We start from the raw sequence: 52,646 nt of genomic DNA on the forward strand, positions 1-52,646 counted from the left end.
CGACGCCGGCGACGAAGATGGCGGCGAAGTAGATCAGGCCGCCCTGCTGGGCGAACTGGGCCACCGCCTCGTAGGTCAGGCCGCTCATCGCAGGTTCTCCGGCGCCTCGGCCTTGTAGGTCGTGAAGTCGACCATGGTGCCGAGCATCTGCAGGTAGGCGATCAGGGCGTCGAGTTCGGTCAGCCGCTCGGGATCGCCATCGAAGTCCCGCTGCAGGATCTTGGCCCCGTAGCGCTTCTTCAGGCCCGAGCCTTCGCCGGCGTAGGGGTCGACCTGCGTCTCGAGGTCTTCCTTGGCGCTGGCGATCTGCTCGTCGCTGTAGGGCACGCCCACCGACCGCAGGGCCGCCAGCCGCGCCTCGATGTTGCGGTAGTCGAGGTCCGTCTCCGCCAGGAAGCGGTAGGGCGGCATGTTCGATTCCGGCACCACCGAGCGCGGGTCCACCAGGTGATCGCGGTGCCAGTCGTCGGAGTACTTGCCGCCGACGCGGGCGAGGTCGGGACCGGTCCGCTTCGAGCCCCACTGGAACGGGTGGTCGTACATGCTCTCGGCCGCCAGGCTGTAGTGGCCGTAGCGCTCGACCTCGTCACGCAGCGGGCGGACCATCTGCGAGTGGCACACGTAGCAGCCCTCGCGGACGTAGATGTCCCGGCCGGCCTGCTCGAGGGGGGTGTAGGGCCGCACGCCCTTCACCTTCTCGATGGTGCTCTCGAGGTAGAAGAGCGGGGAGATCTCCACCAGGCCGCCGATCGAGACGACGACCAGGATGCCGATGACCAGCCAGATGGAGTTCTTTTCGAGGTTCTGGTGCTTTTTCCACATGGGGCCCGGCCCTTACTCAGCCGCCAGCATGGCGGGGGTGGGCGTCGCGACCGGGGTCTCGAGCTCGGCTTGCGCCGGGCTCGGCATGCGGACGGTCCGCCACAGGTTGTAGGACATGATCACCGCGCCGGAGAGGTACATGAGGCCCCCCACCGTCCGGATGACGTTCTCGATATGCTTGGCCGCGACGGTCTCGACGAACGAGTTGGCCAGGAAGCCCTGCGGCGTGTAGGCGCGCCACATCAGGCCTTCCATGATGCCCGACACCCACATCGCGGCGATGTAGAGCAGGATGCCGGTGGTCGCGATCCAGAAGTGCCACTCGACCAGGCGGTTCGAGTAGAGGCCTTCCTTCTTCCAGAGCCAGGGCACCATGCAGTAGACGGCGCCGAAGCTGATGAAGCCGACCCAGCCCAGGGCGCCCGAGTGCACGTGGCCGATCGTCCAGTCGGTGTAGTGCGACAGGGCGTTGACCGCGCGGATCGACATCAGCGGGCCTTCGAAGGTCGACATGCCGTAGAAGGCGATGGCCACCACCATCATCCGCACGACCGGATCGGTGCGCAGCTTGTCCCAGGCGCCCGACAGGGTCATCAGGCCGTTGATCATGCCGCCCCAGGAGGGCATCCACAGCATGATCGAGAAGGTCATCCCCAGCGTCTGCGCCCACTGCGGCAGGGCCGTGTAGTGCAGGTGGTGGGGGCCGGCCCAGATGTAGATGAAGATCAGCGACCAGAAGTGGACGATCGAGAGCCGGTAGGAATAGACCGGCCGCTCAACCCGCTTCGGCACGAAGTAGTACATCATGGCCAGGAAGCCGGCGGTGAGGAAGAAGCCCACCGCGTTGTGGCCGTACCACCACTGGGTCAGGGCGTCCTGGACGCCGGCGAAGGCCGAGTAGCTCTTGGCCTCGAGCAGCCCGACCGGGATGGCCAGGTTGTTGACGACGTGCAGCAGCGCGATGGTGACGATGAAGGCCAGGTAGAACCAGTTGGCCACGTAGATGTGCGGTTCCTTGCGCTTCCAGATCGTCCCCAGGAAGACGAGCAGGTAGCCGACCCAGACCACCGTCAGCCACAGGTCCACGTACCACTCGGGCTCGGCGTATTCGCGGCTCTGGGTGATGCCGGCCAGGTAGCCGGTCGCCGCCAGCACGATGAAGAGCTGGTAGCCCCAGAAGACGAACCACGGCCAGGCGCCGCCGGCCAGGCGCGCCTTGCAGGTCCGCTGGACCACGTAGAAGGAGGTCGCCATCAGCGCGTTGCCGCCGAACGCGAAGATCACCGCGCTGGTGTGCAGGGGCCTGAGGCGGCCGAAGTTCAGCCATCCCGCCTCGGGGAAGTAGAGCTGGTTCGGCCATGAGAGCTGCGCGGCGACGAGCACCCCCACCAGCAGGCCGACGACGGCCCAGAACATGGTGGCGATGACGCCGGCGCGGACCACCGCGTCGTTGTAGCGGGTGGGGTCGGCGCGGAACTTGCCCGAGCCGAGGCCGACGGACATGACGGCGAAGGCGGACACGAAGCCCGCGATCAGCACGTAGCCGTGGAAGCGGAGGGACGGGTCCGGCGTGAACGCCGTCACGAGGATCGATCCCAGGGCCAGGAGCCCGGTGACCGTGTAGAGAAGAAGCGCGTCGAACGGCGCGTCTTCCTGAGTTGCGACTGCCTGCGTCATGGATCCAATCGGCGGGATTGAGGGACAGGCGCCGCTCATGCCGCAGTGCGACATGGAAGGCCTTGATATCGGTCAAGGCTGGGCCCCGGCCGCCGGGGCAGAAGCGGCTCCGATCGCCTGGAGGTCCCCATGTCCCGCCGCCTCGAAACTGGCCACGAAAATGGTCCCGAACCGCGTGAAGACGCCGTCCTGAGGGCCGGATTCGCCCTTCTGGGCCTCGTGCTGCTGGCCAGCGCGGCGCTGTCGTTCGAGGCGGCGCTCCAGCACATGGCGGCGCTGGGCGTCGTCTGCGGCGGCGATACGCCGCACTGCGGCTGGTGCTACGCGAGTGTCGGGTTCGTGCTGGCCGGGGTCTCGTCCCTGGCGGCGGCCGTGCGCCCGGCCCGCCGCGCGCAGCGGGCCTGAACCCGACTCAGCCGACGCGGCTTCAGCAGCTCAGCCCCACGCACGAGGGAACGGCCAGCTTGCGCTGCGTCCCGGCGTCGGACTTGGCGATGGCCTCGATGTAGGCGGCGATGTCGAGCGCCTGGCGTTCGCTGATCTCCAGCGGCGGCATGGCGTAGTGGTCGCCGGCGCGGGCCTCCTCCACCACGCGCTGCAGCTCGGCCGGCGTGTAGCGGCCGCCCAGGGTGCGCAGGGGCGGGGCCGGCCCGTAGACGCTCCGGCCGCGGGGCGCGGCGTTGTGGCAGCCGGCGCAGCGCCTCTGCACGAGATCGCGCCCGCGCAGCACGGCCGGCTTCAGCACCCGCGGGGTCTGCGCAGGCCCGGCGGGTTCCGGAGGGGACGCCGAGGCCAGCGCCGGCGCGGCCAGCGCGGCGGCCACGATCAGCTTGGCGATGAGGGGCATGGCGCGGCCCTACCCCCGCGCGCCCGCCCGGTCGAGCGCCCCCAGGTTGAGCGAACCCAAGTTGAGTAAACGCAAGGCGCGATGCGATCCCGGGCGCCATCCTGCGCGTTCATCCAAGAGCGAGGGCCGCCCCATGGACCGCCTGAAGGACAAGGTCGCGATCGTCACCGGCGCAGCGCTCGGCATCGGCCGGGCGATCGCCATCCGCATGGCCGAGGAAGGCGCCTCGGTCGCCGTCACCGACATGCGCGAGGCCGAAGGCCAGGCGCTCGCCGACGAGCTGGCCGGCCGCGGCTTCAACGCCCGCTTCTGGCGCCTGGACGTCGCCCGCGAGGACGAGGTCCGGCGCGTGGTGGACGAGGCCGCCGCCCACTTCGGCCGGCTGGACGTGCTGGTGAACAACGCCGGCGTGGCCGGGGCCAACAAGCCCACCCACGAGATCACCGAGGCCGAGTGGGACTTCGTTCAGGCGATCAACGTGAAGGGCGTATTCTTCTGCACCAAGCACGCGGTCGCGCACCTGCGGAAATCGGGCGGCGGCAGCATCGTCAACCTGTCGTCGATCTACGGCCTGGTGAGCGCCCCCGACGTGCCGCCCTACCACGCCTCGAAGGGGGCGGTGCGGCTGATGAGCAAGACCGACGCCCTGATCTACGCCCCCGACCGGATCCGGGTGAACTCGATCCACCCGGGCTTCATCTGGACGCCGATGGTCGAGGGCCACCTGAAGACCATGGGCGACGTGGAAGAGGGCAAGGCGGCCACCGCCGCCCTGCACCCGCTGGGCCACCTGGGCGAGCCCGACGACATCGCCTGGGGCTGCGTATACCTGGCCTCGGACGAGGCGAAGTTCGTCACCGGGACCGAGCTGGTCATCGACGGCGGCTACACCGCCCGCTGACTGGTCGCGCCGCCTGTTCGAGCCGCCTATTCAAGCTGCACGTCGCGGGCCGCTTCCCACGACTGCTGCTCCTCGTGCGCCCGGAGCCCCTTGCGGACGAGGCAGTCCCAGACCTCCTCGGCAGTCTCAGCGAACTCGAACAGCTCGAGGTCGCCCGGCGAGATCATGCCGGCGTCGGCGAGCGCCCGGAAGTTGATCGCCCCCTCCCAGTACCCCCGGTCGAACAGCACGATGGGGATCGGCGGCGACTTGCCGGTCTGGCGCAGGGTCAGGATCTCGAACAGCTCGTCGAACGTGCCGAACCCGCCGGGGAAGATCACCAGCGCGTTGGCCCGCATCGCCAGGTGCATCTTGCGCATGGCGAAGTAGTGGAAGCGGAAGGTCAGCTCGGGCGTGGACCAGGCGTTGGGCGCCTGCTCGTGCGGCAGGGTGATGTTGAGGCCGATGGAGGGCGCGCCCACGTCGGCCGCCCCGCGGTTGGCGGCCTCCATGATCCCCGGGCCGCCGCCGGTGCAGATGACGTTGTGCCGCTCGCGCCGGGCCGACAGGTGGGCTCCGCCGCGCTGCGAGGCGATGGCGCCGAACTTCCGGGCCTCGGCGTACCAGCGCGGGTGCGGATCCGGCCCGTCCTCGCGGATGCGCGCGCTGCCGAACACCACGATGGTGGAGCACACGCCCCAGGCCTTCATCGCCTCGTCGGCCTTGGCGAACTCCAGCAGGAAGCGGACGCCCCGCATCGATTCGCCCAGCAGGAAGTCCTGGTCCAGGGCCGCCAGCCGGTAGGTGGGCGAGGCCATCTGCGCGCCGTTCGGCCCTCCGCCGGACTTCGGGGAATCGCTCATCTGGCCTCCGTGCTCATTGCGGCAGATCAAGGTCGCGCTTTGCTGCGCCTGCGAAACAGGCCGCCGTCGCGGACGCCAAGAGCCGCCAACTCCTAAGGGGATAGACATGTACACCAAGACGATCGCGCTCGCCGTGGGCGCGGGTCTGCTGCTGGCCGGCGCGGCCCAGGCGCAGGACTTCCAGCCCAAGACCGCGGGCACGCTCATGCTGAACACCCGCGCCACCGTGGTGGCCCCCGACGCGGGCGACCCGATCACCACCCTGGCGGGCGCGGCCACCGGCCTGAAGGCCGAGGTGAGCGACGACGTCATGCCGACCATCGGCCTGACCTACTTCTTCACCGACAACGTCGCCGTCGAGGTGATCGCCGGCACGACCAAGCACACCATCCGCGCCAAGGGCGGGGCCACGGACGTGAAGGTGCAGGAGACCTGGGTGCTGCCGCCGGTCGTGTCGCTGCAGTACCACTTCATGCCCGACCAGAAGGTCAGCCCCTACGTCGGCGCGGGCCTGAACTACATGCTGTTCTACAGCGAGAAGGACTACAACGGCTTCGGCCTGAAGGTGGACGACGGCTTCGGCTACGCGCTGCAGGCCGGCGTCGACGTGGCCCTGCAGGGCAAGCTGAGCGCCAACCTGGACGTCAAGAAGGTGTTCTTCGAGACCGACGCCACCGACCGCTTCAACGGCGTGAAGTCCAAGGTGAACCTGGACCCGTGGGTCGTCTCGGCGGGCCTCGGCTACAAGTTCTAAGCCCCGATTCCAAGCCACGGGCTTCGAACGGCTTTTTCGGGGGCGGACGGCGACGTCCGCCCCTCTTGCGTTGACCGCCGTCAACGCGCCCCGGCGCGGGCCGCGCTAGTCGTTCCGCATGCAGACCTACGAGCTCTATCTGGAAGACGACAAGGGCCGGCGCCGGTTCGAGCCGCTGGCCTGCGAGACCGCCAAGGACGTCCTGCCCAAGGTGCGCCTGCTGCTCGCCGAACAGGACCTCTCGGCCGTCGAGGTGCGGCTGGCCGGCCAGCACCTCTTCACGCTCGCGCGCTGAAGGCTCGCCTTCGCGCCCCGTCTGGGGTATGGAGGCCCGTCCGGCCGGAGCGGCTCCGCTTCAGGCCGGCGCAAGCGAAGCGTGGACGACGTGACCGAACTGCTCCGCCAGAGCCGTATGGACGCGCCCCAGAGCCTGAACCAGGGCCGGGCGCACGCGCCCGCGCGCCTCGCCAAAACCATTATGATGATCATTACCCCCGCCCATCCGGGAACGGGGCGATCGCGCTTGGACTGAAACCCCAACGGATCGCCGAAGGTCTTCGCCAAAAGACCCCGCTCCCACCAAAGGAGCGGGGTTTTTTGTTGCGCCTGGCCCAAAGGCGGTCCGTCCGAACCTCAGGAAAGGACCTCCTATGCCCTCCGCCGACCACCTCGCAGCCGCCGTGGGCGAATTCGCCCGGCGGCTCGCCCGCGAGGACCTGCTCGCCGCCACCGCCCGCCTGCAGGCCACCGTCCAGGGTTCGGCCTCGATCGAGCCCCTGCTGCGCCTGGAGGCGGCGCTGACCGAGAGCTGGCCGCAGGACCGGCCGCTGCCGACGCACGAGATCGTCTGGGGCCTGCCCGCCGCCCGGCCCGACGGCCCGCCCGCGGTCGTGGTCGCCGCCTACGACGCCGACGGACGCCTGCTGCTCCAGCTCGAGCGCGAGACCCGTCATGTATGACCCGCTCAAATGGCCGCAGGCGGCGGCCGAGGTCGAGCTGGCGCCCGCGACGCCCCGCCGCCACCTGTTCCTGGTCGAGGCCGCCGACGCCCCGGACACCCTGGCGAAGCTTTTGACGCCCTTCGTCGTCGCCGGGGCCCGGCTCGCCCAGGTGGACTACCGCGCCAGGGACGGCCTGGCCGCGGTGCGGCTGGAGGTGGCCGAGGTGGACGCCGCCGCCGCCGAGCTGATCCGCCGCCGGCTCGCGGGCTTTCCGATCGTGCGCCAGGCAGGTCTCGGCTGGCGCGCCGAATCCAGGCTCTAGATCGGAGGTCGGAGCGCGCACGAGCGGCGAAACCGCTCGGGCCTTCGCCTACGCGCTCTAGACGAAGGTCGATCTCGCACGGGCAAGGCCAAGCGTGCAGGGTTCGGCTTTGAGGGCGGAGGGGGGACCTCCGTCGGCATGGCGGCCGTCCGCAAGCGACGGCGCCCTGGGAGGAGCCTATGTCCAACGCGACCTATCCCGCGTCGGCGGCCGGCGACGAACACACGGTCGATCGGGACGATCGGCTGGTGATCGGCGCCTCGTCCGTCGGCACGGTCTTCGAGTGGTACGACTTCTATCTGTACGGATCGCTCGCCAGCTACATCACCACCCACTTCTTCTCCGGCGTGAACGAGACCACGGGCTACATCTTCGCCCTGATGGCCTTCGCCGCCGGCTTCGCCGTCCGGCCCTTCGGGGCGCTGGTGTTCGGCCGTCTGGGCGACCTGTGGGGCCGCAAGAACACCTTCCTCGTGACCATGCTGCTGATGGGCCTGTCGACCTTCGCGGTGGGCCTCTTGCCCTCGTACGCCCAGATCGGCGTCGCAGCGCCCGCCATCCTGATCGGCCTGCGGCTGCTGCAGGGCCTGGCGCTCGGCGGCGAGTACGGCGGGGCCGCGACCTACGTCGCCGAGCACGCGCCGCACGGCAAGCGCGGCCTCTACACCAGCTGGATCCAGACGACCGCCACCATGGGCCTGTTCATGAGCCTGGCGATCATCCTGGCCACGCGCACCGGCATGGGCGAGGAGGCGTTCGCCGACTGGGGCTGGCGCGTGCCGTTCCTGGTCTCGATCTTCCTGCTGGCCGTCTCGATGTGGATCCGGCTGAAGCTGCAGGAGAGCCCCGCGTTCCAGCGCATGAAGGCCGAGGGCAAGGGCACCACCCAGCCCCTCAAGGAGAGCTTCGCCCGCTGGGGGAACCTGAAGATCGTCGTCCTGGCGCTGGTGGGCCTGACCGCCGGCCAGGCCGTGGTCTGGTACACCGGCCAGTTCTACGCCCTGTTCTTCCTCGAGAAGATGCTGAAGGTCGACGGGGCGCTGACCAACACCCTAGTGGCCCTGGCGCTGCTGATCGGCACGCCGTTCTTCATCTTCTTCGGCTGGCTGTCCGACAAGATCGGGCGGAAGAAGATCATCATGGCCGGCTGCCTGATCGCGGCCCTGACCTACTTCCCGCTGTTCAAGGCGCTGACCTGGGCCGCGAACCCGGACCTCGCCCGCGCCGCGGCCACCAGCCCGGTGACGGTCGTCGCCGACCCGGCCGACTGCTCGGTCCAGTTCGACCCCGTCGGCAAGACGGTGTTCAACAAGAGCTGCGACATCGCCAAGTCGTACTTGGCCAAGGCCGGCGTCACCTACCAGAACGAGGCGGCCCCGGCCGGCTCGATCGCCCAGGTGCGGGTCGGCGACGAAGTCATCGCCTCGTTCCGGGGCGAGGCCCTGCCCAAGGCCGATTTCGCGGCCCAGAAAGGCGCCTGGGAAAAGAACATGGGCGCGGTGCTGAGCGCCGCGGGCTACCCGGCCAAGGCGGACTCCGCCAAGGTCAACAAGGTGGCCGTGGTCGGCATCCTGACCCTGCTCGTGATCTACGTGACCATGGTCTACGGCCCGATCGCCGCCATGCTGGTGGAGCTGTTCCCCACCCGGATCCGCTACACCTCGATGAGCCTGCCCTACCACATCGGCAACGGCTGGTTCGGCGGCTTCCTGCCCACCACGGCGTTCGCCATGGTCGCGGCCACGGGCAACATCTACTACGGCCTCTGGTACCCGGTGGTGGTGGCCGCGGTCACCTTCGTGATCGGCGTGCTGTTCATCCGGGAGACCAAAGACGTCGACATCCACGCCTGAGTAAGCCCGTCTTACCTCCCCTGAGGCGTGCGCGGGCGGCCGAAAGGCCGCCCGCAAGCTTTTCTGCGACCTTCGTCGGCTTGCGGAACGGCCGCGGCGGGCGTCTGATCGGCCCCGTCGGGTAGGGAGGTCGCCGGTGAGCGCCTGGCTCGTCATCCTGGCGGTGGCCGTCTACATGGCCGCCCTTTTCCAGGTCGCCTGGCGGGGCGACCGCAACGCCGCGGCGCAGACCGACGTCCGCCGCCGGGCGGTGACCTACGCCCTCTCCCTCGCCGTCTACTGCACCAGTTGGACCTACTTCGGCGCGGTGGGCACCGCCGCCCGCACCGGCTGGGAGTACGTGACCATCTATCTCGGCCCCGTCCTGGCCGTGACCCTGCTGTTCCCCCTGTGGCGGCGGGTGGCGGCCGCCGCCAAGCGCGGCAACGTCGGATCGATCGCCGACTTCATCGCCGCCCGCTACGGCAAGAGCCGCCTGCTCGGCGGGCTGGCCGCCGTCGTCGCGGTCGCCGGCTCGCTGCCCTACATCGCCCTGCAGCTGAAGTCCCTGGCCACCGGCTGGGCGGCCATGACCCAGGGCGGCGCCGACAGCGCGCCGGCCGAGACGACCGTGCTGGCCATCGCCGTGGCCCTGGCCGGGTTCGCCATCCTGTTCGGCGCGCGGCGGGCCGACCTGACCGAGCACAACCGCGGCCTCGTCCACGCCATCGCCTTCGAGTCGGTGGTCAAGCTTGCCGCCCTGCTGGCCGCAGCGCTGCTGGCCATCGTGCTGATCCTGGGCTCGGACGTCTCCCCGGCCGCGGCGCTGGGGCCGCTGAACGGCCCGCCAACCTTCGACGCGCGATTCCTGGTGATGACGGTGCTCTCGGCGGCGGCGGTGTTCTGCCTGCCGCGCCAGTTCCACATGGGCTTCGTCGAGCTGGCGGACCTCGACGACGCGCGCGAGGCGCGGCGCACCTTCACCCTGTACCTGATCCTCACCACCGCCGCCGTCGTGCCGATCGTGGCGGCCGGCGCCCTGCTGCCCCAGACCTACACCAATCCCGACCTGCTGGTGCTGGCCCTGCCGCTGGAGTTCGGGGCCGCGCCGCTGACGCTGTTCGTCTTCCTGGGCGGCTTCTCGGCGGCGACGGCCATGGTGATCGTGGAGACCGTCGCCCTGTCGGCCATGGTCTCCAACGAGCTGATCCTGCCGCTGGCCGCCAAGCGCCGCTGGCGCGAGGGCGCGCGGGCCGACTTCGCGCGGCTGATCCTGTTCGTGCGCCGTGTGGCGATCGTCGGCGTGCTGTTCCTGGCCTGGCTCTACTTCCGCGCCATGGACCGCTCCGAGGCGCTGGCGGCCATCGGCCTGACCGCCTTCGCGGCCCTGGCCCAACTCGCCCCGGCGCTGGTGGGCGCCGTGCTGTGGAAGCGCGGCACGGCGGCCGGCGCCCTGGCCGGCCTCTCCGCCGGCTTCGCCTGCTGGATCTACAGCATCGCCCTGCCCCAACTCGGCTTCATCGAGCCGCCCGCCTGGATGGGCCGCGGCGATCCGCTGGTGGTGGGCGTGCTCTGGAGCCTGAGCCTCAACATCGGCCTGTTCATCGGCGTCTCGCTGCTCACCCGGCCGCGGCTGATCGAACGCATCCAGGCCGCCACCTTCGTCGAGGACGCCGAGCCGCTGGCCGAAGGGCCCAGCCATGCGCTCAGCGCCCAGGTCGGCGACCTGCGCGACCTGATGGCCCGGTTCATGGGCGAGGCCGCCGCCCGCCGCAGCTTCGCCGACCTCTCGCGCGAGCTGGGCCGGCCGCTGCGCGACCACGATCCCGTCACCCCCGCCGTGGCCCGGGCCATCGAGCGCCGCCTCGCCGGGGCGGTGGGCGCGACCTCGGCCCGGGGGGTCATCGCCGCGGCCCTGTCCGAAGGCGCCCGCGGCCCCGACGACGTCACCCGCCTGCTGGACGAGGCCGCCCAGGCCGTCCAGTTCAACCGCGAGCTGCTGCAGGCCACCCTCGACAACATGAGCCAGGCGGTGAGCGTGGTGGACGCCGACCTGCGGCTGATCGCCTGGAACGCGCCCTACCTGAAGCTCTTCCATTTCCCCCAGGGCTTCATCCACGTCGGCAAGCCGATCGCCGAGGTGATCCGCTGGAACGCCGAGCGCGGCGAGTGCGGGCCCGGCGGGATCGAGGTGCATGTCGAGCGCCGCCTCCAGCACCTGAAGCGCCGCACCCGCCACACCTTCGAGCGCCTGCGCCCCGACGGCCGGATCGTGCGCTCGGTCGGCGCGCCCATGCCGGGCGGCGGCTATGTCACCACCTACACCGACATCACCGAGGACAAGCGCCGGCAGGCCTCGCTGGAGGAGGCGGCCCGGGCGCTCGAGGAGGCCAACGAGCGGCTGGAGGCCCGCGTCGCCGAGCGCACCCGCGAGCTCGCCGAGGCCACCGCCCGCGCCGAGGCCGCCACCGCCTCGAAGAGCCGGTTCCTGGCCGCCGCCAGCCACGACCTGCTGCAGCCGCTGCACGCCGCCCGGCTGTTCGTCGCCGCCCTGGGCGAGGAACTGAAGGACGGCGATCCCGATTCCCGCGCCCTGGCCCGCGACGCCGACCTCGCCATCGCCACCGCCGACCGCCTGCTGCGGGCGCTCCTGAACCTGTCCAAGCTGGAGGCGGGCGGGGTGAAGCCCGAGCTGCGGCCGGTGTCGGCGGCGGCCCTGCTGCGCGACCTGGAGCGCGAGTTCGCCCCGCTGGCCGCCGAGAAGGGCCTGCGCCTGATCGTCCGGCCCTGCGACGCCTGGGTCCGCTCGGACCGCGACCTGCTGCGCTCGCTGCTGCAGAACCTGGTCAGCAACGCCATCCGCTACACCGAGCGAGGCGGCGTGCTGGTGGGCGCCCGCCGGCAGGGCGGGACGCTGCGATTCGAGGTCTGGGACACCGGCCGCGGCATCCCCGAGGCCAGCCGCCCGACCATCTTCCGCGAGTTCATGCGGGTGGGGGGCGAAACGGAGCCGGGAATGGGCCTGGGCCTGGCCATCGTCGACCGGCTGGCCAAGCTGCTGGAGCATCCGGTGGCGTTCCGCTCCGAGGTGGGCCGCGGCAGCATGTTCTGGGTGGCGGCGCCGACCTGCGCGGCCGCCCTGCCCGAGCCCGCCCCCTCGCGGCCGCGCGCCGGCGCCCTGACCGGCCTGCGGGTCCTGTGCGTGGACAACGAGCAGAGCATCCTCGACAGCCTCAAGGCCCTGCTGCGCCGCTGGGGCGCCGAGGTGGACGTCGCCGCCTCGGCGGCCGAGATCGCCGCCCTTCCCGGCCTGTGGGACGCGGCCCTGGTCGACTACCACCTGCACGGCGGGGAGACGGGCCTGGACCTGATCTCTCGCTTCGGGCCCCAGCTCGGGCGGGCCGCCCTGGTGACCGCCGAGACCGACACCACCGTCCACGGCCGCGCCCGACGCCTGGGCGTGACGGTGATCGGCAAGCCGGTGCAGCCGGCCGCGCTCAAGGCCTTCCTGTCGCGCGCCCGCCAGGCCGCGGCGGCGGAGTAGGACGCGGGGCGGGCCTCAGGCGGCGTCGGAATCCAGCAGCAGGGCCTCGGCGGCGATCACCGCCTGGGTCCGGTTCAGCACGCCCAGCTTGCGGAAGATGGCCGTCATGTGCGCCTTCACCGTGGCCTCGGAGACCCCCATCTCGTAGGCGATCTGCTTGTTCAGCCGCCCCCGGCGCAGGCCCACCAGGATGCGCAGCTGGGCCGGCGTCAGCGAGGCGATCCGCTCGCTCGCCCCGTCCCGCTCGCTCGTCCCGTCGTCGTTGTCGGGCGTGCAGACCGGCGGCGCCCAGACCTCGCCCGCCAGCACCGTCTCCAGAGCCTCGCTCATGGTCTCCAGCGAGGCCGACTTGGGGATGAAGCCCGAGGCGCCGAACGACAGCGCCCGCCGCACCGTCTCGCCGTCCTCGCTGGCCGAGACCACCACCACGGGCACGGCGGGATGCTCGGCGCGCAGGGTCAGCAGGCCCGTGAAGCCCTCGCAGTCGGGCATCCGCAGGTCCAGCAGCACGAGGGAGATCCCGGGGTCGTCCCGCAGCCGCGCCGCGGCGTCGGCCAGGGTCGGGGCCTCGACGATCCGCGCGTCGGGGCGCACGCGCCGCACGGCGGTGCTGAGGGCGGTCCGGAACAGAGGATGGTCGTCCACGAGCAGGACGCCGGTCATCGCTTCCTCCCGGGCCGCACTGCGGCGGCCTCGCCCATAGATTGCGCCGCCCTGCCGCCCCGGTCGATATCCGGCCGCCCTAGACTTTCGTCTAATCTCGACCAACGGCTAATAGCGCCGCCGCCTTGGGCGCCCCGTGATCTCCCTCAAATCACACGAGGGGGAAACGCATGCGTCTTCAACTGCTGTGCGGGGCCGCTGCAGCGGCCCTGGCCCTGGCCCTGGCCATGGCCCCGCAAGCCGCCTTCGCCCAGGCCCAGGATGGCGCTGCGCTCGAAGCCCGGGTCCGCCAGCTGGAGGAGGCCCTGGCCGCCGTGAAGGCCGAGCTGGCCGCCTCGCGCGCCGCCGCGGCGGCCGCCCCGCCGCCGGTGGCGCAGATCCCGCAGCCCCAGCCCACCCCCGTCGCCGCCCCGGGCAAGCCGGCCGACGGCTTCCGCATCGGCGACCACGTGGTGAAGTACGGCGGCTTCCTGAAGCTCGACGCCATGGCGACGCAGTACGAGGACGGCGACCTGCCGAACAGCGACCTCGGCCGCGACTTCATCCTGCCGGCCACCATCCCGATCGGCGGACAGGGCGACCAGGACACCCACTTCAACGCCCGCCAGACCCGCGTCTGGCTGACCACCGACGGCGTCGTCGCCGGCCGCAAGGTGGGCACCCGCGTGGAGATGGACTTCCAGACCCTGCCGGGGGCGGGCGACCAGCGGACCACCAGCCCCTCGAACCTGTCGCTGCGCCGGGCCTACATCACCGTCGACAACTGGCTGATCGGCCAGGAGTGGTCGACCTTCCAGAACGTCGGCGTCCTGCCCGAGACCGCCGACTACATCGGCCCCACGGCGGGCACGGTCTTCGTGCGCCAGGCCCAGGTCCGCTACACCAACGGTCCGTTCTCGATCGCGCTGGAGAACCCCGAGACCACCGTCACCCCCTTCCGCGGAGGCGCTCGGATCCTGGCCGACGACTCCGTCATGCCGGACATCGCCGCCAAACTCGAGCTCAGGCGGCCGTTCGGCGACTTCGCCCTGGCCGGGCTGGTCCGCCAGCTGTCCCTGGAGGAGGGGGCCATCGACGACAGCGCGACCGGCTGGGGCGTCTCCTTCTCGGGCAAGGTGAAGGTCGGCTCGCGCGACGACCTGCGCTTCATGGTCACCCACGGCGAGGGGATCGGGCGCTACGTGGGCCTGAACCTCGCCAACGACGCGGTGATCGACGCCGGCGGGAACCTGAAGGCCATCCCGGTCACCGCCGGCTTCGCCGCCTTCCGCCACGTGTGGGCCGACGGCCTGCGCTCGAACCTGATGTACGGTCTCCAGCAGATCGACAACGACACCGCCCTCACGGGCGCGGGGGTCAACGAGAGCTCGCAGAGCGTCCACCTCAACCTGATCTGGACTCCGCTCAAGGGCCTGGACGTCGGCGCCGAGATCATGCGGGCCCGGCGCGAGCTGGAGTCCGGCGCCAAGGGCGACCTCAACCGCATCCAGGCCTTCGCCAAGTACAGCTTCTGAGTCCGGAGTTTCCCATGAGCCACGACCAGTCCTTCCCGCCTCCCGCCGCCTGGGCCCGCGACGCCCTGGTGGACCGGCGGCGATACGAGGACCTCGTGGCCCTGGAGGCCCGCGACCCCGACGCCTTCTGGCGCGAGGTGGCCGGGCGGCTCGACTGGGAGACGCCCTTCACCAAGGTGAAGGACGTCAGCTTCGACCTTACGGACTTCCGCATCCGCTGGTTCGAGGACGGGCGGCTCAACGCGTCGGTCAACTGCATCGACCGGCACCTGGCGGCGCGCGGCGACCAGACGGCGATCATCTGGGAGGGGGACGATCCCGCCGCGAGCCGCCGCATCACCTACCGCGAGCTGCACCGCCAGGTGTGCCGGATGGCCAACGTCCTCAAGCGGAGGGGCGTCCGCCGGGGCGACCGGGTGACGATCTACCTGCCGATGATCCCGGAGGCGGCCTACGCCATGCTGGCCTGCGCCCGGATCGGCGCGATCCACTCGGTCGTCTTCGCGGGCTTCTCGCCCGACAGCCTGGCGGGACGGATCAACGACTGCGACTCCCGCCTCGTCATCACCGCCGACGAAGGCGTTCGCGGCGGCAAGCGCGTCCCGCTGAAGGCGAATGTGGACGAGGCGCTGGAGCATGCGCCCGGGGTCGAGACCGTGCTGGTCGTCACCCGCACCGGCGTCGCCACCTCGCTGAAAGCCGGCCGCGACTTCGTCTACGAGGCCGAGGCCGCCGAGGTCGCCGACGACTGCCCCGCCGAGGCGATGGGCGCCGAGGATCCCCTGTTCATCCTCTACACCTCGGGCTCGACGGGCCGTCCCAAGGGCGTGCTGCACACCACCGGCGGCTATCTCGCCTGGGCTGCCTGGACCCACGAGGCGGTCTTCGACTACCGCCCGGGCCAGGTCTACTGGTGCACCGCGGACGTGGGCTGGGTGACCGGCCACAGCTACATCGTCTACGGCCCCCTCGCGAACGGGGCCACGACCCTGATGTTCGAGGGCGTGCCGAACTATCCCTCGCTCAGCCGCTGCTGGCAGGTGATCGACAAGCACCAGGTCGAGATCTTCTACACCGCCCCGACCGCCATCCGCGCCCTGATGCGCGAGGGCGAGGCGCCGGTGGCCCGCACGTCCCGCAGGTCGCTGCGCCTGCTGGGCTCGGTGGGCGAGCCGATCAACCCCGAGGCCTGGCTCTGGTACCATCGCGTGGTGGGCGAGCACCGCTGCCCGATCGTCGACACCTGGTGGCAGACCGAGACCGGCGGAATCCTGATCTCGCCCCTGCCCGGCGCCACGACGCTGAAGCCCGGCTCGGCCACCCGGCCGCTGCCCGGCGTGAAGCTGGCCCTGGTGGACGCCGACGGACGGCCGCTCGAGGGCGCGGGCGAGGGCAACCTGTGCCTGACCGACAGCTGGCCAGGCCAGATGCGCACGGTCTGGAACGACCACGAGCGCTTCCTGCAGACCTATTTCTCCACCTATCCGGGGAAGTACTTCACCGGCGACGGCTGCCGCCGCGACGCCGACGGGGACTACTGGATCACCGGCCGGGTGGACGACGTGCTGAACGTCTCGGGCCACCGGCTGGGCACGGCCGAGGTGGAGAGCGCCCTCGTCGCCCATCCGAAGGTGGCCGAGGCCGCGGTGGTCGGCTTCCCGCACGAGGTGAAGGGTCAGGGGATCTACTGCTACGTCACCCTCAAGGCCGGCGAGCAGCCCGGCCCGGCGCTGGAGAAGGCGCTGGTGGACTGGGTGCGGCGCGAGATCGGTCCCATCGCCACGCCCGACGTGATCCAGTGGGCCCCCGGCCTGCCCAAGACCCGCTCGGGCAAGATCATGCGCCGCATCCTGCGCAAGATCGCCGAGGGCGACACCGCCAACCTCGGCGACACCTCGACCCTGGCCGATCCGGGGGTGGTGGACGACCTCGTCGCACGCAAGCGCCTCGAGCCCGCCTGAGGCGCCCTTAGGGCCCCTGAGGCTCCGATCCGTTTGGGGAGAGGTGGTGCGGGCGGTCGGAATCGAACCGACATGACCGAAGTCGCGGCATTTTGAGTGCCGTGCGTCTACCAGTTTCGCCACGCCCGCGTGCGGCGGCTATCTAGCCGGGGTCCGGCGGGTTCGCCAAGGAAGGGTTTCGCGCCCTGCGGCGACACGAAGCCTTGCAGCCGGGGCCGCCAGGCTCTAACTGATAATCGTTCTCAATTCCGCAGGTCGGGACGGATCGCCGATGTACGACATGGCCGTCGAAAGGACGTCCGAGGGACGCGCCGCGCAGGCGGCGCCCGCCGAGGGCCGGCTCCTGAGGCTGTCGGCCGCCCGGCCGGGCGACGCCGGGGTGATCGCCGACGTCCGCGCCGAGAGCCATCCCGCCGACCACGGCGTGGGCATCGACGAGCTGCAGCGCCGCCTGCTGGAGTTCGGCTTCGTCGAGGGCGCGCGCATCGAGGTGCTGCACGAGGGCCTCGTCGGGCGCGACCCGATCGCCGTGCGGCTGGACGACATGCGCGTGGCGCTGCGCCGGCGCGACGCCGAGGACGTGTGGGTGCGGCTGGACGCGCGGCCGGAATGAGCGACACCGTGCTCCGTCCGGCGCGTATCGCCCTGGTCGGCAATCCCAACACCGGCAAGACGGCCCTCTTCAACGCCCTCACCGGCAACCACCAGAAGGTGGCCAACTACGCCGGCGTCACGGTCGAGCGGAAGGAGGGCTTCGTCACCACCGCCCACGGCCGCAAACTGTCGATCCTGGACCTGCCGGGCACCTACTCCCTGCGCGCCCGCAGCCCCGACGAGGCGGTCACCCGCGACGCCGTGCTGGGCAAGCTGGCCGGCGAGCAGGCGCCCGACGTGGTCGTGGCCGTGGCCGACGCCACCAACCTGCGCCTCGTCCTGCGCCTGATCCTGGAGCTGAAGGCCGTCGGCCGGCCGATGGTGCTGGCGCTCAACATGTACGACATCGCCCAGCGCCAGGGCCTGCGCATCGACCTGGACGGCCTGCGCCGCGAGCTGGACTGCCCGATCGTCACCACGGTCGCCACCCGCAAGCGCGGGATCGACGACCTCGTGGCCCGGACCGAGGCGCTGATCGGAGAGGGGGCCGTCCCTCACGCCAACGTCTGGCGCGAGCCGACCGCCGCCGAGATCCGCGCCGCCCACCGCGAGGCCCAGCGGATCCTGAAGACCTACGTCCGCCCGCCCGAGCGGCCCGACACCCTGACCGGGCGCATCGACGCGGTGCTGCTGCATCCCGTGGCGGGCCTGGCCATCCTGCTGGCCCTGCTGTTCGTCATGTTCCAGGCGGTGTTCAGCTGGGCCGGGCCGCCGCAGGACCTCATCGAGGCCGGCTTCGCCGCCCTGGGCGAGGGCCTCGCCGCCGTGCTGCCCGACGGGCTGCTGCAGAGCTTCCTCGTCGACGGCCTGATCGCCGGCGTCGGCAGCGTGATCGTCTTCCTCCCCCAGATCCTGATCCTGTTCTTCTTCATCATCCTGCTGGAAGACTTCGGGTACATGGCCCGGGCCGCCTTCCTGATGGACCGGATCATGGGCGGCGCCGGCCTGCACGGCCGCGCCTTCATCCCGCTGCTGTCGGCGTTCGCCTGCGCGATCCCGGGGATCATGGCCGCCCGCGTCATCGACCAGAAGCGCGACCGGCTGACCACCATCCTCGTGGCCCCGCTGATGACCTGCTCGGCGCGGATTCCCGTCTACACCCTGATCATCGGCGCCTTCATCCCCGACCGGACGGTCGGCCCCGGCCTGAACCTGCAGGGCCTGGTGATGTTCGGCCTCTACGCCGCCGGCATCGCCAGCGCGTTGCTCGTCTCGTTCGTGATCCGCCGGGTGTTCTGGCGCGGGGCGGTCGAGCCGTTCCTGATGGAGCTGCCCACCTACAAGCTGCCCTCGGCCGAGAGCGTCGCGCGCAACCTGCTGCTGCGGGCGCAGATCTTCCTCAGCCGCGCGGGCCGGATCATCCTGCCGCTGATGGTGCTGGTGTGGTTCCTGTCGACCTTCCCGTCGCCGCCGCCGAACGCCGCGCTGCCGGCCATCGACTACAGCTTCGCCGGGATGATCGGCCAGGCGATCCAGCCGCTGTTCGCGCCGATCGGCTTCAACTGGCAGATGGTCGTGGCCCTGATCCCCGGCTTCGCGGCCCGCGAGGTGGCGGTGGCGGCCCTCGGCACGGTCTACGCCGTGGGCGACGCCGAGGCGAACGTCGGCGCCCTGGGCGCGCGGCTGGCCGAGCACTGGTCGCTGGCCACCGGCCTGTCGTTCCTGGCCTGGTACGTCTTCGCGCCCCAGTGCGTGGCGACCCTGGGCGTCGTGAAGCGCGAGACCAACTCCTGGACCTGGATGGGCGTGATGTTCGCCTACATGGTCGCCCTGGCCTATCTGGCCTCGCTCGTCGTCTATCACGTGGCGGTGGCGCTGGGCGCCGGCTAGGCCTTTCAGGGGGTGCGCGAGGGCCGCAACCCCCGCGCGAAATTAACCATCTGTTCGCCGTGCCGTTTAACCGGCCGATAAACGAGTGCGTGTCAGCGTGCGAGCGTCATGCAGAAGACGCCTGAAAGCACCCACGACGTCAGCAACGGCAAAAAGCCGTTCGCCAGGAAGGAAACCCTGGCGAAGCGCGTCCGTGAGGTCCTCCTGTCGTTCGGCGGCGAAGCGCACCGGACGCTGGTGATCGAGCAAGTGGCCCGCAGCCTGGGCCACGATGTCCGTCAAATCCCCGAGGAGCTGCAATCCGCGCTCATCATCTCCTTCGAGGAGTACTGGCGCGACGAGCGGAAGCGGGCCGCGTTCGGCTTCCACCTTCCGTTCGGCGAAGGCTCCCATCGGTGGGGCGTCCGCACCGAGGCCATGGTCCACTAGGCCGGCGCATCGCCTGCCGGGCCGGCCCGGAGAGGGCTTGGGTTCAAGCCTGAGGAGAGCCGGGGACCGGCCCTCTCCGTCGCCGATCTGCGCGCCTACGCCGGCGGACCTGCGACCGCGTCGCCGGCCAGCGCGCCCGCGGCGGTCTGCAGCCGCGCGAGCAGCCGCTTCAGCAGCGCGACCTCGTCGGGTGCGAGCCCGGCGATCAGCGCCGCCTCGTAGGCCAGCGCCAGCGGCGCGATCTCGGCGTAGAGCCGCCGGCCTTCGGCGGTCAGGTCCAGCACGTGGCTGCGCCCATCGGCGTGGTGCTCGGCCCGGCCGACCAGCCGGCGCTTGACCAGCCCCTGGGCCGCCCGGCTCACCGTCACCTTGTCCATCACCGTGCGGGCGACGATCTGGCCCTGGGTCAGGCCCCCGTCCTCGGCCAGCACGCAGACCAGCCGCCACTGCGGGATCGTCAGGCCGAACCGGTCTTGGTAGGCCCGCGCGATCAGCCCCGACACCGCGTTCGACGCCACCGACAGCCGGTACGGCAGGTAGGCGTCCAGCTTCAGCCCCGTGTCGTTCCCGGCGTCCTCACCGGCCCGGCCGGCGGGATCCTGGCGGTGAACGCTCATGCCGTGGCGACCTCCTGTTCGATGGCGCCGAAGATGCTGTGCCGCCGGGAATCCACCATCTCGATGCGGACCATGTCGCCCGCCTTCAGGAACGGGGTCGAGGGCTTGCCGTCGCGGATCGTCTCGATCGTCCGCACCTCGGCCAGGCACGAATAGCCCACCCCGCCGTCCATGATCGGCTTGCCGGGGCCGCCGTCGGGGCCGCGGTTCGAGACCGTGCCCGAGCCGATGATCGTGCCGGCGCAGAGGCTGCGGGTCCTGGCGGCGTGGGCCACGAGGGTCCCGAAGTCGAAGGTCATGTCGACGCCCGCGTCGGCGCAGCCCAGCGGCTTGCCGTTCAGCTCCACCTCCAGCGCCCCGTGCAGCTTGCCGTCCCGCCAGTTCGGCAGCGAGTCGGGGGTCACCGCCACGGGCGAGAAGGCGGACGCGGGCTTGGACTGGAAGAAGCCGAAGCCCTTGGCCAGCTCGGCGGGGATCAGGTTGCGCAGGCTGACGTCGTTGCACAGCATCACGAGGCGGATGGCCGCCAGGGCCTCCTCCCGGCTCGCCCCCATCGGCACGTCGCCGGTGACCACCGCCACCTCGGCCTCGAGGTCGCAGCCCCAGGCCTCGTCCCGCAGCGGGATCGGATCGCGCGGGCCCAGGAACCCGTCCGAGCCGCCCTGGTACATCAGGGGATCGGTCCAGAAGCTCTCGGGCATCTCGGCCCCGCGGGCCTGCCGCACCAGGGCCACGTGGTTCACATAGGCCGAGCCGTCGGCCCACTGGTAGGCGCGCGGCAGGGGGCTGGCCGCGTCGTGCTCGTGGAAGCGCTCGCGCGGGACCGACCCATGCTCCAGGCTTTCGGCCAGGCCCCGCAGCTCGGGCTCGCAGCGTTCCCAGTCGTCCAGCGCCGCCTGCAGGGTCGGAGCGATCCGGTCGGCGGGGGTGAACCAGGCCAGGTCGTTGGAGACGACCACCAGCCGGCCGTCGCGGCCGCCCTTCAGCGAGGCGAGCTTCATTCTACACACTCCGGATGTCGAAAGGATCGCGCGGGATCGCGCCGGTCAGCTTCACGCCGGCCTCGTACGCCTGCGGCTCGTAGACGGTCACCTCGACCCGGATGTCAGAGCCGGGTTCGCCGTCCCACAGGTAGGCCCGCTCGAAGCAGACCTCGCGGCCATCGGGGGTGAAGCCCTCGAACGTGTCGCCCCAGGGCGTGTGGCGGGCGATCTGTCCCCAGGCGAGGGTGCAGGCGCGGTCCAGCTCGTCGCGGGCCGCCGCCGTCAGGTCCTCGCCGCGCGTCACGGTCAGACGCGCACGCCGGCCGGCGCCGTGAAGGCCGACGCCTCGGCGTCGCCCGTGTTCACGACCTCGGACGGCTCGAAGATCATCACCTCGGCCTCCTCGTCTGAGGCGGTGCGGTGCTCCACACCCCGCGGGACGACCGTCATCTGGCCCGGCCCCAGTTCCACGGCGCGGTCGCGGTACTCGACCCGGAAGCGGCCCTTGAAGACCAGGAACACCTCCTCGGCGTCCGGATGGCTGTGCCAGGGAAAGACGCCCTTGGTCTTCACCAGCCGGATGTCCTGGCCGTTGGCCTGGGCGGCGATCCTGGGCCGCCAGTGGTCGTCGAAGGCGGCGAACTTGGCGGCGATGTCGATGGCCTGCGGCGCGCTCATGGGCTCTTCCAGCTGTCCACGTAGGCGGGATTCTCCACCGAGGCGGCCGCCTCGCCCACGTCCAGCGGATCGCGGGTGTCGATCATCACCGCGTACTCGTCGGTGGCGGGCTTGGGCTGCACCAGCATGTTCTTGAGCGCCTTCGGGTGCGGCCCGTGGGTGAAGCCCGACGGGTGGAAGGTCATCATCCCGGCCTCGATGTGGTCGCGGCTGAAGAAGTCCCCGGCGTGGTAGAACAGCACCTCGTCGTAGTCGTCGTTGTTGTGGAAGAACGGCACCTTCAGCGCCCCGGGGTCGCTCTCGAAGGGCCGCGGGGCGAAGGTGCAGACCACGAAGCGGTCCGAGACGAAGGTCGTGTGGGCCGACGGCGGCACGTGGTAGCGGTGGCTCATGATCGGCCGGATGTCGCGCACGTTCAGCCGCACCGGCGCCAGATCCCCGTGCCAGCCCACCGCGTCCAGCGGGTTGAACGGATAGGTGACGACTGAGACCTGGCCGCGCTTCTTGATCTCCACCCGGTATTCGCCGGCCACGTTCTGGTGGTCCTTGAAGGCGGCGTCGAGAGCCGGCGTCTCCAGCAGCGCCGGGTCGAACTGGGCGTGCCCGCCCAGGAGGCCCCGTTCGGGCAGGCGGAAGTGGGTGTTGGTGGCCTGGACCATCAGCACGGCCAGCGGCGTCGCCGGGTTCAGCCGCCACATGGTCCCGCGCGGCAGGTAGAGGTAGTCGCCGGCGCGGAAGCGCAGGCGGCCGTAGTCGCAGAAGAGCTCGCCCTCGCCCTCATGGACGAACAGAAGCTGGTCGCCGTCGGCGTTGCGGGCCAGGGCCGGCATCGGCGCGTCCAGCTTCCAGAACCGCACCTCGCAGGCGCCGTTGTGCAGCACCACGCCCGCCGCCCACGGCGAGGGCTCGGCCGCGTTCAGCCGGACGAGGTCGAAGGCCCGGGGGCGCAGCGGCCCCTCGAACTTCACCCAGCCGGTCGGCGGGTTGCGGTGGTGCAGGAAGGCGGCCGGGCCGAAGAACCCCTCCTTCGAGATCTCGCGCTCGTAGGTGCCCTCGGGCAGGTCGGCGTGCGCCTGCTTGGAGTGGACGCCCTCGGCGGCCCGAACCGGGATCCAGTCGCCCTTCGCCATCACGGATCGTCCTTGTAGATGCCCACCTGCAGCGGCTGGCCGTCGGCCACGCGGGCCCGGTACATGCCCGAGGTGTTGAAGCTCCAGGCCATCTGGCCGTCCGGGGCCACGGCGATGATCCCGCCGTCGCCGCCCAGGGCGGTCAGCTTCTTCTGGATCACCTCGTCGGCGGCGGCCTGCAGCGACAGGCCCTTGTGCTCGACCAGGGCGCAGACCTCGCGCGCCACCGTCAGGCGGATGAAGTACTCGCCCGTGCCCGTCGCCGAGACCGCGCAGGACTCGTTCGAGGCGTAGGTGCCGGCGCCGATGATCGGGGCGTCCCCCACCCGGCCCCAGCGCTTGGCCGTGGTGCCGCCGGTGGAGGTGCCGGCCGCCACGTTCCCCCGGGAGTCCAGGGCGACGACGCCGACGGTTCCGAACTTCTTGCCCAGGTCCATCAGGGCGGCGTTGCGGCCGCCGTCCTCGTCGTGCGCGAGGTCATCGGCGCCGGCCGCGGCCTGCGGCGCGCCGGCCGGGCGGGCGGGCACGGGCAGGCCCTGCGCCTTCAGCGCCTTCTCCAGGCCCTGCCAGCGCCGCTCGGTGAAGAAGAAGGAGGGCTCGACCATCTCCAGCTGCTGGGTGCGGGCGAAGGTCTCTGCGCCCTCGCCGATCAGCATGACGTGCGGCGACTTCTCCATCACCGCCCGGGCCAGCGAGATCGGATGGCGGACGGTCGTGACGCCCGCCACCGCCCCGGCCTTCAGCGTCTTGCCGTCCATCACCGAGCTGTCCAGCTCGTTGCGGCCCTCGGCGGTGAAGACCGCGCCCTTGCCGGCGTTGAACAGCGGGTCGTCCTCCAGGAGGTGGATGGCCGCCTCGATGGCGTCCAGCGCCGAGCCGCCCTTCTCCAGGACCGCCGCGCCGGTCTGCGCGACCTTGGTCATCGCCGCGCGATAGGCCTTGTCCTGCTCGGGCGTCAGGTCCTTCCGCTCGATGACGCCGGCGCCGCCGTGCACCACCAGCGCCCACTTGGGCTTCGACTGGGTTTGGGCCTGGGACGCGCCCGCCATCATCACCATCACAACCGCCGCAACGACACCGAACGCGCGCATCAGGACTCCTTGTCGGGCAACACCCCTCGCCTGATCTGATCGAGTTCGATGCTTTCGAACAAGGCCTTGAAGTTGCCTTCGCCGAAACCTTCGTTGCCCTTGCGCTGGATCAGCTCGAAGAAGATCGGGCCGATCATGTTCTCGGTGAAGATCTGCAGCAGCAGGCCCTGGCCCTCGGTCGGGGCGCCGTCGATGAGGATCTTGTCGGCCTGCAGGCGCTGGACGTCCTCGCCGTGGCCGGGGATGCGCGCGTCGATGCCCTCGAAGTAGGTGTCGATGGTGTCCTGGAAGCGGACGCCGCGGTCCCGCATGGTCTCGACCGCGTGGTAGATATCGTCGGTCCCCAGCGCCACGTGCTGGATGCCCTCGCCCTTGTAGTCCTTCAGGAACTCCTCGATCTGCGAGTGCTCGTCCTGGCTCTCGTTGAGCGGAATGCGGATCTTGCCGCACGGGCTGGTCATGGCCTTGGAGACCAGGGCGGTCTGCTTGCCCTCGATGTCGAAGTAGCGGATCTCGCGGAAGTTGAAGATGCGCTCGTAGAAGTCCGCCCACTTGGCCATCTGGCCGCGGTGGACGTTGTGGGTCAGGTGGTCGAGGTAGGTCAGGCCGACGCTGTTGCGCGACATCGCCTCCTCGGCGCCCGGGATCGCCACGAAGTCGACGTCGTAGATCTCCTGCGCGCCGTAGCGGTCCACCAGATAGAGGTTCGAGCCGCCGATCCCCTCGATGGCGGGGATGTTCAGCTCCATCGGGCCGACCGGGCCCTGCACGGGCTTGGCGCCCCGCTCGAGAGCCATCTGGAAGGCCTTGGCGGCGTCGCGCACGCGGAAGGCCATGGCGTTGGCGGAGGGCCCGTGGGCGGCGCGGAACTCGGCGGCCTGGCCTTCGGGCTCCATGTTCAGGATGAAGTTGATGTCGCCCTGGCGGAAGCGCAGCACGTTCTTCGAGCGGTGCTTGGACACCGCCGTGAAGCCCATCAGCTCGAACAGGGTCTTCAGCCGCTCGGGCTCGGGCGAGGTGAACTCGACGAACTCGAATCCGTCGGTGCCGAGGGGATTTTCGAAGAGGTCGCGCGAGGCGCTCGGTCCGGCGCTCTGCCCCGGGGGCTTCGTCTGGATGTTCATGGCCAATCTCCTTGGGCGAACTAGTATCAAGTGAAACCAGTTCGCGCCAGCACCCGGCGAAGGGCGTTCGACGACGGGCCGAGACAAGCGCCCGGCCGCCTGCTAGCGAGAACGTCCGAATCCCCGCCTGGATCGCGCATGTTCCGCAAACTCTACGACTGGGTGATGGCGCTCGCCCGCTCCCGCCGCGCGCCCGCCGCCCTGGCCGCCGTCTCCTTCGCCGAAAGCTCGTTCTTCCCGATCCCGCCGGACGTGATGCTGGGGCCGATGGTGCTGGCCCGGCGCGACAAGGCGTTCGTCTACGCCGGCATCTGCACCATCGCCTCGGTGCTGGGCGGGCTCTTGGGCTACGCCATCGGCGTCTACCTGCAGCCGGTGGGCCTGTTCATCCTGAAGGTGTTCGGCCACCCCGAGGGCCAGGCCGAGTTCCAGCACTGGTTCGACCAGTGGGGCCTGTGGGTGATCCTGGTGAAGGGCGCCACGCCCATCCCCTACAAGCTCGTCACCATCACCGCGGGCTTCGCCCGCTTCGACCTCTTCACGTTCATCTGGGCCTCGGTCCTGACCCGGGGCCTGCGGTTCTTCGCCGTGGCGGCGGTGCTCAAGTACCTGGGCCCGGCCATGCTCCAGGAGTTCGAGCGGCGGCTGAATCTCTATTCCATCATCCTGCTCCTGCTGATCGTCGGCGGCTTCGTGGCGCTGAAGGTCTTCATGTGAGGCCCTGTTTGGGGTTCTATCCGCGCCGATGACGCTCCTCGCCCCCCTCCTCGATCGCTGGCGGCTCTGCGCGGTGCTGGCCTCGGCGGCCATGCTGGCCATCGCCCACGCCTTCCAGACCTTCGGCGGCTATGCGCCCTGCACGCTGTGCCTGCGCCAGCGCGAGGTCTACTGGGTGGCGATCGCCCTCGGCGTGATCTTCATGGCCATCGTGCGCCTGCCCGGGGGCCCGCGCTGGCGCGAGGCCACCTGCTGGGTGCTGGGCCTCGTCTTCGCCGTCGGCGTCGGGATCGCCGTCTACCACGCCGGGGCGGAGTGGAAGTTCTGGCCGGGCCCAACCGCCTGCGCCTCGGCCGGCGCCGGCGTGGACGCGGCCGCCCTGTCCGACTTCCTCGCCGGCGCGAGGGTCCGTCCGCCGGCCTGCGACGAGGCGCCCTGGGTCTTCGCCGGCCTGTCGATGGCCGGATGGAACGCCCTGATCTCCCTGGGCCTTGTGGCGCTGAGCGTCATGGCCGCCCTGCGCGAGAGGTCCAAGCGATGAGCGACAAGCCGATTCCTCCTCGGCCGGGCCGCGGCGCCGTTAAGGCCCGCCTCGCCGAGATCCTGCGCGTCGACCACGCCGGCGAGCTGGGCGCCGTCCACATCTACCGCGGCCAGCGCGCGGTGCTGGGCCAGGCGCCCGGCAAGGAGCGCATCGCCGGCCAGCTCGCCGAGATGGAGGGCCACGAGGCCGAGCACCTGGCCCGCTTCGACCGGCTGCTGACCGAGCACCGGGTGCGTCCCACCGCCATGACGCCCGTCTGGCGGCTGGCCGGCTTCGCCCTGGGGGCCGGCACCGCCCTCATGGGCGAGAAGGCCGCCCACGCCTGCACCGAGGCGGTCGAGACCGTGATCGAGGAGCACTACGCCGGCCAGATCGCCGAACTGTCCGAGCGCGACCCCGAGCTCGCCGCCGAGCTGTCGAAGTTCCGCGACGAGGAACTGGCCCACCGCGACATCGCGGTCGAGGAAGGCGCCCGCGAGGCGCCAGGCTACGGTCTGCTGGCCGCGGTGATCCGCACCGGCTGCCGCGCCGCCATCAAGCTCTCCGAGAAGGTCTAGGGAAGGTCCTGGGGAAGGCCTAGGGAAGGTCTGGGCGTCCACAGCCTGCGGCCCCGCACGCGTTGCGGCCGGCCCGGAATCGCCCGCCTTCTGCCGTCCTCAAAGCCTGCGCCTACGCGGGGTTGCGCGCCCTCGCGACCACAGCTCCCGCGGAGTCGCGCGCACGTCGAAGTTCTGCTTTTGTTCGCCTAGAGCCCTGGAGGATGTGGAGATGGTCATGGCGGACGGAATGATGCACCAGGCGCTGGACCTGGCCTTCGGCGAACCGCGGCTGGCGCGCGCCACCGCCGCCCGCCGCAGCCTGTGGGCCCTGTGCGGCTGCGGCCGCGAGGCGATGGTCGATCCGCGCCCCTGGCTGGCCCAGGGCCTCGGCCGGCAGAACCTGGACGAACTGGAGGACCGGCTGCGCTGCCTGTGCGGCGCGCGCCACGCGCGGCTCGAGATCCGCGGCCTGGCCGAGGCCCCGGCGGGCCTCACCGGCGGCATCTGGGTGTTCCGGTAGGGCTGCGCCGCCCTACGCTCGGATTACGACCATCGAGTTGTCGCCGAGGCGGTGCTTGCCCCGGTAGAGCGTCACGACCTCGTAGTTCAGCGGCTTGTCCTGGAAGTAGTCGAGGAACCGCACGATGGTCTCCATCGCCACGTCCTCGATGATGTAGATCCCGCCAGCCTTCAGCTTGTGGAGCGAGCCCTCCAGCAGCGAGACCCCGGCCTCGAACGTGTGCAGGCCGTCGTCGATCATCAGATCGAACTCGACCTCCCCCACCGCGTCCCACAGCGCGGCGACGGACGCGGCGTCGGTCTGGTCCACGTGGTGGGTGACGATCCGGTCCTCGGCGAACAGGATGTCCCGGTCCACATCGGCCCCGACGACCCGCGCGTTGGGGAAATAGTCCCGCCAGACCCGCAGCGAAGCGCCCGGCCGCCCGCGCTCGCCCATGCTGGAGACGAGGTCGGGGTTGTTGGTGCCCAGGCCGCACTCGAAGACGTTGCGCACGTGCTCGCGGCAGTGACCGAAGTGCCGCTCGATGTAGTCGGCGTAGTTGTGGGGCAGCCACGGATACGGCTTCTCGCCCGCGGTCAGCCCGCCCTTGTCGGATCCGTGCGCCTCGCACAGTCCGTTCAGGAAGCTCGCCTTGTTGGCGTTGTAGAACACCTCGTATCGACGGTGGGTGTTCTCGATGAGAATCTCGCGGATTGGGGCGCGCAGATTCAGCCGGCGGTACGGAATGTCGACGCAGTCGGTCATGCGCCGAGGACTTAGCGCCGGCGGCCGGCGGGTGACAATGCCGGCCTCGGCGGGCGCCGCGCCCTACGCTTCCAGCTCGATGTCCCAGTAGAGGTAGTCCAGCCAGCTTTCGTGCAGGTGGTGCGGCGGGAACCTGCGGCCGCGCTCCTGCAGCTCGTAGGCGGTGGGCCGGCGCGGCTTCATGCGCGGGTGCATGTGCGCCTCGTGCGGGGTGCGGCCGCCCTTGGTCAGGTTGCAGCGGGCGCAGGCGGTGACGATGTTCTCCCAGGTCGTGCGTCCGCCCCGCGAACGCGGGATCACGTGGTCGAAGGTCAGCTCCTCGCCCGCGGTGCAGTACTGGCAGGTGAAGCTGTCGCGCAGGAAGAGGTTGAAGCGGGTGAAGGCCGGGGGCCGGTCCTGGGCCACGTAGTGCTTCAGCGACACCACGCTCGGCAGCTTCATCTCGAAGGAGGGGGAGTGGATGACCTGGTCGTAGGTGGAGACCACGTCCACGCGGTCGAGGAAGACCGCCTTGATGACCTCCTGCCACGGCCACAGCGACAGGGGATAGTAGCTCAGGGGCCTGAAGTCCGCGTTCAGCACGAGACAGGGCCAGCCCGACGGCGGATGCCTAAGCACCTGCATGGCGGGACCTCCCGACGCGGAGACCTATGACGACCAACTTGGGACTGAAGACACGACCCTCACGTTGGAAGCTGCGGTATTGGCGAAACTATAGGCCCGATTCGACGACAGCTCCACGACGGCTGTCCCCGGGAAGGTTCGGGCCGCCTTGGGCCCCGCCCGCCGGGAGCGCGGGCGAGGCCCCGCCGCGGCGCACGCTTAGGCGCCGAGGGCGGCGGTGGCGCCGGCGATCGTCAGGGCCAGGCCCACGACCGCGAACGAGACGACCACGTCGAGGATCCGGTTCATTCGGAACGACATCGCGCTTCTCCTTTTCTGCTCGGTTCCGGCGGCCTCCCGTCGAGACCGCCTTTCATCTGGACGATGTTCAGATAGCACAATCCGAACGCTGCTCAGATAGTTGATTGCGCCGCGCCGCTATGCGCTTTTGCACACCCCTCCCCGCGAGACGGAGGCGGGCGGCGGCCGCGACGAAGAAGGGCCCCGGCGAGGGGGCCCTTCTGTTGCGTCATGAAGGGTGGGGAGACCCTTAGGCGCCCAGGGTGGCCGTGGCTGCGGCGGCGGTGAAGCCGAGGAACAGCAGGAACACCGGGGCCAGACGGTCGAAGTAGCGTTCGAAGCCAGCGAGAGACATGACACACACCTTTCAGTTTGAACCCCCTTGGATCCCTTCCGGGCGGACCCTTTCGGGAACGGGGGCGTTTGTTATTTGAACAACGCTAAGATAACGTCGGTCGCCCCGGAGTCAAGGCGATCTTTACACCGTCCAGATGCAGTTTTATGGTGGAGCCGATGAGAGAAGCTCACAGCGCCGAGCCCCGGCCCTACCACCACGGCGACCTCCGCCGCGCGCTGGTCGAGGCCGCCCGCCGGCTGCTGGAATCCGAGGGGCCCAGCGCCCTCTCTCTCCGGGCGGTGGCCCGCGAGGCCGGCGTCAGCCCGGCCGCCCCCTACCACCACTTCAAGGACAAGTCCGAGCTGCTGGACGCGGTGGCCCACGAGGGCTGGGAGATGCTGCACGCGGCGATGTCCGAGGCCAAGGGCGGCGTGGAAGGCCGCCAGCAGCTCACCGCCCTGGGCATCGCCTACGTCTGCTTCGCGCGCGAGCACCCGGCCCTCTACCGGGTGATGTACGACGCCGCGCGCGACAAGGAGGCCCTGCCGATCGAGACCCACGACGGGTCGGGGGACAGCGCCTACTGCATGGTGCGCGACACCATGATCGAGCACGGCGCCGACCCGCAGGCCGGCCCGGACCTGGAGCTCGCCACCATCGCCTCCTGGTGCGCCGCCCACGGCCTGGCCGAGATGGCCGGCTTCAAGCAGTTCGAGCCGTTCAAGGCCCAGCTCGGCGGCGAGCGGGCGTTCTTCGAGGCGGTGCTGAACCACATGGGCCTGTTCCCCTCGGCGCACCGCGACTGCTAGACGCCGGGCGGTGTTCGTCACCCGCTTCGCCCCCTCGCCGACCGGCCTGCTGCACCGCGGCCACGCGTTCTCGGCGCTGACCGCCCACGAGGCCGCGCGCGTGGTGGACGGCCGGTTCCTGCTGCGCATCGAGGACATCGACGCCACCCGCTGCCGGCCCGAGTACGAGGCCGCCATCTACGAGGACCTGGCCTGGCTGGGGCTCGCGTGGGAGACGCCGGTGCGCCGCCAGTCCGAGCACCTGGACGACTACCAGGGCGCCCTGGAAAGGCTTGAGGCCGCCGGCCTGCTCTACCGCTGCTTCCGCACCCGCAAGGAGGTGGCGCAGGAGATCGCCCGCGCTCCGCACGGGGCGATGGAGGTGTTCCGCGGCGCGCCCCTGCCGCGGGGCGAGGAGGCCCGGCGCCTGGCGGCCGGCGAGCCCTTCGCCTGGCGCCTGTCGCTGGACGCCGCGGCCCGCGCGCTGGGCGGTTTCGGCGCCCTGACCTTCGTCGAGGAGGGCTCGGGCGAGCCGCGCGTGGTGCAGGCCCGGCCCGAGCTGGGCGGCGACGTGGTGCTGGCCCGCAAGGACGTGGGCGTGGCCTACCACCTGGCCGTGGTGTTCGACGATGCGCTGCAGGGGATCACCCACGTGGTCCGCGGCGAGGACCTGTTCGAGGCCACCCACGTCCAGCGCCTGCTGCAGGCCCTGCTCGGCCTGCCGACGCCGGTCTACCGGCACCACCGGCTGCTGACCGGCCCGGACGGGCGCCGCTACGCCAAGCGGGACCGGTCCGAGACGCTGCGCGAACTCCGCGCCCGCGGTGTCACGCCGGAGGACCTGCGGCGGGAGATGGGCTTCGACGACCGACCGAAGCCCGCGAGCCGGCCTAGCTGAGCCCCCACGCCTCGCGCGCCGTCTCGATCGCCGCCAGCTTGGCCTGGAACGGGGCCCAGTCGTCGGCTCCGGCGATGGGCGCCCAGATCGCCTCGATCTCGTCGTAGAGCAGCTCCTGGGGCTCGGCGCGCCGGAAGTAGGGATGCTGCAGCCGCTCCGGCCGCTCGGCCTCGAACCCCGCCACCGCCGCGCGGAAATCGGCGAAGTCCTCTCCGGCGTAGAGGTCGGCCCGCGGCCCGTCGGGCGCGCGCCCGCAGAACCAGTCGAAGAAGAACGGCTCCCAGCGCAGCCGCTCGCCGCCCGCCGCCAGCGCCTTGAACGCCGCCTGCACCAGCGCGACGTCGGCCTCGTCCCCGCGGCTCTTCAGCCCAAGCCGCATCAGCATCGCGCCGGTCAGCTCTGAGCGGTAGGCGGCGGCGAAGCCGTTCAGCGCCTCCACCAGCGGATCCTGCCCGGTCACGAACGTCAGGCACCCGGCCAGCTGCTGCAGGTTCCAGAACACCGCCTCGGGCTGGCGGCCGAAGGCGTAGAGCCCCGCATGGTCGAAATAGGCCGCCGTGAAGTTGGGGTCCGAGCGCGGCAGGAACCGGTAGGGGCCGTAGTCGAAGCTCTCGCCCGTGACGTTCATGTTGTCGGTGTTCAGCACGCCGTGGACGAAGCCGGCGGCCATCCAGCGGGCGGTCAGCCGCGCGGCCCGCCCCGTCACCGCCGCCATCAGCGCGGCGGCCCGGTCGGGGGCGTCCGACAGCTCCGGGTAGTACTCGGCGACCACGTGGTCCACGAGCGCCTGGATGCGGTCGGCGCGCTCGAAGAAGGCATGGCGCTGGAAGGTGCCGAACCGGACGTGGCTGTGGGACAGGCGCACCAGCACCGCCGAGCGCGTGGGGCTGGGCTCGTCGCCGCGCACCAGCTCTTCCCCCGTCTCCACCAGCGAGAACGAGCGCGAGGTGGGGACGCCCAGGGCCTCCAGCATGGCGGTGGCCAGCACTTCGCGCACCCCGCCCTTCAGCGTCAGCCGCCCGTCGCCCGAGCGGGACCAGGGCGTCTGGCCCGAGCCCTTGGTGCCGAGGTCGAGAAGGCGGCCGCTGCCCGCCTCGCGGAGCTGGGCGAACAGGAAGCCGCGGCCGTCGCCCAGCTCGGGGTTGTAAACCCGGAACTGGTGGCCGTGGTAGCGCTGCGACAGCGGCGGGTCGATGTTGTCCGGCAGGGGCTCGAAGCGGCCGAAGTGGGCGAGCCACTCGGCGTCGGTCAGCGTCTCCAGCCCGACCGTGGCGGCCGCCCGGTCATTGCGGTAGCGCAGGAGGGTCTTGGGAAAGCGCGCCGCCGCCACGGCGTCGGCGAATTCCGGCCCGAGGGCCGGGAACTTCGGGTCGGGTCGGTAGGCTGGGGAGACGGGCATCGACGGCACGTAAGCCGCGGGGCGGCACCCGGCAACCGCCGGAGCGCTCAGGCGGTCCTGGACGGCCCGAAAGCGAGCCCGGGACGCGCCGGCATCTAGACCCCCGGCATCTAGGCGATGCCGAGGAAGCCCAGGATGGCCAGGACGATGACGACCAGGCCGACGAGATAGATGATGCTGTTCATCGCAAGCTCCTTCGGGTCCCGACCCGGGCGCTAACGCGACGACAGCGGCGCCGTTCCCGCCCGGGCGGCGGGTCAGGGGGCCGCGTCGCCCCCCTCCGCGCGGGCCGGCGGCGGCTCGGGACGGAAGATCTTGAGCAGCACGAGGCCCAGGACCGCCGAGACGAGCGAGCCGGCGAAGACCCCCGCCTTGGTCTCGGTGAGCAGGTCGGGCGTCGTGAAGGCCAGGTTGCCGACGAACAGGCTCATGGTGAAGCCGACGCCGCACAGCACCGAGACCGCGTAGAGCTGGCCCAGCGAGGCGTGCCGCGGCATGTCGGACCAGCCCAGCCGGATGACCAGCAGCGCGGTCAGGAAGACGCCGATCTGCTTGCCGATGAAGAGGCCGAGCGCGATCCCCAGCATCACCGTGTCGGTCAGCATCTCGAAGGTGATCCCGGCCAGCGGCAGGCCCGCGTTGGCGAAGCCGAAGATCGGCACCACCGCGAAGGCCACCGGCTTGTGCAGCAGGTGCTCCAGGCGGTGGGCGGGCGAGGTCCTGTGGCTGTGAGCGTCCGGCCGGGCGGGCGTGCGGTCCAGCGGGATGGTCATGGCCAGCGCCACCCCGGCCAGGGTCGCATGCACGCCGGACTCCAGCACGAACCACCACAGCACCAGGCCGGTGAGCAGGTAAGGCCACAGGCGGCGGACCTTCAGCCGGTTCATCGCCACCAGCAGCGCCAGGGCCGCGCCGGCGCCGCCGAGCGCGCCCAGGTGCAGGTCGGCGGTATAGAACACCGCGATGATCAGGATGGCCGCCAGGTCGTCCAGGACCGCCAGCGCGGTCAGGAAGATCTTCAGCGACGCCGGCACGCGGTCGCCCGCCAGCGCCAGGATCCCGAGGGCGAAGGCGATGTCCGTGGCCGCCGGGATGGCCCAGCCGCGGGACGCTTCCGGATCGCCCATGTTCAGCGCCGCATAGATGAGGGCCGGAACGGCCACCCCGCCCAGGGCCGCCAGGCCGGGCAGGACGACGCGCGAGGGACGCGACAGCTCGCCGTCCAGCACCTCGCGTTTGATCTCCAGGCCCACCAGCAGGAAGAACAGGGCCATCAGGCCGTCGTTGATCCAGTGCAGGACCGTCTCGTTCAGGGCGAGCGGCCCGAGGGCGAAGCCGAGCTTGGTCTCCAGCACGGCGAAATAGGGCCCGGCCAGGGGCGAGTTGGCGATGACGAGCGCCACGGCGGCGGCGGCCATCAGCACGTAGCCGCCGGAGGCTTCCTGATTGAAGAATTCGCGGAAGGCGGAAGTGCGGCGTTGCGGCCGTTCAGCGGAGGACATGGCGCCTGAATATCCGCGCGCATCCGCCCGGCCAACGCCAATCGGCCGCCGGCGGCTCACGAATTGTGGAGCTGCGCTGCCCCGGACTTCAGAACGCCTTCAGGTCCGGGTCCAGCGTCTGGCCCTCGTCGAGCTGCACTCCGAAGGTGTTCAGGATCATCGAGACCTGGGTGTACTGGGCGACGGTGAACACCAGGTCCATCCGCTGCTTGTCGGTGAAGTGACGGCCGAGCTCCGACCAGGTGGCGTCGGTAACGAACTGGTCCGCGTGCAGCTCGTCGGTCGCGCGAATGAGCGCCGCGTCGGCCGCGCTCCAGCCGGCGTCCGGACCCTGTTTGATGCGGGCGACCTCGTCCTCGGTCAGGCCGCAGTCCAGGCCGATGCGCGTGTGCTGCACGAACTCGTAGCCCGACCGGCAAAGGAACCCGGTGCGCAGGATGACGATCTCGCGCTCGCGCGCCGGCAGGTCGTTGCGCCGCGACAGGACGTAGCCGCCCCACTCATTGAACCGCGCCAGCGCCTTGGGCGCATGGGCCAGGGTCCGGAAGATGTTCAGCACGCCCAGCTTGCCCTGGCGCACGGGCTCCAGCGCCGCCGCCTGCTCGGGCGAAAGCTCGTCGTCGGCCAGGGGCCGGATGCGCGGGGCGGCGAGTCGCATGGGGGATCCTCCGGCCCGCAGCTTAGCGGGGCGGCGGCGGCAAGCTCCACCCTCGATTCCGCGCGGCGGCCCTGTTAGGCAGGCGCATGGCCACGCGCTCGACGCTCGAATTCCTCAGGACGGAGACGGGATCGGGGCTGCTGCTGGCGTTCGTCGCCGCCTTCGCGATCCTGTGGGCCAATTCGCCCTGGGCGGCCGAGTACGCCGCCTTCGTGGGCCGGGCGATCCCGGTCCGCATCGGCCCCTTCGCCGAGACGCTCACCCTCGCCGCCTGGGTGAAGACGGCCCTGATGCCGATCTTCTTCCTGGTCATGGGCCTGAAGATCAAACAGGAGATCGTCCGCGGCGAGCTCTCCAACCCCCGGCGGCTGGCCCTGCCCGTGCTGGCGGCCCTGGGCGGCGTGCTCGCGCCGGCGGCCATCTTCCTGGCCGTGAACGCCGGCGAGGACGGCGTCGCCCTGGCCTGGCCGGCGGCCGTGCCCACCGACGCGGCCATCGCCCTGGCTCTCGTGGCGATCGCCGCCCCTCGCCTGCCCCAGCCGCTGCGGGTGTTCCTGCTGACCGTGGCCATCATCCAGGACCTGATCAGCGTCGCGATGATCGCGGTGGTGTTCGCCGAGACGCTGCGTCCGGCGATGCTGGGCGGGGCGCTCGCCACCTTCCTGGTGCTGGCCGCCATGGCTCGCTGGCGCGCCGCGCCCTACGCCTTCTGGACGGCGGGCTTCCTGCTGCTCTGGGGCTTCGTGGTGAAGTCGGGCCTCGACCCGTCGGTGGCCGGGGTCCTGGCCGCCGCCGTCGTCCCGCTGCAGCCCAAGCGCCCCGGCGGCCCGGGCGTGCTGGACCAGCTGCTGGCGGCCCTGCACCCCTACGTGGCCTTCCTGGTCCTGCCGCTGTTCATCCTCACCGCGGCGGGCTTCTCGGTCCGCGACCTGCCGGCCGACACGCCCACCGCCCCGGTCGCCCTGGGCCTGGGCCTGGCCCTCGTGCTCGGCAAGCAGCTCGGGGTGTTCGGGGCGGCCGCCCTGGCCATCGGCCTGAAGTGGGCCCGCCGGCCGATGGGGGCCAAGTGGCTCGACCTCTACGGCGTCGCCGTCCTGTGCGGGGTCGGCTTCACGCTCAGCCTCTACATCGGCGAGCTGGCCTTCGATCCGGGCGACGCCCTCTCCCAGGCCAAGGTGCGGATCGGCGTGGTCGCCGGCTCCCTGGCCTCGGCCCTGCTCGGCATGGCGGCGCTGGCCGTCTCCGACCGCCGCCGCCCGCCGGACGACTAAGGCCCGCGATCTAGGCCAGGGCCGCCTTCAGCGCGTCCGCCGTCTCGCGCGCCGCCGCGGCCACCGCCGGCGAGACGTCGGCCATGACGTAGAAGTCGTGCGGCAGGGCCGGATACTCCACGTGCCGCGCTGCGACGCCCGCGGCCTTCAGCTTCTCGGCGTAGGCGAAGCCCTCGTCCTTCAGGCAGTCGTGGCCGGCCGTGACCACCAGCGCCGGCGCCGCGCCCGCCACGTCCCCTGCGTTCAGCGGCGAGAGGCGGTGCGCCTGCGGATGGCCCGCGGCGGCGAGGTTCTTCTCGAACCAGCGCATGGCCTCGAAGGTCAGCAGCGGCCCGTCCAGGGTCTTGCGGGAAGGGGTCGTCCACTCGTCCGTCGTCGCCGGATAGAGCAGCAGCTGGAAGGCCAGCTTCCGCGCCGGATCGTCCCTCAGGTCCAGGGCGACGGAGGCGGCGAGGTTGCCGCCGGCGGAATCGCCGCCGACCGCGATCCGCTTCGGATCGGCACCGATCTCGCCTGCGTGGTCGAAGGCCCAGGTCGTCGCCGCCAGGGCGTCGTCGTGGCCCTTGGGGAAGACGTGCTCGGGGGCCAGGCGGTAGTCGACCGCCATCACCCGGCAGCCGCCCCAGGCGGCCATCCGGCGGCAGTGGCCGTCGTGGGTGTCGAGGTCGCCGATCACCCAGCCGCCGCCGTGGAAATAGACCAGCAGGCCCGAGGGGGCGGCCAGGCCGTGCGGCTCGTACAGCCGCACCGGGATCTCGCCGTGGGGCCCGGGGATCGCGAAGTCCCGCACGTCCAGGTCCCTGGGCGCGTTCTGATCCTGCGCCTGGCGCTGCATCCGGTAGCCGGCGCGCACCATCTCGGCCGGCAGCTGGTCCAGCGGCGGCATCGGCTGTTCGGCCGCCTGCTTGGCCAGGGCCTCCAGCATGGTCTGGAAGTCGGGGTCGATCACGCCCATGGGGTCTCCTCGAAAGAAAAAGGGGCCGCTTCTCCGGCGGCCCCTTCCTGTCGTCCGGCGCCTACTCGGCGGCCTTGGGCGCGTAGCCCATGATCGCCTTGGTCTCGAGGAACTCGTGGAAGGCGTAGTCGCCCCACTCGCGCCCGTTGCCGCTCATCTTGTAGCCGCCGAAGGGGGCGGTCATATCGCTGGCGCCGTTGATCGAGATCTGGCCCGCGCGGATCTTTCGGGCCACGTCCCGGGCCTTGGCCAGGTCCGCGCCGTTCACATAGCCGGCCAGGCCGTACTCGGTGTCGTTGCCGATGGCGACCGCCTGGTCGAGGCTCTCGTAGCCGAGGATCGACAGGACCGGGCCGAAGATCTCCTCCTTGGCGATGGTCATGTCGTTGGTGACGTTGCCAAACACCGTCGGCTTGACGAAGTAGCCGTTGTCCAGGCCCTCGGGACGGCCCGTGCCGCCGACGACCAGGGTCGCGCCCTCGTCGATCCCCTTCTGGATCAGCGACTGGATCTTCTCCCACTGCACCTTGGAGACGACCGGGCCCATCTGAGCGTTGCCGTTCGGATCGCCGACGCTGACCTGCTCGGCCGTGGCCTTGGCCACCGCCATCGCCTCGTCCATCCGCTTGGAGGGGACCAGCATCCGGGTGGGGGCGTTGCAGCTCTGGCCCGAGTTGTTCATCACGTGCATCACGCCGCGGGCGACGCTCTTCGAGAACGCGTCGTCGTCCAGCACGATGTTCGGGCTCTTGCCGCCCAGCTCCTGGTGGACGCGCTTGACGCCCGGGGCGGCGTTCTTGGCCACCTCGATGCCCGCCCGGGTCGAGCCGGTGAAGGACACCATGTCCACTTCCGGATGGACGCTGAGCGCCACGCCCACGCCGGGGCCGTCGCCGTGGACCATGTTGAAGACGCCGGCCGGCACGCCAGCGGCGTGCATGATCTCGGCGAAGATGTGCCCGCTGAACGGCGCCACTTCCGACGGCTTCAGCACCATGGTGCAGCCGGTGGCGATGGCCGGGGCCACCTTGCAGGCGATCTGGTTCAGCGGCCAGTTCCAGGGGGTGATGAAGCTGCAGACGCCGATCGGCTCCTTGACGATCAGGGTCTCGCCGCGGTCCTCCTCGAACTTGAAGTCCTTCAGGATGTTGGCGGCGGTGGCCAGGTGCCCCATGCCGGCCGGCACCTGGGCGCGCTGGGCCAGCGAAGCGGGCGCGCCCATCTCCTCGGTGACCGCGGTGGCCAGGTCGCCGAAGCGCTTCTGGTACTCGGCCAGGATGCGCTGCAGCACCTCCAGGCGCTCCTCGCGGCTGGTCTGCGACCAGCTCTCGAAGGCGCGGCGGGCGGCCTTCACCGCCTTGTCCACGTCGGCGGCCGAGCCGAGCGCGATCTTGCCCACCACCTGCTCGGTGGCCGGGTTCTCGACGTCGAGCGTCTTCAGCTCGACGGGATCGACCCACTGGCCGTCGATGTAGAACTTCAGGTACTCGCGCATGCCGTCCTCCTGGACCTTGTCCGCGTCGGGCGTGCTGTCCCCGACTTTCAAACGCTCATTTTAATGATCGGCGATCAGGGCGAAAGCCCCTGACGCCACGTCACAGCTGGTGAATGTGCGGCTGACCCGCAACCGGCGACCTCGCCTTCAGCACATAATCGGCCCGGATCGAGCCGATGTAGAGGTCCTTCAGGTCCGGCCCGCCCCAGGTCACGTTGGTGGGATGGTTCACGGTCTTGCCGCTGGGATCGTGGATCACCGGGACCGCCTCGCCCGCCGGGGTGATCGCCACCACCTTGTTGGCCGCCGGCAGGCAGACCCACAGGTTCCTCTCGGCGTCGAAGCCGACCCCGTCGGTATAGCCGAGGTCGCCGCCATGGTTCTCCACGTCCTCGCCGGGGCGCATCAGCCGCCCCAGCACCGGCCCGTACCGCTCGCCGGGCCCCAGCCGGGCGCCGTCCAGCACCGGGAAGCGCAGGACGTCGGCGCCGCTGGTCTGGGCGCAGAAGAGGTGCGTCTCGTCGGCCGAGAGCGCCAGGCCGTTGGGGAACTTCAGCCCCTCGGCCACGACTTGGGCCGACCCGTCCGGCCGCAGCACGAAGATGAAGCCGTCCGCCCGGCCGTCCAGCGCCTGGGGCCAGGTCTCGGCATGGGTGGAGTTGGCGCACCAGATGTTCCCCGCCCGGTCGATCACCGGATAGTTGGCCGAGGTCAGCCGACGCCCCTCCACCTCGCTCAGCAGGGTCTCGTGGACGCCGCTCGCCGGATCGAACCGCTGCAGCGGCCCGTCCTCTCGGTCGTAGATGCCGAAGTTGGCGATCACGATGCGGCCCTCGGCGTCCATGTTGATGCCGTTGGGCGCCCCGCCCTTGGGGCCCATCCGCTTGAAGGCGCCGCCCGGGAGGATCTCGGCCACGGCGCAGCGGTGGTCCGAAGCGAAGACGCGGCCGTCCGCACCCACCACCACGTCCTCGGGCCGGTCGATGCCCAGGGCGATCTTCTCGAAGGCGGCGGTCGGGATCGGGGCGAGCGGCATCGGCGTCTCCTCCGCGGGGGTCCGGCCGGAACCTTGAGCCCCTCTTCCCCCGTTCGACAAGTCGGCTTGCCGCGGACGGCGGCGGTCGGTAAAGCCCCGACACCCCTAGCTTTGGAGACGACCCGTGATCGGGATCTACGCCATCGGCATCTTCCTCCTCGTGATGATCGCGCTGAACGTCTACGAGTTCGGCCGCATCGACTGAGGCCGAAGGACCGTCCCCGGTGGCCAGCCGCGGCGCGGCTCTGGTGACGGGCGGCGCGCGGCGGCTGGGCCGCGTGCTGGCGACGACGGCCGCCCAGGCCGGCTATGACGTCGCCATCCACGTCCGCGCGGTGGACGACGCCGCCGAGGCGGCCGCCCAGGAGGTCCGCGCCTGCGGCCGCCGCGCCGCGCTCCTCGCCTGCGACCTGCGCAAGGAGTCCACGACGGTGGCCCTGGTCGGCGAGGCCGAGGCCGAGCTCGGCCCCGTGACCCTGCTGGTCAACTCGGCCAGCGTCTTCGAGAACGACGCCTTCGCGGACATGAACCGGGCCTCGTGGGACCTGCACCTCGAGACCAACCTGCGCGCGCCGCTGGTGCTGGCCCAGGCCTTCGCCCGCCGCCTGCCGGCCGACCGCGACGGCCTGATCGTCAACGTCCTCGACCAGCGGGTGCTGAACCCGCGCCCCGAGTTCTTCTCCTATTCGCTCAGCAAGTCCGCCCTGTGGGACGCCACCCGCATGCTGGCCGTGGCGCTGGCGCCGCGCATCCGGGTGAACGGCATCGGACCCGGCCCGACCCTGCCGTCGATCCACCAGGACCAGGACGCCTTCGACGCCGAGGCCGCGTCCACCCTGCTCGGCCGCCCTGTGCCGCCCGCCGAGATCGGCGCGGCCCTGCGCTACCTGATCGACGCCGGCTCGGTGACCGGCCAGATGATCGCCGTCGATTCCGGACAACACCTGTCGTGAGCGGCGCCCGCCTCAGCGCCAGCAAGGTGTTCGTCACCGGCCTGCAGGTCCAGGCGCAGATCGGCGTCTATCGCCACGAGATCGGCCGGGTGCAGCCCCTGATCGTGGACGTCGAGCTGGACGTCCCCACCGCCGACACGGACCGGCTGGCCGACACCGTCAACTACGAGACCATCCTGAAGGCGGCCCAGGACATCGCCGAGGCCGGCCACATCGACCTTGTCGAGACCTTCGCCCACCGCCTGGCCGCCCGCTGCCTCGAGGACGCGCGCGTCGTCCGCGCCCGGGTGCGCATCGAAAAGCCCCTGGCCCTCGCTCCCCACGCCGTCGGCGCCGGCGTCGAGATCACCGTGGAGCGGGGCTGAGGCCCGCCCCTTTCGACGAGGCCCTTTCCCTCCCACGTGAATAGGGCATGATCCCCGACAGGGACGGAGGGCTTCGCCATGACCGAAGGCTTGGACTACGGAACGACCGAGGACCGCACCATGCCGGCGGTGGCCTACGGGCTCTACCTGCTCGCCTTCGCGACCGGGGTCACGGCGATCATCGGCCTGATCATCGCCTATGCCCAGCGGGACGGCGCGGGCCCCCGGATGCGCACCCACTACACCTTCCTCATCCGCACGTTCTGGATCGGGATCGCCTGGTGCGTGATCGGCGCCCTGCTGTTCGTCGTGGGCGTGCCGCTCAGCTTCGTCCTGATCGGCCTGCCGCTGGTGTTCGTGGGCTGGGCGATCTTCGCCCTGCTGGGGGTCTGGTACGCGATCCGCTGCGTGGTGGGCGTCATCTACCTGTCGCGCGGCGAGGCCTATCCGCGGCCCTACACCTGGCTCGCCTAATCTAGCGCCGGGCCGGGCGCGCGACGTATGGTGAGGGCGTGAACGCGCCCGCCGATCCAAGGCTGATCCTCCGCGAAGACGAGCTCGACACCGGGCTCGAGCTGCTGATGCTGTCCGAGGCGGCGCTGTGGGCCGCCGTGGACCAGGGGCTGGACGCCGAGGACCAGGGCCTCGGCCGCTCGCACTGGCGGGCCTGCTTCCTGCTGCGCCGCCGCCCGGGCATCGGGGTGCAGGAGCTGGCCCACCTCACCAGCCTGTCCAAGCAGGCGGCCAGCCGCATCCTCGTGGACCTCGCCGCCAAGGGCATGGTCGAGAAGGCCGCCGGCGACCTCGACGGCCGCCGCCGCACCGCCGTCCTAACCGACAAGGGGCTGGCCTTCGAGGCCGCGGTCAGCGAGCGCCTGCGCGGGCTGATCGGCCGCGCCTACCGCGCCGGGGGCCTCGACGGCGTGGCCGGCGCCCGCCGCATCCTGGCCGCCCTCGCCGGCGGCCGCACCCGCAGCCCCAACACCGGCGGAGGCCCCGCATGAGCCTGGGCGAGGCCGCCGCGCGCGGGCGCCACCTGCTGGTGGTGGACGACGACGACCGCATCCGCGACCTGCTCAAGCAGTACCTCAGCCGCGCCGGATTCCGGGTCACCGCCGCGGCCGGCGGCGCGCCGGCCCGCCGGCTGCTGTCCACCCTCGACTTCGACCTCGCGGTCTTCGACGTGATGATGCCGGGGGAGGACGGCTTCTCGCTAACCCGCTGGCTGCGCGAGCAGCGCGGCGCGGCCGGCAAGACCCCCGTCCTGATGCTCACCGCCCGCGCCGAGGCCGGCGACCGCATCGAGGGCCTGCGCACCGGCGCCGACGACTACCTGCCCAAGCCCTTCGAGCCGGAGGAGCTGCTGCTGCGCATCGAGGCCATCCTGCGCCGCGCGCAGGACCGGCCCACGCCCGGCGGCGTGCTTTCGCTCGGCCGCTGCGCCTTCGATCCCGAGCGCGGCGAACTCACCTGCGACGGCGAGCCGGTGCGCCTCACCGAGGCCGAGGTCGCCCTGCTGCGCCAGCTCGCCCGCACCCCGCACGAGGCCGTCGACCGGCTGGAGCTGGCCCGCGGCTCGGTCGATCCCTCCGGCCGCGCCGTGGACGTGCAGGTGACCCGCCTGCGCCGCAAGATCGAGGACGACCCCAAGGCCCCGCGCTACCTCCAGACCGTCCGCGGCGTGGGCTACCGCCTGGCCCCCGACTGATGCGCCCGCAGACCCCGCTGCGCGCCTTCGGCCGCTGGCTGAAGAAGCGGCTGCCGACCACGCTGTTCGGCCGCAGCCTGCTGATCATCGTCCTGCCGGTGGCCCTGATGCAGATCGCGGTCACCTACGTCTTCTTCGACGCCCACTGGCAGACCGTCACCAGCCGCCTCTCCGAGGGCCTGGCCGGCGACATCGCCTGGGCGGTCGAGAGCTACAAGGAGGACCCGCGGCCCGAGAGCTTCGCCCGCCTGTCCAAGCGGGCCGAGGACTCCATGGGCCTGTCCGTCGCCCTCCAGCCCGGGCGCGAGCTGCCCGCCAGCCGCCGCGACGCGCCGGCCCCGTTCCGGCCGTTCTTCGCCCCCATCGACCGCTCGCTCGAGCGGGCGCTGTCCGAGCGGCTGGACGATCCCTACTGGTTCGACACCACCCGCTACCCCGCCTACGTGGACATCCGCGTGGACGTGCCGGGCGGGGTGATGCGCATCCTCGCGCCCCGCGACCGGGCCTTCGCCACCCAGGGCCACATCTTCGTCCTGTGGATGACCGTGGCCACCGTGCTGCTGACGGCGCTGGCCATCCTGTTCATCCGCAACCAGGTGCGGGCCATCGAGCGGCTGGCGAACGCCGCCGAGGCCTTCGGGCGCGGCGTCGACCAGCCCAGCTTCAAGCCCCAGGGCGCCAAGGAGGTCCGCCGCGCCGCCCGCGCCTTCCTCGACATGCGGGCCCGCATCCAGCGTCACATCGACCAGCGCACCACCCTGCTGGCCTCCGTCAGCCACGACCTGCGCACGCCGCTCACCCGCCTCAAGCTCGCCCTGGCCCTGGCCGAGCCCACCCGCGCCACGGCCGACATGAAGCGCGACCTGGCCGAGATGGAGCACATGATCGACGAGTACCTGGCCTTCGCCCGCGGCGAGGGCGGCGAGGCGCTGGAGCCCACGCCGCTGCGCGACTTGATCGCCGAGGTCAGCGAGGGCGCCGTCCGCGCCGGGGCCGAGGTCGCGGTGCGGGTCGACCCCGGGCTCACCGCCGCCGTGCGGCCGAACGGGCTGAAGCGGGCCCTGTCGAACCTGATCATGAACGCCGCCGCCCACGGCCAGCGGGTCGAGGTGGCCGCCCGCCGGCGGGTGCAGGGGGGCATCGAGATCACCGTGGACGACGACGGCCCGGGCATCCCGGCCGAGCGCTACGAGGAGGCCTTCCGCGCGTTCGCGCGCCTGGACGAGTCCCGCAACCAGAACACCAAGGGCGTGGGCCTGGGCCTGGCCATCGCCCGCGACGTCGCCCGCGGCCACGGCGGCGAGATCACCCTCGACCGTTCGCCCCTCGGCGGCCTGCGCGCCGTCGTGCGCCTGCCGGGCTAGAAAACGCCCCGAAGACGGGTCAGGCTCTCGCGCCGAACGGAGGATATCCCCATGCGCGCCGCCCTCGCCGTCTCCGCGCTCGCCTCAGCCCTCGCCCTCGCCGGCGCGCCCGCCCTCGCGGCCGGGCCCGTGGAGGGCGAGTGGCTCACCCAGGCCGGCACGGCCAAGGTCAGGATCGGCCCCTGCCCCGCCAGGACCGACCGCCTCTGCGGCCAGGTCTCCTGGCTGAAGCAGCCGGACGTGAAGGACACCGCCAACCCCGACCCGGCGCTTCGCGGCCGCCCGGTGCTGGGCCTGACCATGATCCGCGACTTCAAGGCCGACGGCCCCGGCCGCTGGAAGGGCGGCAAGATCTACGATCCGCAGAGCGGCAAGACCTACGATTCCAGACTGCGGCTCAATCCCGACGGCACGCTGCGGGTGGAGGGCTGCGTGCTGATGGTCTGCCAGGGCCAGACCTGGCGGAAGGGCTAGGCCCCCAGCTCCTTCGAGCGCCGCACCGCCGCCGTGACCGCCTCGCGCAACAGGTCGGGCAGGCCGCCCTTGCCCTGGAACAGCACGTTCAGCGCCGCCTCGGTCGTGCCGCCGGGCGAGGTCACCTGGCGGCGCAGCTCGGCGGGGTCCTCGTCCGTCGCCGCCAGCAGGGCCGCCGCGCCGATGATGGTCGAGCGGGCCAGCGCGCGGGCGTCCTCGGGCGACAGGCCCGCCGCCGCGCCCGCCCCCTCAAGGGCCTCGATGAAGGCGTAGAGATAGGCCGGCGCCGAGCCTGACACCGCGGTGGCCGCATGCATGTGCGCCTCGTCGGCCAGGTCCACCACCGTCCCCAGCGGCTCGAACAGCGCATGCGCCCGGGACAGGGCGGCGGGATCGTCGGCGTACACGCTGGCCGTGCCCCGGCCGATCGCCGCGGCGGTCGTCGGCATGATCCGCGCGACGGGCCGGCCGCCGAACTCGCGGGAGATCTCGGCGGCCTTCACTCCCGCCGCGATCGAGACGATCACCGCGTCCTCGGCCAACCACGAAGCGGTCTCGGCGGCGGCCTCGCGCCACAGCTGCGGCTTCACCGCCAGCACCACGGTGCGGGCGCGGGCCAGCTCGGCGTCGGGAGGATTGAGCATGGCGCCCGCCTCGGCGGCGGCGAGGGCCGCCGGGCCGGGGCTCGGGTCGCGGATCATCAGGTCGGAGGGCTGGAAGGCCCGCGCCGCGCGCCAGCCCTCCAGCATGGCGCCGCCCATCCGGCCCGCGCCCAGCATCAGTATCGGTGCGATCATCGGGCGCGAACCTAGCGGGGCCCCGCCGCCAACACAAAGCCTGTCATCCCGGTCTCGCCGGCCTTCCGGGATGACAAGGCGGAGGGATCAGGCCTCGCCGACGGTTTCGAACATGCAGGCGGCGATGGCTTCCTGCGGGGACTTGGCGCCGCGCAGCATGAAGTCGAACGCCGGATAGAACCGGTCGCCGGCCTCCACCGCCACGTCGATCATCGCCGCCGCCTGGGCCAGGCTGGGCTGTTCGCCGGTCATCAGCGCCATGCCGTGGCGGAAGATGATCTCGCCGTCTTCCCACAGCTCGAAGTGGCCGAGCCAGACGCGGGGATTGATGGCGGCGATCAGCTCGTGGGCGGCGGTCCGGCGCTCGCGCGGGACCGACTGGTCCATCGAGAGGCAGAGCTGCAGCGTGTCGCCTTCGGGCCGCCAGGCGAACCAGAGTTCGTAGTCCTTCCAGTCGCCGGCCAGCGAGAAGGCGAGGTCGCCGTCCTCGGTGCGGTCGAAGGGCAGGTTCTCGGCGGTGAGCACGTGCTCGACCACGTCGAGCGGATCGTTGGAGAGGAGGACGGTTTCGTCCGTCTGGGAGGTGTCCATCAAGACCCCTTTCGCAGCGGGCTGGGAGCCGAGGTCGGTCCCCGAATCGCCTGCGATATTGAAAGTAAGCTGCTTCGCGGCCCGGCCGTCACCTGCTTCTTGCAGGAACCGGGCCGGATGGGCGGGTTGTGCACAGGCTTCAGGCCGGGTCGGCTTTGGAGCCGCCCGCCTTGGGCGTGCGGGGCTTGGGCGAAGCCGCGGCGGCCTGCGCCGCCTTCAGCGCCTCGACCTCGGCGCGCAGGGCGGCCAGCTCGGCCTTCAGCGCGTCGTAGTCCTCGCGGCGTACGAGGTCGAGCTCGGCGGCCACGCGGTCGGCCTGGCTGCGGAAGGCGGCCTTCGCCTCGTCGCCGGCGGCCTGGGCCATGCCCATGGCGGCGGTGGTCAGCTTGGCGAGCTCGTCGAGGATCGGGTTCTGGGTCTGCATTCGTCTCGATCTTGGAAGACCGCGGAAGGCGGCCTTCTCGGCTCCTATATGGCCCGTCGGGGGTCGAAAGCGAAGGGCTTCTCGTCTAACTCTCCACACCTGAACGCTGGAGCCGCCCAACCGTGCCGTTTCCCGACTTCGATCCCGTCCTGGTCCAGCTGGGCCCCCTCGCCATCCGCTGGTACGCCCTGGCCTATGTCGCCGGCATCCTGCTGGGCTGGCGCTACGCCGTGGCCATGGTGAAGAACCCGCGGCTTTGGACCCACCGCCCGCCGCCCGTCACCACCGAGCAGGTGGACGACTTCATCCTCTGGGTGACCCTGGCGATCATCGTCGGCGGGCGCCTGGGCCACGTCCTCTTCTACACGCCCCAGATCATCTGGACCGATCCGCTGCAGATCCTGCAGATCTGGAACGGCGGCATGAGCTTCCATGGCGGCGCCATCGGCGTCTTCCTGGCGATCATCCTCTTCGCCATGCGGAACAAGGTCGACCTGTGGCGGCTCGGCGACCTGGTGGCCGCGGTCGTGCCGATCGGCCTCTTCTTCGGCCGGGTGGCCAACTTCATCAACGGCGAGCTGTGGGGCCGGCCCACCGACGCGCCCTGGGGGGTCGTCTTCTGCAACGAGCGCATCCGCGAGACCCTGGGCTGGTGCCCGGCGGGCGAGGTTGCGCGCCATCCCAGCCAGCTCTACGAGGCGGCGCTCGAGGGGATCGTCCTGTTCCTGATCCTGCGCTGGGCCACCCACGGGGCGAAGCTGCTGAACCGCCGCGGCGTGGTGATGGGCCTCTTCACCACCTTCTACGCGGTGTTCCGCATCAGCCTCGAGAACGTGCGCCAGCCGGACGCGGGGCTCGAGAACCTGCCGCTGGGCCTGACCATGGGCATCTACCTGTCGATCCCGATGCTGCTGTTCGGGCTGTGGCTGATCTGGCGCGGCATGCGCGAGGAGACGCCCCCCGCCCTCGCCCCGGCCGACAAGCCGGCGTGAGCCGCAACCTCGCCGAGAAGCTGGCCGCCCAGATCGCCGCCGGCGGGCCGCTGACCGTGGCCCAGTACATGACCGCCTGCCTGCACGACCCGCAGTTCGGCTACTACGCCACCCGGCCGGCGCTGGGCGAGGGGGGCGACTTCGTCACCGCGCCCCTGGTCAGCCAGATGTTCGGCGAGCTGGTCGGCGTCTGGGCGGCGGTCTCCTGGGAGCTGATGGGCCGCCCCGAGACCGTGCGGCTGGTCGAGATGGGCCCCGGGGACGGCACGCTGATGGGCGACGTCCTGCGCGCCGCGCGCATGGCCCCCGGATTCCTAGACGCCGCCGATGTCTGGCTGGTCGAGACGTCCGAGCCGCTGAAGGCGCGCCAGCGCGAACGGCTGGGCGATGGCCCCCGCTGGGCCGCATCCCTCGCCGAGGTTCCGGGCGAGGCGCCCCTGATCCTGTTCGCCAACGAGCTCCTCGACTGCCTGCCCGTGCGCCAGTTCGTGCGCACCGCCACCGGCTGGGCCGAGCAGGTCGTCGGCCTCGACGACCAAGGGGGCTCCGGGGGGCGGCTGGCCTTCGGCCGCGTCGCCACCCCCGCCGGGACCCTGCTGCCCGACGCCCGCGAAGGGGCGGTGTTCGAACAGTCCGCCGCCCAGGAGGCGCTGGGCTCCGAGATCGGCGCCCGCGTGGTCCGCGACGGCGGCGCGGCCCTGCTGATCGACTACGGCCGCGCCCGGCCGGGCTTCGGCGACACGCTCCAGGCCCTGCGCCGGCACGAGCGGGTCGATCCCCTCGCCTGCCCCGGCGAGGCGGACCTCACCGTCCACGCCGACTTCCCCGCCGTGATGGCCGCCGCGGAGGGTGAGGGCGCGCAGGCCGCAATCCTCACCCAGGCCGAGTTCCTGGCCCGGCTCGGGATCGGCGAGCGCGCCGAGGCCCTGGTGCGCGCCCGCCCCGACAAGGCGCCGGTCGTCGGCCGTCAGCTCAACCGCCTAGTGGCCGCCGACCAGATGGGCGAGCTCTTCAAGGCCTGCTGCCTGCACTCCCCCGGCTGGACGCCGCCGGCTTTCGAAGAGGCCGATGCATGAGCGACCTCCCCCTCCTGACCTCGCCGCTGCTGGACCTGCCGGGCGTGCGCCACGCCTTCTTCACCCGCCAGGGCGGGGTCTCGCAGGGGATCTACGCCTCGCTGAACGTCGGCGTCGGCTCCAATGACGACCCGGCCGCCGTGGCCGAGAACCGCCGCCGGTGCGCGGCCCGCCTGGGCGGCGAGCTGGTCACCGCCTACCAGGTCCATTCGCCCACGGCCCTGGTCGCCGACGGCCCCTGGCCGGCCGGCCCGCCCCAGGCCGATGCGGTGGTCAGCGCCACGCCCGGCGTCATCTGCGGCGCGCTCTCGGCCGACTGCGCCCCCATCCTGCTGGCCGATCCCGAAGCGCGCGTGGTCGCCGCCGCCCACGCCGGATGGAAGGGGGCCCTGACCGGGGTCGCCGAGGCCGCCATCGCCCGCATGGAGACGCTGGGCGCCCGCCGCGAGCGCATCCGCGCCGCCGTCGGCCCGTGCATCGCCCCGGCCAGCTACGAGGTCGGCCTGGAGTACGTCGCCCGCTTCACCGAGGCCGATCCGGCCTACGCGCGCTTCTTCACGGCGGGCGAGACGCCCGACAAGCGCCAGTTCGACCTGCCGGGCTTCGTCCTCGCGCGCCTCCGGGCCGCCGGCATCGGGGCCTGCGAGTGGATCGGCCGCGACACCTGCGCGGAAGAGGACCTGTTCTTCTCCAACCGCCGCGCCTTCAAGGCGGGCGAGCCCGACTACGGCCGCCTCCTTTCGGCGATCGTGCTCGCCTAGCTGGACTCCGCCGCTTCCGCTGCTACAAGCCCGGCAACTAGCCAAATGGGGGTCCGATGAAGCTGCTGGCCGGCAACTCGAATCGCACGCTTGCGCAGGCCGTGGCCTCCCACCTGGACCTGCCGCTCACCAAGGCCCAGGTGAAGCGCTTCCCGGACAACGAGGTCTGGGTGACCATCGACGAGAACGTGCGCGGCGAGGACGTCTTCGTCCTGCAGTCCACCGCCTATCCGGCCAACGACCACCTGATGGAGCTCCTGATCTGCATCGATGCGCTGAAGCGCGCGTCGGCCCGGCGGATCACGGCGGTGATGCCCTACTTCGGCTATGCGCGGCAGGACCGGAAGACCGGCGGCCGCACGCCCATCTCTGCCAAGCTGGTGGCCAACCTGATCACCCGCGCCGGCGCGGACCGGGTGCTGACGATGGATCTGCACTCGGGCCAGATCCAGGGCTTCTTCGACATCCCCACCGACAACCTGCAGTCGGCGCCGCTGATGGCCCAGGACATCAAGACCAACTACGCCAAGGCCGACGAGCTGCTGATCGTCTCGCCGGACGTGGGCGGCGTCGTCCGGGCCCTGGCGGTCGCCAGCCGCCTGAACGCCGAGCTGGCCATCGTCGACAAGCGCCGCTCGGGTCCCGGCAAGTCGGAAGTGGCCAACATCATCGGCGACGTCACCGGCCGCCGGCTGATCATCTTCGACGACATCGTGGATTCGGCCGGCACGCTCTGCTCGGCGGCCCAGTCGCTGATGGACGCCGGCGCGGCCGAGGTCTCGGCCTACATCACCCACGGCGTTCTCTCGGGCGCGGCGGCCGAACGGGTGAAGAACTCGGTGCTCAAGGAGCTGGTCATCACCGACTCCATCGAGGCCTCGCAGGAGGTCGCCGGGGTGGACAAGATCCGCACCGTCGGCTGCGCGGGCCTGATCGGCGAGGCGATCCGCCGCATCGCAAATGAGGAGTCCGTGTCGAAACTGTTCGACTAGGATCCTCTGCGGCCAGGCTTGCTCAGCAAGAGTTTACCAAGTTAGGGCACGGTCGCCGGGGGGCAGGTGCTAAGATTCGTCCACTCGTAAGAGGGGGAGGCCTCCCGATGCCGTCCATCGTCCAATTCGGCCACATCCCATTTGGCCAGCCGCTCCGCCGGGCGCTCGCCGCCGGCGCGCTCGCCGCGGCCGCGGTCCTGGCCAGCTGCGCCGAGCCGCCCAAGGCGGTCGCCCCGCCTCCCGCCGCGCCGGTCGTCAGCCTTTCGCCGAAGGTGGTCGAGCAGGCCAGCGCCTACCGCCGCTACGTCGCCACCGCCTCGGCGATCGCGCCGGCCTTCGCCGACGGCGAGGCCGTGGCCCACGGCGTGCGCACGGGCGCGGCCTACGAGCCGCAGCAGCTTCTGCGCGGCGCCATCGCCTACGGCGCGGTCGTCGCCCTGCAGGATCCCGGCTTCGTGGCCGGCGTGCGCGCCTATGCGACCGACCCGACCCAGCGCCGCACGATCGCCTACGAGATCATGAAGGACCCGGCCTACGTCATCGGCATCGGCGGCTCGGCCGGGGCCGCGGGCCTCGTCAAGGCCGCCCTCGCCGAGGACGGCGCCAGGCTGTTCAACCAGGGCAAGGCGGTGCGCCAGGCCGCCTACGACGTCCAGCGCGCCGCCTGGTCCAAGAAGGACGTCGCCGGCCGGCAGGCCCGCCTCGCGCTCGCCAAGCAGCTCTCCGCCACGCCCGTCATGGGCGACACCGCCGAGACCGCCCGCCTGCAGCAGGCGATCCTGTCCACCGGCTCGCTCGGGGTCACCGGCCAGGCGGCGGCCCCGCCCTACACGCCGGTGGTGATCCGCTCGATGGCGGTCGCGGCCCTGGCGGCCCTCGGCTACGCTGACGACGCCAGCCTCGAGCAGGTGATGCCGATCCTGGCCGATCCCAACGCGGCCAGCTGCCTGAACATGTCCAAGCTCAACCTCTACCAGTGCCTGGCTGTCTCCAAGCCGCACTACGAGGACGTGTTCTGCCTGGGCGTGCACAGCCTGATGGACACCGGCCGCTGCGTGCTGAAGAGCGTCGGGGCGCCCGAGCCCGTCGAGGCGCCCACCCGGCTGACGGCGGCCTCCACCGCCCCGGCCGGCGCCGGACCCACCACCTCTACGCGCTGAGGCGCCAAGGTCCGACTTTTCAAGGCCCCGGCCGTTGCACTGGCCGGGGCTTTTGTGTATCTACGCGCACCTTTCGACCCCTAGGGGTCTGCGGAATTCCGTCGCCGCGCTTCTAGCAGCGCGGCGGCTTCGTTTTGAGGCAAGGCCATGGCCGAGATCGTTTTGAACGTTGAAGTGCGCGAGCGGACCGGCACCGGCGGCGCGCGTGACACCCGTCGCTCGGGCATGGTCCCCGGCGTGCTGTACGGCGGCGACAAGGATCCCGTCGCCATCGCCGTGCGGGCCAACGAGTTCCGCAAGGCGCTCTACACCGGCAAGCTGCTCGGCCACCTCGTGACCCTGAAGTACGGGAACGAGACCCAGCCGGTCATCGCCAAGGCCGTGGACATGCACCCGGTCACCGACGAGCCGCAGCACTTCGACCTCTACCGGGTCGACGAGCACCAGCAGATCAAGATCGAAGTGCCGGTGCACTTCACGAACCAGGACGATTCGCCGGGCCTGAAGCGCGGCGGCACCCTGAACGTCGCCCTGCACACCCTGACCGTCTCCTGCCCGGCGGACTCGATCCCGGAAGAGATCGTGTTCGACCTGACCGGCCTCGAGATCGGCGCCACCATCCGCGTCGCCGACCTGAAGCTGCCGGCGAAGGCGGAAGCCGCCGTCGACGGCGAGACCGTGGTCGCCAGCGTCGCCGGCGCCATGGCCGAGGTCGCTGAAGAGGCCGCCGAAGGCGCCGAGGGCGAAGCCGCCGCCGAGGGCGGCGAGGAGTAGTCCTCCTCCCGCCGGCCGATGCTGCTCATCGCGGGGCTGGGGAATCCCGGCCCGACCTACGCCAAGAACCGCCACAACATCGGCTTCATGGCCGTGGACGAGATCGCGCGCCGCTGGGGCTTCCCCGCGGCGCGTTCGCGTTTCCGCAGCCTCGCCGCAGAGGGCGCGATCGACACGCCCCAGGGGCCGGTGCGCACCCTGATCCTGAAGCCGCAGACCTACTACAACGAGAGCGGCCGCGCCGTGGGCGAAGCCATGAAGTTCTTCAAGCTCCAGCCTTCCGACGTGGTGGTCTTCTACGATGAGATCGACCTGGCCCCCGGCCGCTTCCGCATGAAGACGGGCGGCGGGGCGGCCGGCAACAACGGCATCCGCTCGGTCGCCAGCCAGATCGGCCCCGACTTCCGCCGCGCCCGCCTGGGCACCGGCCATCCGGGCCAGAAGGAGCTGGTGCACGGCCACGTGCTCTCCGACTTCCACAAGGCCGAGATGAAGTGGGTCGAGCCGCTCCTCGAAGCCTGCGCCGACGCCGCCCCCCTCCTGGCCCTGGGCGACGACGAGAAGTACCAGGCCGAGGTCATGCGCCTCGCCCCCGCCGAGAAGGCCGACCCCCGCAAGCTGGCCCAAGGGAAGCCCCGGGGGGAATGACGCCTCCGGCGGCCCGTGCTAGGTCCGCCGCCACACTAGGAAACCCGAAAGTCTCATGGCTCTGAAAGTCGCCATCGTCGGCCTGCCGAACGTCGGCAAGTC

At 71.3% G+C, this 52,646-nt stretch carries 60 protein-coding genes and 1 tRNA gene (2 of these 61 cut by a window edge); 36 read left to right on the forward strand and 25 right to left on the reverse strand.

The annotated features are described in order from the left end of the window. The 3 genes in view from PHZ_RS15590 to ccoN are tightly spaced (at most 12 nt apart) and all read right to left on the reverse strand, a layout consistent with a single transcriptional unit that may run on beyond the window. On the reverse strand, positions 1–88 hold the 5' portion of the coding sequence (locus tag PHZ_RS15590) for a cbb3-type cytochrome c oxidase subunit 3 (protein WP_012523359.1). Its footprint begins 86 nt before the window's first position; the window shows 88 of its 174 coding nt (coding positions 1–88); it begins with the start codon at positions 86–88; the stop codon falls past the left edge of the window. Further along, positions 85–822, reverse strand: a complete 738-nt coding sequence (gene ccoO / locus PHZ_RS15595) for a cytochrome-c oxidase, cbb3-type subunit II (protein ID WP_012523360.1) — start codon at positions 820–822, stop codon at positions 85–87. Before ccoO ends, PHZ_RS15590 begins: the two co-directional genes overlap by 4 nt. Before the next feature lie 12 nt (positions 823–834). Continuing rightward, entirely contained in the window at positions 835–2,499 is a 1,665-nt protein-coding gene (gene ccoN / locus PHZ_RS15600) for a cytochrome-c oxidase, cbb3-type subunit I (RefSeq protein WP_041373606.1), read from the reverse strand. Positions 2,500–2,628: 129 nt separating this feature from the next. Between ccoN and PHZ_RS15605 the strand changes: the two genes are divergently transcribed. Beyond that, entirely contained in the window at positions 2,629–2,904 is a 276-nt protein-coding gene (locus PHZ_RS15605; protein ID WP_041373607.1) for a hypothetical protein, read from the forward strand. A 22-nt stretch (positions 2,905–2,926) separates the two neighbouring features. Here the strand turns inward: PHZ_RS15605 and PHZ_RS15610 are convergent, their stop codons facing one another. After that, a complete protein-coding gene (locus tag PHZ_RS15610; RefSeq protein ID WP_012523362.1) occupies positions 2,927–3,346 on the reverse strand; it encodes a c-type cytochrome in 420 nt (139 codons plus the stop codon). A 133-nt stretch (positions 3,347–3,479) separates the two neighbouring features. Between PHZ_RS15610 and PHZ_RS15615 the strand changes: the two genes are divergently transcribed. Next, positions 3,480–4,247, forward strand: coding sequence for an SDR family NAD(P)-dependent oxidoreductase (locus PHZ_RS15615; RefSeq protein ID WP_012523363.1), 768 nt, complete (start codon positions 3,480–3,482; stop codon positions 4,245–4,247). 26 nt (positions 4,248–4,273) lie between these two features. Here PHZ_RS15615 and PHZ_RS15620 read toward each other — a convergent pair whose 3' ends face one another. Beyond that, the gene (locus PHZ_RS15620) at positions 4,274–5,089 is read right to left on the reverse strand and encodes an LOG family protein (RefSeq protein ID WP_041373608.1); all 816 of its coding nucleotides are present in this window, start codon (positions 5,087–5,089) and stop codon (positions 4,274–4,276) included. Between the two features lie 106 nt (positions 5,090–5,195). Here PHZ_RS15620 and PHZ_RS15625 point away from each other — a divergent pair, with 106 nt between their 5' ends. The 7 genes from PHZ_RS15625 (at position 5,196) to PHZ_RS15645 (ending at position 12,482) form a co-directional block, all read left to right on the forward strand. Continuing rightward, a complete protein-coding gene (locus PHZ_RS15625; RefSeq protein WP_012523365.1) occupies positions 5,196–5,843 on the forward strand; it encodes an OmpW/AlkL family protein in 648 nt (215 codons plus the stop codon). A 118-nt stretch (positions 5,844–5,961) separates the two neighbouring features. After that, entirely contained in the window at positions 5,962–6,138 is a 177-nt protein-coding gene (locus PHZ_RS23200) for a hypothetical protein (RefSeq protein ID WP_183280089.1), read from the forward strand. 90 nt (positions 6,139–6,228) lie between these two features. Beyond that, a complete protein-coding gene (locus PHZ_RS23205) occupies positions 6,229–6,375 on the forward strand; it encodes a hypothetical protein (protein WP_187149088.1) in 147 nt (48 codons plus the stop codon). Positions 6,376–6,493: 118 nt separating this feature from the next. Then, the gene (locus PHZ_RS15630; RefSeq protein WP_041373609.1) at positions 6,494–6,802 is read left to right on the forward strand and encodes a hypothetical protein; all 309 of its coding nucleotides are present in this window, start codon (positions 6,494–6,496) and stop codon (positions 6,800–6,802) included. Continuing rightward, on the forward strand, positions 6,795–7,106 hold the full coding sequence (locus PHZ_RS15635) for a hypothetical protein (RefSeq protein WP_012523366.1): 312 nt from the start codon (positions 6,795–6,797) through the stop codon (positions 7,104–7,106). The genes PHZ_RS15630 and PHZ_RS15635 overlap by 8 nt, the downstream gene beginning before the upstream one ends. A gap of 179 nt (positions 7,107–7,285) precedes the next feature. Further along, positions 7,286–8,959: an MFS transporter gene (locus PHZ_RS15640; RefSeq protein ID WP_012523367.1), complete on the forward strand. Its 1,674-nt coding sequence runs from the start codon at positions 7,286–7,288 to the stop codon at positions 8,957–8,959. A gap of 136 nt (positions 8,960–9,095) precedes the next feature. Then, a complete protein-coding gene (locus PHZ_RS15645; protein WP_148216886.1) occupies positions 9,096–12,482 on the forward strand; it encodes a hybrid sensor histidine kinase/response regulator in 3,387 nt (1,128 codons plus the stop codon). A 15-nt stretch (positions 12,483–12,497) separates the two neighbouring features. On the opposite strand, the gene PHZ_RS15650 is transcribed toward PHZ_RS15645, so the two are convergent. Further along, complete coding sequence (locus PHZ_RS15650) at positions 12,498–13,145, reverse strand: response regulator (protein WP_012523369.1); 648 nt, start codon at positions 13,143–13,145, stop codon at positions 12,498–12,500. A 170-nt stretch (positions 13,146–13,315) separates the two neighbouring features. On the opposite strand from PHZ_RS15650, the gene PHZ_RS15655 reads away from it, so the two are divergent. Beyond that, positions 13,316–14,659, forward strand: a complete 1,344-nt coding sequence (locus tag PHZ_RS15655) for a DcaP family trimeric outer membrane transporter (RefSeq protein ID WP_012523370.1) — start codon at positions 13,316–13,318, stop codon at positions 14,657–14,659. Positions 14,660–14,673: 14 nt separating this feature from the next. After that, the gene (gene acs / locus PHZ_RS15660) at positions 14,674–16,620 is read left to right on the forward strand and encodes an acetate--CoA ligase (RefSeq protein WP_012523371.1); all 1,947 of its coding nucleotides are present in this window, start codon (positions 14,674–14,676) and stop codon (positions 16,618–16,620) included. A gap of 44 nt (positions 16,621–16,664) precedes the next feature. Here the strand turns inward: acs and PHZ_RS15665 are convergent. After that, a tRNA-Leu gene (locus PHZ_RS15665) sits at positions 16,665–16,749 on the reverse strand. A 142-nt stretch (positions 16,750–16,891) separates the two neighbouring features. On the opposite strand from PHZ_RS15665, the gene PHZ_RS15670 reads away from it, so the two are divergent. The 3 genes from PHZ_RS15670 (at position 16,892) to PHZ_RS15680 (ending at position 19,533) form a co-directional block, all read left to right on the forward strand. Beyond that, positions 16,892–17,233 (forward strand): FeoA family protein, encoded by a 342-nt coding sequence (locus PHZ_RS15670; protein WP_012523372.1) that lies wholly within the window; start codon positions 16,892–16,894, stop codon positions 17,231–17,233. After that, positions 17,230–19,104 (forward strand): ferrous iron transport protein B, encoded by a 1,875-nt coding sequence (feoB, locus tag PHZ_RS15675; RefSeq protein ID WP_041373610.1) that lies wholly within the window; start codon positions 17,230–17,232, stop codon positions 19,102–19,104. The genes PHZ_RS15670 and feoB overlap by 4 nt, the downstream gene beginning before the upstream one ends. A gap of 108 nt (positions 19,105–19,212) precedes the next feature. Continuing rightward, positions 19,213–19,533: a hypothetical protein gene (locus PHZ_RS15680; protein WP_041373611.1), complete on the forward strand. Its 321-nt coding sequence runs from the start codon at positions 19,213–19,215 to the stop codon at positions 19,531–19,533. Positions 19,534–19,628: 95 nt separating this feature from the next. Here PHZ_RS15680 and PHZ_RS15685 read toward each other — a convergent pair whose 3' ends face one another. The 7 genes from PHZ_RS15685 to hppD are packed head-to-tail and all read right to left on the reverse strand — an operon-like array spanning position 19,629 to position 25,156. Continuing rightward, positions 19,629–20,150 carry a MarR family winged helix-turn-helix transcriptional regulator gene (locus PHZ_RS15685; protein WP_012523374.1) on the reverse strand — a complete coding sequence of 174 codons (522 nt, stop codon included), beginning with the start codon at positions 20,148–20,150 and terminating at the stop codon, positions 19,629–19,631. Next, complete coding sequence (locus tag PHZ_RS15690; protein WP_012523375.1) at positions 20,147–21,151, reverse strand: fumarylacetoacetate hydrolase family protein; 1,005 nt, start codon at positions 21,149–21,151, stop codon at positions 20,147–20,149. Before PHZ_RS15690 ends, PHZ_RS15685 begins: the two co-directional genes overlap by 4 nt. A gap of 1 nt (position 21,152) precedes the next feature. Beyond that, positions 21,153–21,437, reverse strand: a complete 285-nt coding sequence (locus PHZ_RS15695; protein WP_012523376.1) for a hypothetical protein — start codon at positions 21,435–21,437, stop codon at positions 21,153–21,155. 2 nt (positions 21,438–21,439) lie between these two features. Continuing rightward, positions 21,440–21,811, reverse strand: a complete 372-nt coding sequence (locus PHZ_RS15700; RefSeq protein ID WP_041373612.1) for a cupin domain-containing protein — start codon at positions 21,809–21,811, stop codon at positions 21,440–21,442. Continuing rightward, positions 21,808–22,941, reverse strand: coding sequence for a homogentisate 1,2-dioxygenase (locus PHZ_RS15705; protein ID WP_012523378.1), 1,134 nt, complete (start codon positions 22,939–22,941; stop codon positions 21,808–21,810). The genes PHZ_RS15700 and PHZ_RS15705 overlap by 4 nt, the downstream gene beginning before the upstream one ends. Then, on the reverse strand, positions 22,941–24,032 hold the full coding sequence (locus PHZ_RS15710) for an isoaspartyl peptidase/L-asparaginase family protein (protein ID WP_148216888.1): 1,092 nt from the start codon (positions 24,030–24,032) through the stop codon (positions 22,941–22,943). The genes PHZ_RS15705 and PHZ_RS15710 overlap by 1 nt, the downstream gene beginning before the upstream one ends. Then, positions 24,032–25,156, reverse strand: a complete 1,125-nt coding sequence (hppD, locus tag PHZ_RS15715; protein WP_012523380.1) for a 4-hydroxyphenylpyruvate dioxygenase — start codon at positions 25,154–25,156, stop codon at positions 24,032–24,034. The genes PHZ_RS15710 and hppD overlap by 1 nt, the downstream gene beginning before the upstream one ends. Positions 25,157–25,294: 138 nt before the next feature. Between hppD and PHZ_RS15720 the strand changes: the two genes are divergently transcribed. The 4 genes from PHZ_RS15720 to PHZ_RS15735 all read left to right on the forward strand — a co-directional run bounded on the left by PHZ_RS15720 (position 25,295) and on the right by PHZ_RS15735 (position 27,476). Continuing rightward, positions 25,295–25,873, forward strand: a complete 579-nt coding sequence (locus PHZ_RS15720) for a YqaA family protein (RefSeq protein WP_012523381.1) — start codon at positions 25,295–25,297, stop codon at positions 25,871–25,873. A gap of 28 nt (positions 25,874–25,901) precedes the next feature. Further along, entirely contained in the window at positions 25,902–26,414 is a 513-nt protein-coding gene (locus tag PHZ_RS15725; RefSeq protein ID WP_012523382.1) for a disulfide bond formation protein B, read from the forward strand. Then, entirely contained in the window at positions 26,411–26,974 is a 564-nt protein-coding gene (locus PHZ_RS15730; protein WP_012523383.1) for a demethoxyubiquinone hydroxylase family protein, read from the forward strand. The genes PHZ_RS15725 and PHZ_RS15730 overlap by 4 nt, the downstream gene beginning before the upstream one ends. Before the next feature lie 217 nt (positions 26,975–27,191). Beyond that, entirely contained in the window at positions 27,192–27,476 is a 285-nt protein-coding gene (locus PHZ_RS15735) for a hypothetical protein (RefSeq protein ID WP_148216889.1), read from the forward strand. Between the two features lie 12 nt (positions 27,477–27,488). Here PHZ_RS15735 and PHZ_RS15740 read toward each other — a convergent pair whose 3' ends face one another. Together PHZ_RS15740 and PHZ_RS15745 are read right to left on the reverse strand one after the other, a co-directional pair. Beyond that, positions 27,489–28,223 carry a class I SAM-dependent methyltransferase gene (locus PHZ_RS15740; protein ID WP_012523384.1) on the reverse strand — a complete coding sequence of 245 codons (735 nt, stop codon included), beginning with the start codon at positions 28,221–28,223 and terminating at the stop codon, positions 27,489–27,491. A gap of 63 nt (positions 28,224–28,286) precedes the next feature. Continuing rightward, complete coding sequence (locus tag PHZ_RS15745) at positions 28,287–28,847, reverse strand: HNH endonuclease (protein ID WP_012523385.1); 561 nt, start codon at positions 28,845–28,847, stop codon at positions 28,287–28,289. A 792-nt stretch (positions 28,848–29,639) separates the two neighbouring features. Here PHZ_RS15745 and PHZ_RS15750 point away from each other — a divergent pair. After that, positions 29,640–30,272, forward strand: a complete 633-nt coding sequence (locus tag PHZ_RS15750) for a TetR/AcrR family transcriptional regulator (RefSeq protein WP_012523386.1) — start codon at positions 29,640–29,642, stop codon at positions 30,270–30,272. 10 nt (positions 30,273–30,282) lie between these two features. Next, complete coding sequence (gluQRS, locus tag PHZ_RS15755; RefSeq protein WP_012523387.1) at positions 30,283–31,149, forward strand: tRNA glutamyl-Q(34) synthetase GluQRS; 867 nt, start codon at positions 30,283–30,285, stop codon at positions 31,147–31,149. Here gluQRS and PHZ_RS15760 read toward each other — a convergent pair. The 3 genes from PHZ_RS15760 to PHZ_RS15770 form a co-directional block, all read right to left on the reverse strand. Next, a complete protein-coding gene (locus PHZ_RS15760; RefSeq protein WP_012523388.1) occupies positions 31,142–32,548 on the reverse strand; it encodes a protein adenylyltransferase SelO in 1,407 nt (468 codons plus the stop codon). The genes gluQRS and PHZ_RS15760 overlap by 8 nt on opposite strands. A gap of 257 nt (positions 32,549–32,805) precedes the next feature. Further along, a complete protein-coding gene (gene nhaA / locus PHZ_RS15765; protein ID WP_012523389.1) occupies positions 32,806–34,050 on the reverse strand; it encodes a Na+/H+ antiporter NhaA in 1,245 nt (414 codons plus the stop codon). Positions 34,051–34,138: 88 nt separating this feature from the next. After that, positions 34,139–34,708 (reverse strand): carboxymuconolactone decarboxylase family protein, encoded by a 570-nt coding sequence (locus PHZ_RS15770; RefSeq protein WP_012523390.1) that lies wholly within the window; start codon positions 34,706–34,708, stop codon positions 34,139–34,141. Positions 34,709–34,794: 86 nt separating this feature from the next. Between PHZ_RS15770 and nhaA (PHZ_RS15775) the strand changes: the two genes are divergently transcribed. After that, positions 34,795–35,979: a Na+/H+ antiporter NhaA gene (gene nhaA, locus PHZ_RS15775; RefSeq protein ID WP_012523391.1), complete on the forward strand. Its 1,185-nt coding sequence runs from the start codon at positions 34,795–34,797 to the stop codon at positions 35,977–35,979. 10 nt (positions 35,980–35,989) lie between these two features. Here nhaA (PHZ_RS15775) and PHZ_RS15780 read toward each other — a convergent pair whose 3' ends face one another. The 3 genes from PHZ_RS15780 to PHZ_RS15790 form a co-directional block, all read right to left on the reverse strand. Next, on the reverse strand, positions 35,990–36,934 hold the full coding sequence (locus PHZ_RS15780) for an alpha/beta hydrolase (RefSeq protein WP_012523392.1): 945 nt from the start codon (positions 36,932–36,934) through the stop codon (positions 35,990–35,992). A gap of 61 nt (positions 36,935–36,995) precedes the next feature. Then, positions 36,996–38,429, reverse strand: a complete 1,434-nt coding sequence (locus tag PHZ_RS15785; RefSeq protein WP_012523393.1) for an aldehyde dehydrogenase family protein — start codon at positions 38,427–38,429, stop codon at positions 36,996–36,998. Positions 38,430–38,529: 100 nt separating this feature from the next. Continuing rightward, on the reverse strand, positions 38,530–39,465 hold the full coding sequence (locus tag PHZ_RS15790; RefSeq protein ID WP_012523394.1) for an SMP-30/gluconolactonase/LRE family protein: 936 nt from the start codon (positions 39,463–39,465) through the stop codon (positions 38,530–38,532). Positions 39,466–39,689: 224 nt separating this feature from the next. Here PHZ_RS15790 and PHZ_RS15795 point away from each other — a divergent pair, with 224 nt between their 5' ends. The 7 genes from PHZ_RS15795 to PHZ_RS15825 all read left to right on the forward strand — a co-directional run bounded on the left by PHZ_RS15795 (position 39,690) and on the right by PHZ_RS15825 (position 44,329). Next, a complete protein-coding gene (locus tag PHZ_RS15795; RefSeq protein WP_012523395.1) occupies positions 39,690–40,418 on the forward strand; it encodes an SDR family oxidoreductase in 729 nt (242 codons plus the stop codon). Further along, a complete protein-coding gene (folB, locus tag PHZ_RS15800; RefSeq protein WP_041373614.1) occupies positions 40,415–40,783 on the forward strand; it encodes a dihydroneopterin aldolase in 369 nt (122 codons plus the stop codon). Before PHZ_RS15795 ends, folB begins: the two co-directional genes overlap by 4 nt. A 78-nt stretch (positions 40,784–40,861) precedes the next feature. Next, positions 40,862–41,257 carry a DUF4870 family protein gene (locus PHZ_RS15805; protein ID WP_012523397.1) on the forward strand — a complete coding sequence of 132 codons (396 nt, stop codon included), beginning with the start codon at positions 40,862–40,864 and terminating at the stop codon, positions 41,255–41,257. A 38-nt stretch (positions 41,258–41,295) separates the two neighbouring features. Then, on the forward strand, positions 41,296–41,787 hold the full coding sequence (locus tag PHZ_RS15810) for a MarR family winged helix-turn-helix transcriptional regulator (protein ID WP_012523398.1): 492 nt from the start codon (positions 41,296–41,298) through the stop codon (positions 41,785–41,787). Beyond that, entirely contained in the window at positions 41,784–42,491 is a 708-nt protein-coding gene (locus PHZ_RS15815; RefSeq protein WP_012523399.1) for a response regulator, read from the forward strand. Before PHZ_RS15810 ends, PHZ_RS15815 begins: the two co-directional genes overlap by 4 nt. Further along, positions 42,491–43,855, forward strand: a complete 1,365-nt coding sequence (locus PHZ_RS15820; RefSeq protein ID WP_012523400.1) for an ATP-binding protein — start codon at positions 42,491–42,493, stop codon at positions 43,853–43,855. Before PHZ_RS15815 ends, PHZ_RS15820 begins: the two co-directional genes overlap by 1 nt. Before the next feature lie 51 nt (positions 43,856–43,906). Next, entirely contained in the window at positions 43,907–44,329 is a 423-nt protein-coding gene (locus PHZ_RS15825) for a DUF2147 domain-containing protein (protein ID WP_012523401.1), read from the forward strand. Here the strand turns inward: PHZ_RS15825 and proC are convergent. From proC to PHZ_RS15840, 3 genes are all read right to left on the reverse strand, one after another. Continuing rightward, positions 44,326–45,123 (reverse strand): pyrroline-5-carboxylate reductase, encoded by a 798-nt coding sequence (gene proC / locus PHZ_RS15830; protein ID WP_041374315.1) that lies wholly within the window; start codon positions 45,121–45,123, stop codon positions 44,326–44,328. The two genes, PHZ_RS15825 and proC, sit on opposite strands and share 4 nt — an antisense overlap. A 90-nt stretch (positions 45,124–45,213) precedes the next feature. Beyond that, positions 45,214–45,717, reverse strand: coding sequence for a type III secretion system chaperone family protein (locus PHZ_RS15835; protein WP_012523403.1), 504 nt, complete (start codon positions 45,715–45,717; stop codon positions 45,214–45,216). Between the two features lie 139 nt (positions 45,718–45,856). Then, positions 45,857–46,141, reverse strand: a complete 285-nt coding sequence (locus PHZ_RS15840) for an accessory factor UbiK family protein (RefSeq protein WP_012523404.1) — start codon at positions 46,139–46,141, stop codon at positions 45,857–45,859. A 122-nt stretch (positions 46,142–46,263) separates the two neighbouring features. Between PHZ_RS15840 and lgt the strand changes: the two genes are divergently transcribed. The 8 genes from lgt to ychF form a co-directional block, all read left to right on the forward strand. Next, positions 46,264–47,133 (forward strand): prolipoprotein diacylglyceryl transferase, encoded by an 870-nt coding sequence (gene lgt, locus PHZ_RS15845; protein ID WP_012523405.1) that lies wholly within the window; start codon positions 46,264–46,266, stop codon positions 47,131–47,133. Then, complete coding sequence (locus PHZ_RS15850; protein WP_012523406.1) at positions 47,130–48,209, forward strand: class I SAM-dependent methyltransferase; 1,080 nt, start codon at positions 47,130–47,132, stop codon at positions 48,207–48,209. Before lgt ends, PHZ_RS15850 begins: the two co-directional genes overlap by 4 nt. Beyond that, entirely contained in the window at positions 48,206–48,970 is a 765-nt protein-coding gene (gene pgeF, locus PHZ_RS15855; RefSeq protein ID WP_012523407.1) for a peptidoglycan editing factor PgeF, read from the forward strand. The genes PHZ_RS15850 and pgeF overlap by 4 nt, the downstream gene beginning before the upstream one ends. Positions 48,971–49,026: 56 nt before the next feature. Next, positions 49,027–49,962 carry a ribose-phosphate pyrophosphokinase gene (locus tag PHZ_RS15860; protein WP_012523408.1) on the forward strand — a complete coding sequence of 312 codons (936 nt, stop codon included), beginning with the start codon at positions 49,027–49,029 and terminating at the stop codon, positions 49,960–49,962. A gap of 107 nt (positions 49,963–50,069) precedes the next feature. After that, positions 50,070–51,122: a hypothetical protein gene (locus tag PHZ_RS23210; RefSeq protein ID WP_012523409.1), complete on the forward strand. Its 1,053-nt coding sequence runs from the start codon at positions 50,070–50,072 to the stop codon at positions 51,120–51,122. Positions 51,123–51,269: 147 nt separating this feature from the next. After that, positions 51,270–51,896, forward strand: a complete 627-nt coding sequence (locus PHZ_RS15870) for a 50S ribosomal protein L25/general stress protein Ctc (protein WP_012523410.1) — start codon at positions 51,270–51,272, stop codon at positions 51,894–51,896. Positions 51,897–51,914: 18 nt separating this feature from the next. Further along, on the forward strand, positions 51,915–52,544 hold the full coding sequence (gene pth, locus PHZ_RS15875; protein WP_012523411.1) for an aminoacyl-tRNA hydrolase: 630 nt from the start codon (positions 51,915–51,917) through the stop codon (positions 52,542–52,544). A gap of 55 nt (positions 52,545–52,599) precedes the next feature. Continuing rightward, positions 52,600–52,646, forward strand: the beginning of a protein-coding gene (ychF, locus tag PHZ_RS15880; RefSeq protein WP_012523412.1) for a redox-regulated ATPase YchF. 1,051 nt of this gene lie beyond the right edge of the window; 47 of the gene's 1,098 nt are visible here — the first part of the coding sequence; the start codon lies at positions 52,600–52,602; the stop codon falls past the right edge of the window.

It is taken from the genome of Phenylobacterium zucineum HLK1 (assembly GCF_000017265.1).
Lineage (GTDB): Bacteria > Pseudomonadota > Alphaproteobacteria > Caulobacterales > Caulobacteraceae > Phenylobacterium > Phenylobacterium zucineum.

Excerpts from the sequence above, each read along its gene's own strand:
- ccoO (WP_012523360.1), bottom strand. The coding sequence starts at position 822 with ATGTGGAAAAAGCACCAGAACCTCGAAAAGAACTCCATCTGGCTGGTC.
- ccoN (WP_041373606.1), bottom strand. The coding sequence starts at position 2,499 with ATGACGCAGGCAGTCGCAACTCAGGAAGACGCGCCGTTCGACGCGCTT.
- PHZ_RS15605 (WP_041373607.1), top strand. The coding sequence starts at position 2,629 with ATGTCCCGCCGCCTCGAAACTGGCCACGAAAATGGTCCCGAACCGCGT.
- PHZ_RS15610 (WP_012523362.1), bottom strand. The coding sequence starts at position 3,346 with ATGCCCCTCATCGCCAAGCTGATCGTGGCCGCCGCGCTGGCCGCGCCG.
- PHZ_RS15615 (WP_012523363.1), top strand. The coding sequence starts at position 3,480 with ATGGACCGCCTGAAGGACAAGGTCGCGATCGTCACCGGCGCAGCGCTC.
- PHZ_RS15620 (WP_041373608.1), bottom strand. The coding sequence starts at position 5,089 with ATGAGCGATTCCCCGAAGTCCGGCGGAGGGCCGAACGGCGCGCAGATG.
- PHZ_RS15625 (WP_012523365.1), top strand. The coding sequence starts at position 5,196 with ATGTACACCAAGACGATCGCGCTCGCCGTGGGCGCGGGTCTGCTGCTG.
- PHZ_RS23200 (WP_183280089.1), top strand. The coding sequence starts at position 5,962 with ATGCAGACCTACGAGCTCTATCTGGAAGACGACAAGGGCCGGCGCCGG.
- PHZ_RS15630 (WP_041373609.1), top strand. The coding sequence starts at position 6,494 with ATGCCCTCCGCCGACCACCTCGCAGCCGCCGTGGGCGAATTCGCCCGG.
- PHZ_RS15635 (WP_012523366.1), top strand. The coding sequence starts at position 6,795 with ATGTATGACCCGCTCAAATGGCCGCAGGCGGCGGCCGAGGTCGAGCTG.
- PHZ_RS15640 (WP_012523367.1), top strand. The coding sequence starts at position 7,286 with ATGTCCAACGCGACCTATCCCGCGTCGGCGGCCGGCGACGAACACACG.
- PHZ_RS15650 (WP_012523369.1), bottom strand. The coding sequence starts at position 13,145 with ATGACCGGCGTCCTGCTCGTGGACGACCATCCTCTGTTCCGGACCGCC.
- PHZ_RS15655 (WP_012523370.1), top strand. The coding sequence starts at position 13,316 with ATGCGTCTTCAACTGCTGTGCGGGGCCGCTGCAGCGGCCCTGGCCCTG.
- acs (WP_012523371.1), top strand. The coding sequence starts at position 14,674 with ATGAGCCACGACCAGTCCTTCCCGCCTCCCGCCGCCTGGGCCCGCGAC.
- PHZ_RS15670 (WP_012523372.1), top strand. The coding sequence starts at position 16,892 with ATGTACGACATGGCCGTCGAAAGGACGTCCGAGGGACGCGCCGCGCAG.
- feoB (WP_041373610.1), top strand. The coding sequence starts at position 17,230 with ATGAGCGACACCGTGCTCCGTCCGGCGCGTATCGCCCTGGTCGGCAAT.
- PHZ_RS15680 (WP_041373611.1), top strand. The coding sequence starts at position 19,213 with ATGCAGAAGACGCCTGAAAGCACCCACGACGTCAGCAACGGCAAAAAG.
- PHZ_RS15685 (WP_012523374.1), bottom strand. The coding sequence starts at position 20,150 with ATGAGCGTTCACCGCCAGGATCCCGCCGGCCGGGCCGGTGAGGACGCC.
- PHZ_RS15690 (WP_012523375.1), bottom strand. The coding sequence starts at position 21,151 with ATGAAGCTCGCCTCGCTGAAGGGCGGCCGCGACGGCCGGCTGGTGGTC.
- PHZ_RS15700 (WP_041373612.1), bottom strand. The coding sequence starts at position 21,811 with ATGAGCGCGCCGCAGGCCATCGACATCGCCGCCAAGTTCGCCGCCTTC.
- PHZ_RS15705 (WP_012523378.1), bottom strand. The coding sequence starts at position 22,941 with ATGGCGAAGGGCGACTGGATCCCGGTTCGGGCCGCCGAGGGCGTCCAC.
- PHZ_RS15710 (WP_148216888.1), bottom strand. The coding sequence starts at position 24,032 with ATGCGCGCGTTCGGTGTCGTTGCGGCGGTTGTGATGGTGATGATGGCG.
- hppD (WP_012523380.1), bottom strand. The coding sequence starts at position 25,156 with ATGAACATCCAGACGAAGCCCCCGGGGCAGAGCGCCGGACCGAGCGCC.
- PHZ_RS15720 (WP_012523381.1), top strand. The coding sequence starts at position 25,295 with ATGTTCCGCAAACTCTACGACTGGGTGATGGCGCTCGCCCGCTCCCGC.
- PHZ_RS15725 (WP_012523382.1), top strand. The coding sequence starts at position 25,902 with ATGACGCTCCTCGCCCCCCTCCTCGATCGCTGGCGGCTCTGCGCGGTG.
- PHZ_RS15730 (WP_012523383.1), top strand. The coding sequence starts at position 26,411 with ATGAGCGACAAGCCGATTCCTCCTCGGCCGGGCCGCGGCGCCGTTAAG.
- PHZ_RS15735 (WP_148216889.1), top strand. The coding sequence starts at position 27,192 with ATGGCGGACGGAATGATGCACCAGGCGCTGGACCTGGCCTTCGGCGAA.
- PHZ_RS15740 (WP_012523384.1), bottom strand. The coding sequence starts at position 28,223 with ATGACCGACTGCGTCGACATTCCGTACCGCCGGCTGAATCTGCGCGCC.
- PHZ_RS15745 (WP_012523385.1), bottom strand. The coding sequence starts at position 28,847 with ATGCAGGTGCTTAGGCATCCGCCGTCGGGCTGGCCCTGTCTCGTGCTG.
- PHZ_RS15750 (WP_012523386.1), top strand. The coding sequence starts at position 29,640 with ATGAGAGAAGCTCACAGCGCCGAGCCCCGGCCCTACCACCACGGCGAC.
- PHZ_RS15760 (WP_012523388.1), bottom strand. The coding sequence starts at position 32,548 with ATGCCCGTCTCCCCAGCCTACCGACCCGACCCGAAGTTCCCGGCCCTC.
- nhaA (WP_012523389.1), bottom strand. The coding sequence starts at position 34,050 with ATGTCCTCCGCTGAACGGCCGCAACGCCGCACTTCCGCCTTCCGCGAA.
- PHZ_RS15770 (WP_012523390.1), bottom strand. The coding sequence starts at position 34,708 with ATGCGACTCGCCGCCCCGCGCATCCGGCCCCTGGCCGACGACGAGCTT.
- nhaA (WP_012523391.1), top strand. The coding sequence starts at position 34,795 with ATGGCCACGCGCTCGACGCTCGAATTCCTCAGGACGGAGACGGGATCG.
- PHZ_RS15780 (WP_012523392.1), bottom strand. The coding sequence starts at position 36,934 with ATGGGCGTGATCGACCCCGACTTCCAGACCATGCTGGAGGCCCTGGCC.
- PHZ_RS15785 (WP_012523393.1), bottom strand. The coding sequence starts at position 38,429 with ATGCGCGAGTACCTGAAGTTCTACATCGACGGCCAGTGGGTCGATCCC.
- PHZ_RS15790 (WP_012523394.1), bottom strand. The coding sequence starts at position 39,465 with ATGCCGCTCGCCCCGATCCCGACCGCCGCCTTCGAGAAGATCGCCCTG.
- PHZ_RS15805 (WP_012523397.1), top strand. The coding sequence starts at position 40,862 with ATGACCGAAGGCTTGGACTACGGAACGACCGAGGACCGCACCATGCCG.
- PHZ_RS15815 (WP_012523399.1), top strand. The coding sequence starts at position 41,784 with ATGAGCCTGGGCGAGGCCGCCGCGCGCGGGCGCCACCTGCTGGTGGTG.
- PHZ_RS15820 (WP_012523400.1), top strand. The coding sequence starts at position 42,491 with ATGCGCCCGCAGACCCCGCTGCGCGCCTTCGGCCGCTGGCTGAAGAAG.
- PHZ_RS15825 (WP_012523401.1), top strand. The coding sequence starts at position 43,907 with ATGCGCGCCGCCCTCGCCGTCTCCGCGCTCGCCTCAGCCCTCGCCCTC.
- PHZ_RS15835 (WP_012523403.1), bottom strand. The coding sequence starts at position 45,717 with ATGGACACCTCCCAGACGGACGAAACCGTCCTCCTCTCCAACGATCCG.
- PHZ_RS15840 (WP_012523404.1), bottom strand. The coding sequence starts at position 46,141 with ATGCAGACCCAGAACCCGATCCTCGACGAGCTCGCCAAGCTGACCACC.
- pgeF (WP_012523407.1), top strand. The coding sequence starts at position 48,206 with ATGAGCGACCTCCCCCTCCTGACCTCGCCGCTGCTGGACCTGCCGGGC.
- PHZ_RS15860 (WP_012523408.1), top strand. The coding sequence starts at position 49,027 with ATGAAGCTGCTGGCCGGCAACTCGAATCGCACGCTTGCGCAGGCCGTG.
- PHZ_RS23210 (WP_012523409.1), top strand. The coding sequence starts at position 50,070 with ATGCCGTCCATCGTCCAATTCGGCCACATCCCATTTGGCCAGCCGCTC.
- PHZ_RS15870 (WP_012523410.1), top strand. The coding sequence starts at position 51,270 with ATGGCCGAGATCGTTTTGAACGTTGAAGTGCGCGAGCGGACCGGCACC.
- pth (WP_012523411.1), top strand. The coding sequence starts at position 51,915 with ATGCTGCTCATCGCGGGGCTGGGGAATCCCGGCCCGACCTACGCCAAG.